The following is a 56,524-nucleotide window of genomic DNA, read 5'->3' on the forward strand; positions in this document are numbered from 1 at the left end:
TAGCAATGACCTCCTTTTGTTAAATTGCCTGCGGACACAGGCAATTTATTATACAAAAGGAGTTTTTTTATCTTCCTTACCGGTGAAACCTTTACCGAACCCCCAGCCTAGCTGGGGGTTTTCACAACATACAAAAACCCCGGGGTTCAAACGGCCCCGGGGTTTTTATGCGGTAAAAATCACTTTCCCTGCTTCGGCAGCAACCGGTGAATGGAAGAAAGCAGTTCATCCGTGTCAAACGGTTTAAATAAGATGCCGTCCGCCCCCAACCGCTGGGCTTCGGCCACAATGGTATCCTGCCGCAAACCTGTAACCATTAACACTTTCACGGCAGGCAAATGTTTTTTCAGTTTAGCCAAAATATCCAAACCGTTTTCCGTAGGAAAGAAAATATCCAGCAGAACAAGCCCCACCCCGCTGCCGTTTATCTTTGAAAACAGCTCGGCAGAGCCGCCCGCCTCAAATACCACTTCAAAACCGGAAGATTCCAATACATTGCGTATCGCGGAGCGTAATATAACGGAATCATCCACCAACGCTATTTTAAACATACAAATACAACCCTCTACTTTAAATACGGGCCTACTATCTTGGCCCCAAAATCCAACAACGCCTGGGTGTCTTTCTTAACAGCCGTTTCCGCATATACGCGCAACAAAGGCTCCGTACCGGAAGGGCGGATTAACACCCATTCGTCATTATCCAAAATGATTTTCAAACCGTCCGCCGTGTACAGCTCGGCAATTTTATGGCCGTTTACTTTTTTGGGCAATTTTTTGCGCATTTTTTCCACCACGGCCGCTTTATCCATGGGTTTGGTAATAGGGAAATCCTTGCGCAAATAGACGGAAGAACCATATTCTTTGGCCACTTCCTCGCACAATTGGCTGGCTTTTTTGCCCGTTACCGCCATAATTTCCAAAAACGTAAGCGCCACCAAAAGGCCGTCCCGGTCCGGCACGCTGCCTTTCCACGCATAGCCGCCGGATTCTTCCACCCCAAAGGCGACATCATCCAAAAACATGCGCTCCGCCACATTTTTAAAACCAATGCCCACTTCTTCAAACAACATATCATACTTGCGGGCAATACGTTTTAATAAATACCCCATAGAGAAAGTCTCCACCACTTTCCCTTTCAATTTTTTATTCTTTATCAAATAATCCAAAAGCACCGCCGCCAATACACAGGGGGTAAGGTAGGTGCCCTTTTCGTCCACTAAAGCAACGCGGTCTCCGTCCCCGTCAAAAGCCACGCCCAATATGGCCTTTTTGGCTAAGACTTCTTTCTTTAAATCGGCCAGTTTTTTTTCCACGGGTTCGGGTTGGATACCGTTAAAAGTGGGGTCATGCTGGGCCCGCATGGAAATCACCCTCGTTTCAGGCAATAATTTTTCCATATATCCGGAAGCCGCGCCGTACATATAATCCATCACAATCTTGCCTTTCATGGCTTTGATTTTTTTCATATTTACGCGGGAAGAAATATATTTGAGGTATACGTCCGTTAAATCTTTGCGTTCCGCTTTTTGCCCATATAAAGACAAAATGGTGTTTTGGTCCAGCAATTGTTCCACCTCTTTGGTAACGCGCACCGGGGCGGAACCTCCGGCCAGCTTAATCTTTATGCCGTTGTAGTTGGCCGGGTTGTGGCTGGCCGTAACCATTACCGCCAGCCAAAATTTAGAAAGCGTCAGGCAGCTGGCTACCGGGGTGCTGACGGGCCGCTCAGACAAAATAACGTCTATTTTATTGGAACGAAAGATGGAGGCGATAGTCTCGGCAAACATATCAGACATAAAACGCCGGTCATACCCTACAAAAATTTTAGAGGTTTTGCCTTCTTCTTCCGCGGGGGCGTTTTCGTTAATATAATCGGCAAGCGCCTGCGCCATGCGGCGCACATTGGCAAAAGTAAAATCCCAGGCGATGATTCCTCTCCAGCCGTCCGTACCAAACTTGATGTCAGTTGCCATAAAATCTCCTTAAAAGGTATAGTCATTTCCGCACACAACAGTAAAAAAATGGAGGTGGGGGGATTCGCACCCCCGTCCGAACATCTTCCCCGCCAAGGCGCTACAAGTTTAGCTCTGCTTGTTGAACCACACTCTAAGCGCAGAGCGGCAAGAATATGGTTTGTTCCGTTTGTCTTACGCACGGGAAGACGAAACGCGCCGCCCGTGCGGCATTTCACATGATGACCGTGGCCTCTTAGCGTGTGAAAAGCGCCAAGAGCACGGTGGGACTAAGCGTTAGCCCAAGCAACATTGCTGTTGTTAGTTATTTTTTTGGCCCTATTTTAGCCGGCCTGGCCAACCGGCACTTGCTCCCAGGCGATAACAGATACCCGTCGAATCTATTACACCCCCGTAAAACGGAAATTTTCAGAGAACCCTTACCTGCAAAAAACGGTATTATATTGTATCATTTTCTTATAACAATTTTTCGTTGGAAAGGCAACCACAGCATGATGTATACCACCACCAAACCCACCCTGTATTTAATTGACGGCTTAAACATGGTAAGAAGTTTCTTATACGAGTTTTCCCGCACGGAAGAGGAAGTGACCGCCGATTTTATTGATTTTCTGGAAGATATGTCCAGCCTGGAGCAATACGCCATGCACGAGTATAACATCATTTTTGACGGTTCTTTCCGTCCCGTAGGCCCCCTGTACCGCGCCGGCGTGCATATTGAATTTTCTGAACAAAACACCGCAGACCAAATTATTTACGAAAAAGCCTGTTTCTTACACGCGAGCGGCAAACGCGTTATTGCCGTTACGGACGACCGGGAACTGCAAAACGCCCTTAAAAAAGAAGGGATAAAAACCTTGTTTTGCCAAAAATTTTACCGTTCTTTTAAGCGTTTTGATAAATAATCCATAAAAAAATGCACAAGACCTTCTTTTTTTGTTAAAATAATAGACAGTTAAGGGCTGGTGGCGGAATGGCAGACGCGACAGACTTAAAATCTGTTGGCCGCAAGGCCGTGGGGGTTCAAGTCCCCCCCTGCCCACTCTTTTTATTACTCTTCCCTTGAGGTGAGCCATGTTGGAAGACATTAACAGAACGTTTGCCAAATGTTTTGGTTGGGTTTTTACCGTACTGCCAATGGGGCTCAAATTCTTTGCCGTATTGGCGTTAGTAGCTTGTATTTTTGCTTTGATTAATCTGCGCGCGTTGGGTTTCTTATGCGCGCTGCTGGCTGTTTTTTGCGCGTTTTTCTTTCGGGATCCCAAGCGAAAAGCTTCTTTTACGGAAGATGAAATTGCCTCCCCGGCGGACGGCACCGTTTTAAGCATTCAAACGGAAGAGGACCCGAACTCCGTAGTCATTCGCATTTTCCTTTCTATTTTTGACGTGCACGTGCAATATTCCACCATTAACGGCAAAGTGGGTGATATCTTTTACAACAAAGGCACTTTCCTTTTTGCCAATAACCCGGAAGCCGTTAAAAACGAACGCAATTTAATTCAAATTTTCCGCCCCAACAGCGATAAATTCGCCCATGTGGAACAAATTACCGGCGCCATTGCCCGCCGCATTGAGTGCTGGGTAAAACCCGGGCAGGATATTAAAATAGGGGAACACTTGGGGTTAGTGCGCTTTGGCTCCCAAGTGGCGGTATACTTACCTAAAAACTCCGTGCGGGTTATGGTAAAAGAAGGGCAAAAAGTACAAGGCGGGTTAACCGTGCTTGCCCTGTGGAAATAAGCGCGAGGTTTAAACTATGGCAGAAGATATGCAGCCTGAACAAAAACAAGAAAATAATGTGGTAGACCGCCTAAAACACACGGGGGCAATCACGGCCCCTTCTTTATTTACCTTAGGTAATTTGGCATGCGGATTTTTTTCTATTTTAGCGGCCGCGAAAGGCAATTTTGCGCAAGCGGGTTGGCTTATTTTGGTAGCCGCCGTTTTTGATATGTTTGACGGACGCATCGCCCGGTTATTAGGGACGGAAAGCAGCTTTGGGGTGGAAATGGATTCTTTGGCGGACGCCGTGTCTTTCTGCACCGCCCCGGCCATGCTGATGTACTTTTTTGTACTGCATGAGCAACCTTTGTGGGGCGCGCCCATTGCCTGTGTATATGCCTGCTTTGGCGTATTGCGTTTAGCGCGTTTTAACACCATGGCCCACGCGGGAGAAAGCTCCAAAAAGTATTTCTCCGGCTTGCCGGTGCCCGCGCCGGCGGCGTTACTGGCTTCTTTTGCCATTTCTTACAGTATTATGGAAGGCAATATGGGCGGGCATAACCTGCGTTTGGTAACCCACTATTTGCCGCATTTATATAATTTTGTATGGTTTGCCATGTTGATTTTGTCTTTGCTGATGGTATCCAACGTACCTTACGCCGCGTTTAAAGCCAAACGCGAAAAACGCCTCAGCGTATGGACGTTGCTGCTGTTGGTATTTTTAGTGGTATTATTAATCCGCTACCCGCAGGATGTCATTTTAATTGTATTTTCTTCTTACGTTATATTTGGCCTGTTGGCCCTGCTGTACCGGGCCTTCCGCGGGATAAAAACGGAAAAATAAAAGATTTCAAACCAAAACCCGGTGTTGTTATAACACCGGGTTTTTTATTGTAATTTTTTCAAACACCCGCCCTTAAACCGAAAACCGCTGGCTGCTACTGGCAAGAAAGCGGTGATTTTCAGGAATTGTGTGGCAGCCGGGAAATGAATAATAGGAACTGTTATTGTGAAACAAAAAACGCCCCCTGTATAAACAGGGGGCGTTTTATTTTTTAACGTGTTACCAATTTTTGTGTTTCCAAAACATCATGACCAGCCAAACCAAAATTAAACACACTCCCATTAACATCCAAAACGCGTCCGGATGGTCAGACAGCGGCAGCGCCACGTTCATGCCGTAAGCGCTTACCACAAAGGTGGGGACCATCATCCAAATAGTAATCACGTTTAATTTTTTAATCAGCAGGTTCAAATTGTTGTTTACCACCGAGGCCCGCGCGTCCAGCAGCTGCGCCAAAATGTTGGAATATATATCCGCCTGGGTTTTGCACTGCATGTTTTCAATGATGATGTCATCCAGCATCTCCTGGTCTTTTTCATCAAAACCTATGCGGGCGGAGAGGTTGCGGGTTTTTTCAAACACAAAACCGTTGGAGGTTATCGCTTCGGCGTAATAAACCAAGCTTTTTACCAAACTAAACAAATTAAGCAGATAGGTGTTATCCATGGCTTCGGTCATTTTATCTTCAATCTCTTCCGAAATCATATGGATAATGCGCAAATGTTCCACATAGTGCGAAATGGAATTGTACACCAGTTTTAAAAATACTTCCTTAATGCTTCCTACGCTTTGGAAACGCTTGCCCACAAACAGCGGGATATCTTCCGCCAGCACCACCACCAGTTTGTCCTCAAACAAAAACATACCGACAGACGCCACCTTAAATTCCAGCTGGTCTTTGCCGGAATAATTTTTAGGGCGCTTATAAATCATGACGATATGTTCGGGTTCAAATTCCAGGCGGGGTTGTTCGTCCGGGTCCAAGGCGCTGGCGAGGGTATGCTCGTCTATTTGGAACTTTTCCACCAAAAAACGCTGCTCGTCCAGCGTTGGGTTGGTATACACCCAAACCTGCGGGGCGGCCTCGTCCACTTCCACCAATTTGCGGGCAACAAGGTTGTATTTTTTAAGCATGGGGAATTCTCCCGGATAAACAACTACCTATATGATAACACCTATTTTGCAAACTTGTAAAGCCAAAAAACAAAAATGCGTTATTTGGCTTTCAGCTCATCCGGCAAATACTGGGCCGTTATCTGCACCACCTGTTTGCGAAGCAGCCACAGCGCCAAGATATTGGGCACGCACATAATGGCAATGGCGGTATCCGCCAGTTCCCACACCAGTTTGGGGCTTAAAAACCCGCCCAGCGCCATGACGCACAGCCATAAAACGCGCACCGGATATTCCACCCGGCCCTTGATACAAAACTGGACGGCTTTTTCCGTATAATAGCTCCACCCCACCAACGTACTGAAGGCAAATAAGGTTAAAGAAACCAACAGCAGCTCTTTGCCAAAGGGAATAGACCCAAACGATACGGAAGCCAAATCCGCCCCGAAGTGGGTTCCTTCCTGCCAGTTCCCGGCTACTATCACCGCTAATCCGGAAAGCAGACAAATGACCAAGGTGTCCCAAAAAACAGTAGAAGCGGACACCAACCCCTGGCGCACCGGGTTAGGCGTTTGAGCCGCGGCGGCGGCTATGGCGCCGCTTCCGCTGCCGGCCTCGTTAGACAATACCCCGCGGGACACCCCGTAACGAATAGCCTCCCGCACGGTAATCCCCACCGCGCCGCCCAGCAGGGCGCTGCCGCTGAAAGCGCTGGTAAAAATGGTATAAAACGCCCAGGGTATCTTTTGCCAGTGCACAGCCAGCACCGCCACACATAAAACAATGTACACAATCGCCATAAAAGGCACCAGCCCCTTGCAAACAGCGGCTATTTTTTTCACCCCGCCCAAAATAATAGCCCCCGTTAACACAATTAATACAGAGGCAGAAGTAAAAGCCCCCACCCCGTATACGGAACCGTAAATATCCACCAAAGAATTGGTTTGTATTAACGCGTCGGCAAAACCCATTAAAGCAGTGGCCAAAGCAAAAACGGCGGCGGTCTTTTTCATATTCAGCGCGTTTTTAAGCACATACATGGGCCCGCCTACATACTCCCCGGAAGGAGCTTTCTGCCTGTATTGAACGGCTAAAACGGCCTCGGCATATTTGGTAGCCATGCCTAAAAAAGCGGAAAGCATCATCCAAAACAAAGCGCCCGGCCCGCCGGTGGAAACAGCCGCCGCCACGCCTACAATATTGCCGGTGCCCACCATGGCCGCCAACGCGATAACGAGCGAACCAAAATTGCTGATTACCCCGGCGGAACGGTCTTTTATGGTACACAAGCGGATAGCATGGAACAAATGGCGCTGAATGAGTTTTAATTTCCAAGTATAATACACACTGATACCCACAATCAGTATCAGCATGGGCGCGCCCCACAAGAACGCGTTAAACGCGGTTACAGTCTGTAACAGCCCGGTTGTAAAGGTTTGTTCCATATGCTCCTTCTTTTTTGTTATAGTAATAGTGTTGCGGCAAAGCAGCAACTTTAAAATTTTACTATATATGACACTACTATTTCCTAAAAAAAAGAAAGCAGCCTTAAAAGAGATTTCCTCTCCCGCGGCCTATGTGAAACATATCCGCTGTGACATAAAACTGCCCGAAACGGCCGTTTTGTGCCCGATATCCTCCCTCACAAAATACGTGGAAAACCATTCCCAATACAAAAAATACAATTGCGAGGCGGACATCTACGTCCTGCAAAAACCCAACCTGTGCTATGTAACCAATTTCGGTTCCGGCGCGCCGGGCATGGCTATGGCGTTGGAAGTTTTAATTGCATTGGGGGTAAAAAAATTCGTATTTATCGGTTTAGCGGGCTCTTTGCAGGAAGAACTGGAACCGGGAGATATGATGCTTTGCCAACAGGCTTTGTGTGATGACGGCACCTCCCCCTGCTATACAGCCAAAGAAATCACCCAGTCCAACAAAACCCTGCTTAACGCCTTAGCCAAACAGCTAAGCGCACTGGGGCATAATTACCACTTGGGGTTAAATTGGACGACGGACGCCATCTTTCGCGAAACGCCGCAGGAAGTACGCCACTACCAACAAAAAAACGTGCTTAGCGTGGAAATGGAAATTGCCGCCTTTTACGCCATATGCGCCAAACGCAAAGCCCAAGGGGCCGCCGCGGTGGTAATCAGCGACGTGCTGGCCCGCTTAAAATGGGAACCCCACTTTGGGGAAAAAGCGATTTTCCGCAATTTGGAACAACTGTTTATAGCGGCAGGAAAAGCTTTAAAATAACCCAATAAACAATAAAACCCCGGGCGTTTTGCCTGGGGTTTTTTATTTTTAAAAAGAGAAAAGATTAATAATGCGTTTTCTCAGGGTCTTCCGGCAGCGGGTTAATGGCGCTGAGGCGGCTCCAAAACTCATCCACAGACTGCAGACGCTCTTTCGGGTCTTCTTTTAAAGAGTCTTCTATCAAAGCGTCCACCGCCGGAGGAATGCCCGGAGCCAAGCGGGAAGCAGGAAAAATCTTTTTATTGGCAATATCAAACCCTTTTACCGTCCACGGCACTTGGCCGACCAACGCCTCATACAAACACAAAGCCAAAGAATACACGTCAGACTGTTTACGCATAAAACCTTTTTGCTGTTCCGGCGCCATATAGGCGGGCGTGCCGGCCACCGTGCGGGCGCCGGTATCATTATCCACCATTTTTTTGGCTACGCCAAAATCCATCACCTTGGCGTTGTCGTCTTCCAAAATCATGATGTTGCCGGGTTTTAAATCACAATGGATAATGTCTTGCGAGTGCGCATACTGCAGCCCCCGGCAAACGGACTCAAAAATCTTTTTAGCCTTGGAAAAAGCAATCCGCCCGTCAATATCTAAGCGGGTTTCCAATGTTTGCCCGTCCACATACTCAAACACCAAATACAGGCTGCTTTCAGATTCTATCACTGTATAAATTTCCACAATGCACGGGTGGCGCAACAGGGCCACCATGCGGGCTTCGGACAAGAACTGCTCCCGGATATACGCACTGCGCACCAGCTCCGGGCGCACGCGTTTAATAGCCACCTTGCGTTTCAGCACTTTATCATAGGCTTCGTATACTTTACCCATACCGCCTTCGCCAATTTGACGCAAGAAATCGTATTGTTCCTTAATATCCGCTTCCCGGCGGGAATAGGCGTTTTTGGGACGGCGGAAAACGTCTTCATAGCGCAAATACACAAACACAAGCATCGCAAAAACAATAACTACAAAATACCAAGTTACCCAAGCGGGGGCCTTTTTATGCACCACGGGAGTTTCTTTGGCGGCCGTAGCTTGAACGAATGTTTTCTCATCTAATTCTTTTTTTATCTTAGCCGCCAATTTAGAGTTGGGATTTAAAGCCAACGCCTTATCAATATCTATCCGGCAGCGTTCATAGCTGCCCCGCTGCAAATAAGCTCCCGCGCGTAAAATATACGCCCGCGGATCCTGTGGGGCAACGGCAATGGCTTCCCCGGCGGAGTAAATAACATCATCGGTTTTTCCTAATCCGTCATAAGCAATGGCTAAAAGTAAATAAAAACGTTTATCTAAATAATTCTTGGAGATAAGATCATTAATGCGGCGGATGACTTCAGAATACTTCCTGTTTTTCAACATCCCGTTTAAAATGGCTACTTCCGCGTCACGGGCGTTGCGGTCAAAAACCGGCGCTTTGGAAGAAAAATTGGTTTGTTCCGAAAAATTCCCGCCCACTACCAACGCGGAAGATTTGCCCTGTTGGGCAAACACGGCCGGCAAGAGCGCAAGCATTAACAACAGACTGATTAGCGATTTACGAAACATATTCATATTTTAGCACAAACTACGGGCACAAAACCAAATTTTTAATGCCCCGTCTTTTCCCTTTGCGCCGGAAATCATATAATAATATAAGATATGAACAACGCTCCGATAGGAATTTTTGACTCCGGCCTGGGCGGCCTGACCATTTTAAAAGCTCTGCAAAAAACCCTCCCGGCGGAAAGACTAATTTATTTTGGCGATACGGCCAACGTACCTTATGGCTCTAAATCACGTGAAACGGTAACCCGTTTTTCGCGGGATATTGCACAGTTTTTGGAGCAAAAAGGCGTTAAACTGATTATTGTGGCCTGCAACACTGCTTCCGCCTTGGCTTTGACGCGCCTGCGCAAAACGTGCCGCGTGCCGGTGTTGGGGGTCATAGAACCCGGGGCGCAAAAAGCCGTACGCTCAAGCCGCGGCGGAAGAATCGCCGTTTTAGGTACGGAAGCCACCGTAAAAAGCGGTGCCTACCGCCAGCAAATTTTAAAACTGGCTCCCCATGCTAAAGTAACCCAGGTGCCCTGTCCGTTATTTGTGCCGCTGGTGGAGGAAGGCTGGTCCAAAAACCCGGTAACCCGCTTAATAGCCGCGCAATATTTAAAACCGCTGGCTAAAACCCAGGCGGACACGGTTATTTTGGGCTGTACGCATTACCCGGTGCTAAAACCGGTTATAGCCAATGTATTGGGCAAGCAAGTACAACTGGTGGATTCCGCCCAAACCTTGGCACAGGAAGTAAAAAACTACTTAATCAGCCACGATGAACAAGCCCAAGGCAGAGGTTCTTTAACCATTTACGCCAGCGACGCGCCGGAACGCTTTAAACACCTGGCTAAACACATTTTGGGAACCCGGCTAAAAACCGTACGCCTTAAAAAATTAAACGCATGAAAATATATTCCGATCCCCGTCTTCTTTCCTTAGGCATTATCCACGGCACGGTTTCGCGCCAGGCCGGCAACATGCGCGAAAAGACAAACCAAGAAAAACTTTTTAACCAATTAAATATCCCCGCGGATAAAATTTTGCGTTTGCACCAGGTGCATGGGGATACCCTAGTAACCATATTAGACAACGCCTCCGCCCAAAAGCAACAAAACCAACCCTCTCTCACCCAGGCGGACGGCTGGATTATCCGCCCCGCGGGCTGGGGCGCCAGCGTATTAACGGCTGACTGCGTGCCCGTTTTTTTATGGGACGAAAAAGCCGGCTTAAATGCCATTGTACATGCCGGCTGGCGCGGGGTAGCCCAGTTGCTGCCCCAGAAAGCGGCCCGGAAAATGAAAGACCTGGGGGCCAAAGGCAAACTATACGCCTATTTAGGCCCGCATATACAAAAATGCTGTTTTGAAGTACAGCAAGACACCGCCTGCCAGTTTGACCCGCAGTGCGTTATCCGCCAAAACGGCAAATTGTTTGTGGATTTAACCAAAGAAATTATCCGTCAGCTTTCCCAAGCCGGGCTGGACCCGAAAGACGTATACGCGCCCGATTGGTGCACCTGCGGCAATAAAGAACAATTTTTTTCCTACCGCCGGGACCATTTGCGCGACGTGCAAATATCCTTTATCTACAAACCGTAAACACTCTTATTTATAAATGCTTAAAACGAGAACGGCCTCCCTTTTTGGGAGGCCGTTTCCTCTTTGCATTAGCTAAAACAAATCCATATTTTCCTGTAAGCTAAATAAATACCGGCGGCATTTAATATGCCGCCGGTTTTAACCTAACAATAGAGCAAACTAAGCGTTTATGATTTTTTGCCCTTCCTCTATAATGCGGGCCAAGTGTTTTTCACCCAAGAAAGACTCCGCATAAAACTTAAGGATATTTTCCGTACCGGAAGGACGCACCAAGAACCAGGAGCTTTGCAAATATACCTTAATCCCGTCCGTATCACGCACGCCGGTTACGCGTTCCCCGGCCACGGTATACAGATTGGAAAAGTCTTCTTTCTTTAAAGCTTTAATTTTTTGCTTGGCAACGTCATCGGTCGGCACGTCTATACGGGTGTAGCAAGGGGTGCCGTACAAGCGGGTAAGCTCCTTATACTGATCCGCGATGTCCCCTTGTTTAGACATAATCTCAAGCAGCAGACACACCGCCAAAATACCGTCTTTTTCCGTCGTCCAACCGCTCAATGACATACCGGCGCTTTCCTCCCCCGCCAGTACATATTTGCGGCGTACCAAACCGCGCACAAAATATTTAAAACCCACGTTTACTTCTTCCAGTTTGGCTTGGTTGGCTAAAGCAATGCGGTCCAACAGCGCCGTGGTGCCTAAGGTGCGGCCGATAGTGTTGCCTTCGCGGCGGTTTTTAAGCAGGTAATCCGCCATGACGCACAAAGCGTGGTTAGGGGATATTAAGCCGCCTTTTTTAGTGGCGCAGCCAAAACGGTCGGCATCCGGGTCGCTGGCGCCGGCAAAATCATATTTGCCGCTTTCCACTAATTTAATTAATGGGGACATGGGATATTGGGAAGACGGATCCATGCGGATTTTTCCGTCATGGTCCAGCGGAATAAAGCTAAAAGAGGGGTCTATGGTTTTGTCTACAATTTCCAAATTATCCAGACCGTAGCGTTCTTTAATGGCCTCATAAAATTTTAAGCTGGCACCACCCAACGGATGTATGGCGGCTTTTAAACCGGCTTTTTTAATGGCTTTGAAATCAATAATTTTTCCCAAGGCGGTTACATAAGGGTTTAATACGTCCGCCCCGCGCACCAGGCCCTGTTGGCGGGCTTCGTCCAGGCTAATTTCTTTAATTTGGGACGGGTCTTTTAAGCATTCATTGGCGTATTTTTCAATGCAGGCGGTCAATTCCGCGTCCGCCGGGCCGCCGTTTGACGGATTATATTTAAGCCCCATATCCTGCGGAGGGTTATGGCTGGCAGTACCGTTTAAAGAGGCGCAGGCGCGGCCGCTTAAAATTTCATAAGAAAAAACCGGGGTAGGAACCGCCATATCCGGTAAAATAACGGGCAGACCGTTCCCGGCCAATACCTGCGCGCACAAAGCAGCCGTGTCTTGGGAAACCACGCGCGTGTCCCCCCCCACTAAAATAGGGCCGGCAATATTGCGCTCTTTGTGCAAACGGGCAACCGCCTGGGCAATGGCCTTGGCGTGCAAGGCGCAAAAGCCGGTTCCCAGCGCTCCGCGGTGGCCCGAAGTGCCAAATTTAACCGGGGCGGGCTCCCCCTTGGGATGTAAGAAAGCCTCTTTTAAAGACGCAATATCTATTTTTTCTTTTGTAAGCGTTCCAGCAAGTTCACTAACCATAAAAAGCCTCCCCTGAAATATTTCAAATATATGGCCCGGTTGCATACCGGGCTCTCTTTTTCTATGATATTATATGTCGTTTATTTTATCAACAGGAGTTTGTGTATGAAAAGAATTTCCGCCGTACTGGCCGTATTGGCTTTTGCTTTTCCGGCCGCCGCAAGCGACATTGGCGATGATTTTAGAAACCATGTAACCGCCTCGTCCAGCCTGTCCGCCTACAATAAAGACATTTCCACCATGATTGGCGTGGCAGACTTTCACACCGGCAAAGGAGCCACTTTCCCGGGGTTTGATATTGGGGTAACCGCCAACGCCATTAAACCTACTAACGATATTTCTGACAATGATTACCTGTATACCGGTTTTATCACCGCGGAAACCAAAATCCCGGTGTTGGATGTAGGCGTCATGGTGCGCGGGACTAATATGAACGGTTTTAAATCCTTGGGCGGCGGTTTAAAATATTCTTTTAAACTGCTGGAAGTATTTGATATTTCCACCCTGGCTTTTTATGACAAAGGCTCTACCGACTGGTACGATGTGGACCACTACTCCGCTTCCGCCACCGCTTCTTTCAGCTTTTTGTTCCTGACCCCGTATGCGGGCATCGGTTACGATTACAGCGATATGGAAACCAAAGATTTGCCTTTCCATCTCTCTTCCTCCGATGATTCCGTACGCTATACCTTAGGGGCCAGCTTAACGCCTTTCCCGTTTGGATACATCTTTGGCGCTTATACCAAAACCGCCAATAACGAAGGCTTCCAAGCCGGTATCGGGCTGAACTTTTAATTATGTGCATGGATTATAAAGCAGAACTAAAAAACTTCTTTGCAGAACGTTGTTTATTTGACGAACCCATGGCCGCCCACACCACATACCGCACCGGCGGCCATGCGGAAGCTTTTGTTCTGCCCAAAACCCATGAAGATTGGAGCTTTGTCCTAAAACTGGCCCAAACGGCAAAAGTGCCACTGCGTGTGTTGGGCTTTGGTTCTAACATTTTGGTAGGCAGCCGCGGCATTAAAGGAATTGTGTGTTCCACCGAGCTCATGAACAATGTGCTGTGCGAGGGGGACACCCTGCGCGCCGAAGCGGGCGCCCCCCTAGATAAAGCGTGCGAGCTGTCCGCCAACGCGGGGCTGGCCGGCATGGAAAAACTTTCCGGTATTCCGGGCAGCATTGGCGGGGCCGTTTATATGAACGCCGGGGCTTTTGGGCAGGAAACTTTTGACTGCTTGGACTATTTTGATGTCATAGACCGCGAAGGGCGCCCCGCCACTTTGCTAAAAGAGGAATTAACCTACTCCTACCGCCATGTGGAAGGAATAGAAAAATTCATTATTCTTTCCGCCTCTTTTACTCTGCACAAGGCGGACTTTAAAACCTTGGTGCAAACGCGCAATTCCGTGTTGCACAAACGCACGGAAAAACAACCGCTGGAATATCCTTCCGCCGGCAGTGTTTTTAAACGCCCGGAAGGGGATTACGCCTCCCGCTTAATTGATGACACGGGGCTAAGAGGCCTTAGCGTAGGCGGGGCCAAAGTGTCGGAAAAACACGCCGGGTTTATTGTAAACTTTAACCATGCCACGCCGGAAGACATTAAAACGTTAATGACGCAGGTGCGGCAGAAAGTAAAAGAAAAACACGGGGTGGAGCTGGAGTTGGAGCAAATTTTGTGGGGTGAATTTAACTGATTTTTTAGGTAAAATTTCCGCTAAAAAATTTTGTTTGACGCATACCCCGCAATTAAGCTAAAATATATGTGTACTAAGAAAGCAGTAAATGGAGCCGTGGTGTAGCCTGGTTAACACGCTGCCCTGTCAAGGCAGAGACCGCGAGTTCGAATCTCGTCGGCTCCGCCATTTACAAACAATACCCGCCTTACGGCGGGTTTTTTATTGCGTTTTTACCTTTTATTATACCTGACAAGCTAAAATATGCAGCAAAAACCAATGCGTTGCAGGCAAAACAAAAACGGGCCCAAAAGCGGCCCGTTTTAACATAAATTGATGACGCAGTTCGGCTTAGTATCCGCGCTGGCCTTCTAAAGACTCGTCATTCTCTATCCAGTCCTGCACGTTAATGACCCGATATTCGTCGGCCGTGTCACGCACGTATACTTTTTCTATCCCGGCGTTAATAATCATGCGTTTACACATGGAGCAGCTGTTGGATTTGCAAATATACTCCCCGGTGGATACTTCCCGTCCGGCCAAATACATGCTGGCGCCCAGCATTTTATCACGCGGGGCGCTGATGATGGCGTTTGCCTCGGCATGTACGCTGCGGCACAGCTCGTAACGTTCCCCGCGGGGGATATTTAATTTTTGGCGGATACAAAAGCCCAAATCACTGCAGTTTTTGCGCCCGCGCGGGGCTCCCACATAGCCGGTGGAAATGACTTCGTCATTCTTTACAATTACCGCGCCATAGCGGCGGCGCAGGCAGGTACCGCGCTGGGAAACTACGTCCGCCAAATCCAAGTAATAATTTATTTTATCGCGCCGAACCATAAGCCACCTCCTTGATACGCCGGCTACACAGATTTTTTACCGCGCAGATGTTATCCTGCGCATAATACCCCATATTATATTTGAAAATAAGAAACCAGGCAATAAATTTTGCGTAGAAGTTTGTAATTATGCTTTCATATTATTCATACACTTTTGACAAAATGCATTGAGGTGCTCATGATGATAGCAGAAAAAGACGTTTTGAAATTAATGCATAAATATACTCAAATATTAGAAGAACTAAAACAATTAGAAGTTACCCGCACCTATAATAGCCCAGTAGGAGACTATGCCGAATGGCTAACCTCTAAAAAATTAGATCTGACACTAGAGCATAACTCAAAAAAGGATTTGATGCCTTGGATAAAAACAAAAAGAGATATCAAATCAAAAGCCGTTGGGAAAGAGGAAAAACAACCCCCAATAGCAGACAATTAAACGTTATAAGAAATTACACAAAAAAACAATTTGATTTTTTAATCATAGTGATTTTTGACGGGAAATTCAACGTGAAAGAGGCCTATTGTATTCCACATCAAATGATAGGTAAATACGGCAAATACAATGCCCATCAAAATGGTTATATTTTAACTGTTTATGGGAATTGGCTTTCTGATAAAAATATTAAAAACATTACTCCACTATTTAAATGAATGTTACAAAAAACCAAGCTGATTTTTAGCTTGGTTTTTACATACATTCATTGCAATTTTTATTCCCACTCAATGGTGGCGGGCGGTTTGGATGTAACATCGTAAATGACGCGGTTTACGCCGTCCACCTCGCTCACAATGCGTGAGGAAATGCGCTCCAGCACGTCATAAGGAATGCGCGCCCAGTCGCAAGTCATGGCGTCGGTAGAGGTTACGGCGCGCAAACCCACGGTGTGGAAGTATGTGCGTTCATCCCCCATCACGCCCACGCTTTTAATATTGGGAAGAAAAGCAAAATACTGCCAGATGGCGCTTTCCAGCCCGGCACGGGCAATTTCCTGACGAAGGATAGCGTCCGCCTCGCGGATGATATGCAGTTTTTCCGGCGTGATTTCACCCAAACATCTAACCGCAAGCCCCGGCCCCGGGAAAGGCTGCCGCCAAACCAGGTTGTGTTCCAGACCCAGTTCTTCCCCCAAGGCGCGCACTTCGTCTTTAAACAAAGAGCGCAAAGGCTCCAAAAGTTTAAATTTTAAATCTTTGGGAAGGCCGCCCACGTTGTGGTGGCTTTTAATCACGCTGGCGTTACCCGCGCCGCTTTCTATTACGTCCGGGTAAATGGTGCCCTGGAGCAAAAAGTCCATATGCCCCAATTTTTGGGCTTCTTCATCAAACACGGCAATAAATTCCCGGCCGATGATTTTGCGTTTTTCTTCCGGCTCCGTTACGCCGCGCAAAGCGTTTAAAAAGCGTTCCTGCGCGTTTACGCGTATTAAGTTTAAGCCAAAGCGGCCTTTAAAAACGCGTTCCACTTCGTCGCCCTCGTCTTTGCGCAAAAGGCCGTGGTCCACAAATACGCAGGTTAACTGGTTACCCACCGCCTGATGCACCAGCATGGCGGCAACGGAAGAATCCACCCCACCCGAAAGTGCACACAATACTTTTTTATCCCCCACCAGCTCTTTAATGCGGGCGATTTCTTCTTTGGCAAAGTTACCCATGCTCCAGTCCCCTTGCACGCCGCACACCTGGTATAAAAAGCGGTGCAATAGGGCACTGCCAAACGGGGTATGCAGCACCTCCGGGTGAAACTGAACGGCATACAAACGGCGGGAAGCGTCTTCCATCGCGGCTACGGGGCACAAATCCGTTACCGCCGTAACCCGAAAGCCGTCCGGCACTTTTTCTATATAGTCCCGGTGGCTCATCCAGCAGGTGTTTTGCGCTTCCAGCCCGGCAAACAGCGGGCTGGAGATGTCCAGCTTAATCTGCACTTTGCCGTATTCTTTAAAATCCGGGCTTTTTACTTTTCCGCCCAGCAAATGCGCGGCAAGCTGCGCCCCGTAACAAATGCCCAGTACGGGTATGCCCAGCTCAAAAATTTCTTTAGATATGCTGGGAGCCCCCTCTTCATACACGCTGGCGGGGCCTCCCGTAAAAATGATTCCCTTAGGGTTTCTTTCTTTGGCCGCCCGCACAATTTGCGTAAAGGGGAGCACCTCGCAATATACGTGGTCCTCCCGCACGCGGCGGGCGATAAGCTGGTTATACTGGCCGCCGAAATCGGCCACTAAAATCAGTTCATTGGGCATTACAAGTTCCCCTTGGAATAGTTGGTTTCTTCTTTGGTAATTAAAATATCATGCGGGTGGCTTTCTATTAAGCCCGCGTGGGTAATGCGTACAAACTGGCTGTTTTGGGCAAAAGTTTGCAAGTCTTTGGCGCCGCAATAACCCATGGCCGCGCGCAAACCGCCGATTAACTGGTAAACCACGTCCGCCAGCGGGCCGCGAAAAGGCACGCGCCCTTCTACGCCTTCGGGCACTAATTTTTTGCTGTTGTCTTGGAAGTAGCGGTCACTGCTGCCGGCTTTCATAGCGGCGCTGGAACCCATGCCGCGGTATGTTTTAAACGCGCGGCCGTTGTAAATGATGTTTTCCCCGGGGGATTCGGTCGTGCCGGCAAACAAAGACCCCAGCATGCACACGCTGGCCCCGGCGGCCAAGGCTTTGGCGATATCGCCGGAAAATTTAATGCCGCCGTCCGCAATAATGGGGATATTGTACTTGGCGGCCGCTTTGGCGCAGTCATACACGGCGGTTAACTGCGGCATGCCAATACCGGCTATCACGCGCGTGGTGCAAATAGCCCCCGGCCCGATGCCCACTTTAATACAATCCGCCCCAGCCTGGATAAGGGCTTCCACCGCCTGCGGGGTGCAAACATTGCCCGCAATAATTTGGCAGGAAGGAAAAGCCTCTTTTAACTGGCGGACCGCCTGTAATACTCCTTGGCTGTGGCCGTGCGCCGTATCCACCACCAGCACGTCCGCCTCGGCATGGAGCAAGGCCTCCGCGCGGGGAAGCATATCTTTGGTAATGCCCACGGCGGCGCCCACCAGCAGGCGGCCTCTCTCGTCCCGGGCGGAAAGAGGATATTCTATGCTTTTTTCTATATCTTTAATGGTAATGAGCCCTTTTAAGTGGGATTCATCATCCACCAGCGGCAATTTTTCTATGCGGTGTTTTTGCAAAATGGACTGCGCTTCTTTCAGCGAAGTGCCCACCTTGGCCGTTACCAGGTTTTCTTTGGTCATAATTTCGCTGATGGGGCGGGCGGGGTCTTTTTCAAAGCGCATATCCCGGTTGGTGATAATGCCCACCAGGCGGTTGTTTTTGTCCACTATAGGCACGCCGGAAATGTGGTATTTGGCGGTTAAGTTCCAAGCGTCCTGCAGCGTGTCTTCCGCCCGCAGGGAAAAGGGGTTGGTGATAACGCCGTTATCGCTTCTTTTTACGCTGTCCACCATATCCGCCTGTTTTTGGGAGGACATGTTTTTATGGATAATACCTATCCCCCCCTCACGCGCGATGGCAACAGCCATGCGGGCCTCGGTTACGGTGTCCATACCGGCGCTCATGAGCGGGATATTGAGCTTAATTTTTTGGGTAAGCCGCGTATTCACTTTTACGTCTTTGGGAAGCACGGCGGAGTGTTGAGGAACGAGGAGTACGTCGTCAAAAGTAAGACCTTCTTTGGAAAATTTTTCGTCCATGTATCAGTTAACCTTTCTTTTTATTATAGCGGTTTTCAAGCCGGGGCGCAAAAAGGGCCGGGGCCAAAAACCCGGCCCAAAAAGAAAATATGTACGCGTTAAATCTCGTCCCACCCCTCCACGGCGGAGCTTTGGTTATAGGCGGAAATATTCACCTCAAAAAAGTTGCCTTTTACGCTGCCTTCGCCGGCGGTATCGGCAATTTTTTCCAAATGCGGGTAGGGGTTTTTGTCAAAGCCTTTAAACAAGGGCTCCAGGCCTATTTCCTGCAAACGCTGGTTGGTGATAAACTTGGTGTAGGCCTCCGTGCTTTGGCGGGTGATGCCCAGTACGCCGTCCCCAATAATGTGGTTGCTCCAGGCTATTTCCCGTTCGGCCGCCTCGGCAAACATAGCATAGACTTCCTTCTCGTTAAAAAAATCCGGGCGGGTGCGCCAAATTTCTTTAATCATGTTGGAAAAAATGACACAGTGGACCAATTCGTCCCGGTTAATGTACTTTATCTCGTCCGCCGTTCCCATCATTAAACTGCGTGAAGCCAAATTGTAAAAAAAGTTGAACCCGTTGTAAAAATAAATGCCTTCCAGCAAGAAGTTGGCTATTAACACACGGGCAAAGTTATGCGGGGTTTTGTCGTCCAAAAAGCGCTGGTAAATTTCGGCAATGTATTGGTTGCGCTCCAGCAGGACGGGGTCCTCCCGCCATTTTTCATACACGGCGTTGCGTTTTTCCTCCGGGATAATGCTCTCAATAATATAGGCGTAGCTTTGGGAATGCACCGCCTCCTGATAGGTTTGAATGGCTAAAATGAGGTTTAGTTCCGGCGCGGTGATGTATTCACTGATATTGGGCAGGTTGTTGGTTTGTATGCTGTCCAAAAACACCAAAAAAGACAAAATGCCGTCATAGGCTTTTTGTTCGGCCGGGGTTAGTTCCGTATAGCTGCGTTTATCGTCAAACAGGGAAACTTTTTCCGGTATCCAAAAGTTTTCCATCATCACGCGGTACAGTTTATTGGCCCACGTGTATTTAACGTTATTTAAGTTAAATAAATTGGTAACGTTCCCGCCGATGATTTGGCGCGCGGAAACGTCATCATTTCCGTGTACGTTAAAAATGGGTTTTTGTTTCATGTGTTGGGTCATGGTAAAAGTCCTCTTATCCGGCACAACTGACGCATTCTTCCTTCTTGGCGCTGGTGCCGTCTTTTTGAATACTGCGGGTGTAGTATAACGTTTTTAAGCCTTTTTGCCAGGCGTCCATAATGGTTTGGTAAATGTCCTTGGCGCGGATATCCCGGTTTAAATTATAAATTAACTCAACGGACATCCCGGTATCTATCCATTTATTGATATGAGCCATAATATCCACCACTACGCGCTGGTCAATATTGCGGTTTTCCTGATAGTACCAAAATTTCTGTGCGATGAACGGCGGGCAATTGGGTATGCTGCCTTTGCCGTGCGTTTCCACAAAAAATTTGCTGTATACCGGCAGCACGCTGGCCGTACAGCCCTGTATTAAAGAAGAGCTGGTGTTAGGCGCAATGGCCGTTATTTGGGAATTGCGCACCCCGTATTGTTTTAACTCGTCAAAAATCAGCCGCCAGCGTTCTTTGAGGGAAGCGTTCTGCTCAAACCAATCTTGGCTGTGCCCCAAAATAACGCCGCGGCTCCAGTCAGAGCCCTCATAAGCGCCATAAGCACCCTTGGTCTTGGCAATATCAATACTGGCCTGTATACAGTAAACGGCAAATTTTTCAAACAACGCGTCCGCCGCCGGGGCGGATTTGGTATAAGCGATGTTACGCTTGGCCAGCCAGTCCGCCAGGCCCATTGCCCCCACCCCAATGGTGCGGTAGCGGCGGTTATGTAATACGCCTTCCAGTACGGGCACTTCGGTAAAGTCTATGGCGTTATCCAACAGCCGCACGGACGTGCGGCACACGCTTTCCAGCTCTTCATCACTTTCAATATTGGCCAAATTGACGGACACCAAATTGCATACGTGGATGAGTCCGCCGTGTTCCTCGCGCACAATTTTGTCCCCCTCCAGCTTTCGCGCGCCAAACTGCGTGGGGCGCACGTTGCTGTGGGACTCCGTACACAAATTGGTGCCCACGATCAGCCCATCGTGTTTGTTGGGGTTGAACCGGTTGAGCGTGTCTTTAAAAGCCAGGTACGGCATGCCCGTTTCCACCTGGGATTTCATCATCTTTTTAAAAAGTTCCTTGGCGGACACAAATTTACACATTTCCAGCTTGCCGGACCGAGCGTCCGCCTCCAGCCGGGCGTAAAATTCGTTAAACGCGGGGCCCCACAGCCCGCTCATTTCCGTCCAGTACACAGTGCGGATTTCATGGGGGTCCACCAACAGCCACTCTTCATTGGCGCGCACTTTCTGCATGAACAAATCCGGTATGACCACCTGGGGGAAAATATCATACGCTTTCATGCGCTGGTCTCCGTTTTCGGTGCGCAGTTCCAAAAAAGCCTCTATATCCATATGCCACACGTCCAGCGATACGGTAACCGCCCCTTTGCGTTTGCCCTGCTGGTTCACGGCTACCGCCGTATCATTAATAATGCGTATCCAGGGGATTACCCCGCCCGAAGCGTTTTTAATGCCTTTAATGCGCGCCCCTTTGCAGCGCACGCGGGAAAGGTTTACCCCCACCCCGCCGCCAAATTTGGAAATGGCGGAAATTTGGTCTATGACATAAAAAATAGAGTCCCGGCTGTCGTCCATTTGGGCAATAAAGCAGGAACTTAAATTGCCGTTGGGGCGGCGCAAATTCATCAGAAGCGGAGTGCCCAGCGAAATTTTACGGTCCGCCAATTTCTCGTATGTATCTTTTACCAACGCCATGCGTTCTTCGGGCGGCTCGTTCTGATGGGTTAATAAGGCAATGGTTAAAAACATATCCTGCGGCAATTCCACTATTTTATCGTTATATTCACACAGATAACGCTTAATAAGCAAATTGGCTCCGGCGTAATCATACACCATATCAAAAGCCGGGTTGATAAAAGAGGCCGCTTGGGCGATTTCCTGCGCGCTGTATTTGTCCGTTACTTGGGAGGTATACACGCCGCAGGCAGTATTTTCGGCCAGCGTGCGGGGATAATTATAAATATACCCGCGGGCGCGGCAGAGGCGGTATAAATCCAACATTTTTAAACGGCCGGCCACGTTTTTCCAATCCGGCTCCTGCAAAGACGTCATTTGCAAAGCCGAAAGCATTAAATGCTGCATGATTTGCGCGTCCGTGGCCGAGGCATTGATAAACGGAAATATTTTCTCCTGCAGCTGGGCGGGCTGCACGTGCAAGCCTTCCGTGGCGGCGGACAAAATTTGTTCTATCCGCCCGCCGGTAAGCGGGGCGGAAAAAAGAGAGAAGAAATCGTTATTCATAATTTTTCCTAATAAGAAGATAGACTTTTATTATAGCTAAATAAAACCCAAAAATAAAAAATTTTAAGGGTTAGTATTTCCCCGCTATACAACGGCTGGGAGCGCCGAATATAAAAAGATATAATTTAAATAAGTTATGAAAAAGTTTTTCTTTCTTCTCTTCTTTTTCTGCGCTTCCCCTTTGTGCGCCCAAAACCAAGACGGAAAAATCATCTCCCGGGTGCAAGCCCAAACCACCCGCATGAACCCTAAGGTGCTTTTGGAGCGTTTTCCCCTCAAACCGGGGGACCGTTTTACCGCCCAAGCGTATGACCGCGCCCAAGACGAACTGCACGACATGCGCGTTTTTAAAAAGCTGGATTTTACCCTTACCCCCCGCCCGGATAACAAACTGGACATCAACATATCCGCCGAAGACGGTTACTTTATCTTTCCGCTGGCGTTTGCCTCAGGCGGCGGGAAAAGCGTGGCGGCTTTGTCTTTGGCGGCGGGGAATTTATTTAAACAAGGGGAAATGTCTTTCTTCTTTGGCGGTGTCAGCCAAGACGGATTCACCGTAAACGCCGGCACCGCCCTTGGCAAACACAGTTTTTACGCCGGTTACAGCAAAATAAATACGAACCAGCGCTTCTATAAAAATGATTGGAGCAATACTTTTGGCGTCTTTTCCACCTCAGACGACGAAGGTGAATACACCCAAGACCTGCTGGCCCAAGTACACACCCGCAAAGAAAGTTTTACCTTCAGCTACACGCGCGAGTTAACGCCGGACCTAAGCCTCTTTTTGCGCCCGGAACTGGCGCGCTACCAATACGCGGACTCTTCCCTCATCCGGCTGGACCCGGGCGCCCACAACACCCTAACCGCCGGCCTGCAAATAAGCGACAATATCCGCAAAGGCGCCAACATGGGGGCCCTGTCTGGCTACGGGCTGACGGACAAGAAAAAAAGCCTGACGGACCTGCCCAAAACACGCTTTGGCCACGCCGGGAAATTATTTTATACGGACGGCGGTTCCTGGTCCGCCAGCGATTATCGCATCTCTAAACTGGGCATGCAGGCCACCTGGCTGGCTGAATTTAAAACCCGGCATTTACTGGCGTTGGAAATAAAAGCCCAAAACGCGTTTCAAGCGCATTTCAGCGATGAGATTTTATCCACTGATTTGCTAAGCGGCCAAGGCCGCTATGACCGCCAACTCCGCGGGCAGCGCGGCGCCGGAGCCAGCGCAGGGTTTGTGTATTATCTGCTTCGCAACAATACGGGGCTTTTGTCTTTGGCCCCCTTTTATGAAACGGCCTACGTCTACCGCGCAGGACGTTACCTCAACCACAGCGGGGCAGGGGCTACGCTTTCTTACAAACTGTGGCGTTTCCCCTTCCCGGTGGGGATTAACTACACCCATAACTTAACGGACGGCAGCCACCAAACCGCTTTTGTGTTTGGCGGCGCGTTTTAAGCCAAATTTACAATAAAACTTCTTTTTCCTTCCCCGGCTTAGGAACTATACGCCGAAAACTATTTTTTTATTATAATAAAGAGGTAGGAGTGTTACTTCATCATATTTAAAAGGAGAAGCTATGTGGTATGGAATTGCGGCCCTGAGACCGTTTGAACAATATGCCCTTTTTGGCGTTTTGTTTATCGCGGTGTTAGGGCTTTTGTACGCTTGGTTCCTGCGCAGACAAGTACTGCACGAGGACGCCGGCACCCCCGAAATGCAAAAAGTATGGGGCGCCATACGGGAAGGCGCTAACGCCTACCTGAAAAGACAATTAAAAACCATATTGCCGCTGATCGGGTTGCTGACGGTTTGTTTGTTCCTGTCCGTATACATTGTGCCCGTATCGGCCGATTCTATGGAACGCTTTGCCGGGTTATCCCCCGAAAAAGTCAAACTGATTGCCGCTTTCGGCCGCGCGGGCGCTTTTATTTTAGGCGCGGTGTTTTCCTTATTAGTGGGCCAGTTTGGTATGCGTATTGCGGTGGACGCTAACGTACGCGTGGCGGCCGCTTCCAAACGCAGCTTTGGGGACGCGTTAAAAATCGCTTACCGCGCGGGTACCGTAACCGGTATGTTGACCGACGGTTTGGGCTTGTTTGGCGGTACCATTATTTTTATCATTTTCGGCATTGCCGCGCCGGACGCCTTGCTGGGCTTTGGCTTTGGCGGCACGCTGCTGGCGCTGTTTATGCGCGTAGGCGGCGGCATTTACACCAAAGCGGCTGACGTAGGGGCTGACCTCGTAGGCAAAGTGGAAGCCGGTATTCCGGAAGACGACCCCCGCAACCCCGCCGTAGTGGCTGACTTAGTGGGCGACAACGTGGGTGACTGCGCCGGTATGGCCGCAGATATTTTTGAATCTTACGAAGTGACCATCGTTTCCGGCTTAATCTTAGGTATTTCTTTATGGAGAATTACCGGCCACCACGAATGGATTGTTTACCCGCTTTTGGTGCGCGGCATTGGGGTGTTGTGCTCCATCATCGGCACCTACGCGGTAAAAGATTCCAAACGCTCTGCCGGCAACGCCATGAAGGCTATCTTTAAAGGCTATACCATTTCCGCCGTTATCTCCGTGGCTATTTTCGGCGTACTGGCTTACTATTATATGACCGAAGTGCCCGGCGGCTGGTGGAGACCTTTCGCCGCCACCACCATCGGCATTATTTTAGCCATCACCATAGACCGCTTGACCGAATACTTCACAGGGACGGATAAAAAACCCGTGCAGGAAATTAAAAAATCCACCGCCACCGGTTCCGCCACCACCATTCTTTCCGGTATTGCGGTAGGGTTTGAATCGGCCGTGTGGAGCACCTTGGTCATTGCGGGCTCTATTTTCCTGTCCGTTATGATTTTCGGCACCATTGACGGCTTGGCCGCGGCGGAGAAATTCACCTTTATCCTCTACGGCGTGGCTATGACCGGTATCGGCATGCTGACCTTAACCGGCAACAACGTGGCGATGGACTCCTTCGGCCCGATTGCCGACAACGCCAACGGCATTGGCGAAATGGCCTGGCACGGCAAAGATGACGAAGAAACCAAAAAAGCCCGCCAAATCATGGCGGATTTGGACGGCGTGGGCAACACCACCAAAGCCATTACCAAAGGGGTGGCTATCGGCTCGGCCGTTATTGCGGCGGTGGCTTTGTTTGCCTCTTATATGGTGGACGTAAGCAACGTACAAAAATTGCTTAACGACGCTTGGGCCCAAGCCGGGGAAGGCAAAGCCCTTACGCTTTTATCCCAGGTGGGCATTGTTGTGTCTGACCCGACGGTATTTGTGGGCATGCTCATCGGCGGCGCGCTGCCGTGGCTGTTCTCTTCCTTTGCCATTAACGCGGTAAGCCGCGCGGCGGCGCTGATTGTGGAAGAAGTACGCCGCCAGTTTAAAGGAGGGGTATTGGAAGGAAAAGCCAAACCCGATTATACCAACGCCGTAAACATTTCCACCGTGGCCGCACAAAAAGAATTAATTGTACTGGCCGTGCTGGGCATTGTGTCCCCCATTGTGGTGGGGCTTGCCTTTGGGGTGGAAGCCTTGGGCGGTTTCCTGGCGGGTATTATCATATCCGGGCAGCTGCTGGCGGTGTTTATGTCCAACGCCGGCGGCGCGTGGGATAACGCCAAAAAAGTGGTGGAAGACGAACCCGGCGATATTGCCGCCAACACCGGCAAAGGGTCCGAACGCCACAAAGCCAGCGTGGTGGGCGACACCGTGGGTGACCCCTTAAAAGACACCGCCGGCCCCGCCGTAAACCCGCTGATTAAAGTGGTAAACATGGTGGCCGTTATCGTGGCGCCCATTGTGGTAAACTACCACAATGATTTCACCCCGCTTGGCAAAGTGGGTTGGTTAGTGGTTATTGTGCTGTTAGCGGTACTGAGTTGGGCTATTTTATCCAGCAAAAAACCCGCGCAGGACTTAACTGCTAAAAAATAAGTTTAACAACAAACAAAAACCCCGCTTGTTAAGCGGGGTTTTTTATTTTTACAATACGCAGATTTAATGGGCCGGACAATCATACACCAGGGCGCTGTATTCCACGTTATTGACTACAAAGGGGCTGTTGTAATCATAAGAAATATCCGTGTTATGCCAGCTGGCGCCTTTCACCCAAACGGTGTTTCCCCCCATATTGGCGGCATTATTGCGCAAATCCGCCGCTACTTGGGCGGACAAATCCGTCTCCCCGCGCAGCCAGCCCGAGGCAGTCGGGTTGGCATCCCCCAAAATACCCCCTTTAAACACGCAATTTTCAGCGGGTTTCTGCATAACCAGACGCACGTTGGCGCCGGCTTGCGTAACGGAAGCTTGCGTTAAAGAAGCGGCTTCTTCTTGAGCCGCCTGTTCCAACCCGGCGCACGCGCCGGCAAACACGGCCAGCAAAAACAAATAAAAAACTTTTTTCATATTCCTCCTTTTTCTGCCAAAATTATAGCAAATACCCAAATGTTTTTGATAATATGGATAAAAGAGGTCAAGTTATGGGGCTTATCATTTTCACGTCTTTCCTTGCGCTGGTAACGGGGCTTATCCTGCTGGGCAACACCCGCTCCGCCCGCATGCGCCGCTACGCCAAGCGCAACCACGCCCAATTTGACCGGCACCGCAGTTCCCTAACCACCCCGCTAAGCGCCGGGAAGCTGGAAATATTAAAAGAATATTTTCCCTTATTTCGCCACGTAATGACGTTTATGGACAACTTGGCCTTTATGCGCTTGGCTGACGCCGAAATTTACAAAGACGAGACCCCCAACGCAAAACCCGTTTGTGTAACCTTGTTTGCGGCTGAATTTAGAAACCGCAGTTTTCCCATATTAAAAATAGCGCCGCTGGGCTCCCCTTTTTACGCTTCCCAATACATGACGGTAAAAACCAATATCCCGGAAATTGACCGCAATTACCACATCAGCGCGCCCAACCAGGCGGCCGGCCTGCTTTTTACCCCCTATTTAAAAGGCTTGTTAAAAACCCGGGACAACATTTACCTGGAAGTGAACGACAATGCCTTTTTATATCATGAAAACTGCCTGCAAACAATAAAAGAATTGGAAAATTTCCACTGCCGGGCCGCCCAGCTTCTGGCGGAATTTGGCAACACCATGATTAATTTAGACAAACCCGGCTCAGCCACCATAAACGCCGCCATAAAGGCGGCCCCAAAGCCCAAGGCGCCGTTGTCTGACGAAGAATTTAACGCCAAAGCCCAAGCCATGCTTTCCGTTATGTGCCCCAAAGAAATTGCCCGTACCCACGGAAGCGCCAGTTTGCGCGGCTTTTGGGGAATTATTTTACTGGTGCTGCTGTTAGCTATCCCGGTGGTAGGGTGGCTTATATTAAAAAATTTCCCTCATTAAAAAACCCCGGGTTAACCGGGGTTTTTAATAACAAAGAACAGAATTATTTTTTCTCACCGTCCGGGATGTTAACACCCAAACTTTTTAAGAAAGCCCGGTTACTATACGGGCGGCCCAAAAACTTCTCCACCATCTCATTTTCATCATACACGGTGCCGGGTGTATAAATATACGCGCGGAGCTTGGAACCCAGCTCCTGGTTAAACAGGCCTTGCGCTTCAAACTGGGAGAAGATATCCTTCGCAATCACCAAAGACCAGGCGTACACATAATACCCCACGTCGTAGGGGTCAGTCAAAGACATAATATGCGCAAAACTGGCTTGCGGGTAGGTGTCTTCGGTCATTTCTATGCCGGTAATGTCTTTCATCATTTTGGCATAGAGTTTGGTGGTATTTACCCGGCGGTTTTTGGCATGGGCTTCCAAATCAAACTGTCCCAAAAAATTCTGCCGCAAGAAAGCGGTGGCTTCCCCCGCGTGGCGGGACTTAACCATAGCGCTTATCAGCTCGTCCGGTATAGGCTGGCCGGTTTTATAGTGGGCGGATATCCGCTTAAGCACCTGCGGCTGCCAGGCCCAGTTTTCCAGCAATTGGGAATGGGTTTCTATATAATCCCAGGCTACATTGTCCCCCGTTAAGCTGGCATATTTGGATGTAGCCAAAGACATTTGCAGCACGTGCCCAAATTCATGAAATAAGGTTTCCACCTCTCCGTGCCCCAATAACGAAGGAACCCCGTTTGCCGCCGGGGAAAAATTAGCGGCAATCACCACTGACGGGATTTGATAGCTTCCGTCCGGCAGTTGGAAGCGGTCCACAAAAGACCAGGTGGCCGCGTGGGTGTATTTGCCGTCGCGCGGGTATAAATCCATATAAAAATAAGAAATGATTTCCCGGGTGGAAGCGTCTTTAACCAGCCAGGCTTGCACGTCCGGGTGCCAAACGGGCAGGTCCGCTTTTTCAAAAGCCAGGCCGAAAATCCCGCCAAAAATTTCAAACATGCCGTCTATTACTTTTTGCGCGGGGAAGTACTCTTTTATTTTTTCATCATCCACTTGGTAATAGGCTTTTTTATATTGGTTTGCCCAATACCCCAGTTCCCAACCGGTCAGCTGGCGGCTGTCCGTTCCTTCCACTTTGTTTTTAAGGGCTAGATACTCCTGCATTTCCGCTTGGGCCAGCGGGGTGATTTGCGTTTGTAAATCCTGCAAGAAAGCGCGCAAATTTTCCTGCGTTTTTGCCATACGCACGGGAAGCACAAAATCCGGATATTGTTTATACCCCAGCAAAGCCGCCTGTTTGCGGCGCAAAACCAAGGTGTCCTCTAACAGTTTTACATTTTCTTTTCCGCCGCGGCGGGCAAACTTGGCTTGCAGCTCTTTGCGGGCGGCGTCGTCCTGCGCGTTTGCCATAAAGGGGTTATAGTCCGGATATTTCAGCGTGACAATGTAGCGCCCGTCCTCCGCGCGGGATAAACGGTTTATATAGGTTTCCCCCATCCCTTTTAACTGCTCTAGGGAGAGGAGCATCTCATCCTTATAATTATTTAAATTCACATTATAGCGGGTAATTTTCTCCAGACGCTCATCATTTAGTTTTAAATATTTTTTTAATTTGGCGTCGCTTAAAGACATGCCGGCCCGCTCATAGCGCTCCAGCCATTTGGCAAGCAGGCGGGCTTCTTCGTGCTCTAATTTTGGATTGGTCTGGGCGTACTCTTTTAACGCGCGGTATACGTCCCGGCGGGAAAAGATTTCCGCTTTCTTTTTGCTCCCTATGGTTTCCAACCGGGCAGCGGCTTCACGCACATCAGCGTCTTTATGAAAATAAGCCAATAAAGACAAATTTTTAGGCACAAACCAGTACTGCGTATAGGCAGTTTCCAGCGCCAGTACGGTATTATTAAAATCCCGCCGGGAAGCAGGCACCGCCGTTAACGCGGCCAAATTCTTTTCCAATTCTTCAGAAGCGCACTCCTCCAAAGAAGCGATCTCCTGCGGGGTATAATCAAAGCGAAGATGCCCGTCCCGGAACATATCGCCATAAGCGCCGGCAAAAGCGGCGCAGGGCAGCGCAACGGCTGCCAAACCTGTAAAAAATTTATTCATATTGTTATTATAGAAAATCTGGAACCGTTCCCTGCCTAAACGCGTAATTTCCTATAATATATATATGGATAAAGAACAAGACGTTATCGTAGCCAAAAGCGCTGGGTTCTGCCCCGGCGTAAAACGCGCTATAGATAAAGTGCTGGAGCTGGAAGCCGCCGGCAAAAAACCCATTTACACCATTGGTCCGCTGATACACAACAAACAAGTGACCGATATGCTGGCCGCCAAGCAGATTACTTCCATAGACAAACCGCAGGAAGCGCAAGACAAATCCGGCGTATTGGTTATCCGCGCGCACGGAATTACGCCGCAGTTTCAACAGGAAATTGAATCCTGCGGCATGGAAGTGGTGGACGCCACTTGCCCGCTGGTAAAACGAGCGCATGACGTTATCTCCCAATACGCCAAACAAGGCTATGATACCGTGATTGTGGGGGACGGAGGACACGCGGAAGTAATCGGCCTGTTGGGTTATACCCAAGGGCGAGGCACCGTGGTATCCGGCCCGGAAGAAGCCCAAAAACTCCCCCATTTTAAAAAAGTAAACGTAGTATCCCAAACCACGCAAAAAGAAAGTGTTTTTTATCAGACCGCCCAAATTATTAAAGACAAAGCGGACGAATGCCAAATATCCAATACCATCTGCCAACCCACCAAAGACCGCCAAAAAGAAACGGTGGAACTGGCTAAAAACGCGGATTTGGTCATTGTGGTGGGCGGCAAACACAGCGCAAACACCGCGCGCCTGGCCCTGTTGTGCCGCGGGTTGGCCCCGCAGGTGCTGCACATAGAAACCGAAAGAGAACTGCAGCCCGAACAAGTGCTGCGCGCCAAACAAATATTTATTACGGCCGGGGCCTCCACCCCCAACTGGGTGATAGACAAAGTGGCCAACTGGGTGCGCCAAACCCGCCAGACACACAACCGTTTTTCTTTGCCCACTTTCTTTTATAACGGGTGGAAGTTCTTTGTAAAATACTCTTTTTACACCGCCTTCGCGGCGATGGCTTTGGCCTATGTATGTATGAAATTACAAGGGGTGCGCACGGACTGGAAGTTATTATGGTTTGCGTGGTTGTTTGTGTTTGGGTTAACTTCCGTCAACCACGCAGCGGAACAAGCCCCCACCCGCGTGAGAAACTTGTCTTACATCTTGGGTTTTACCGCCTGCGCCGGGGCGTTGGTATTATCGGCCTTTACCGGTTGGCAGGTGTTGCTGTTGGCTTCCGTCTTTTTAGCGGCGGGGATTTTTTACCCGTTTAGGCATATACTGCACTCCAAGATAGCTTCTTTCCCCGGTACCAAAGACGTTGCCACCGCGCTGGGCTGGGCGTTTGCCTGCGCCTGGCTGCCCGCCTATGCGCATGGAATGCCCTTTCATAAAGCGGCGTATTTGGCCGTATTCTATGCGGGGCTGTTGGTGTTTACGCGCTCGGTTACGCTGGGGTTTTCTTCCGCCAATAAAGATTTAATGGTGGGCAAAGAAAGCTTCTACAAAGCATTTGGCATGGCCGCCACCAAATGGGCCGTTACGTTTATTTTAACCGCGCTTACCGGCGCGCTGGCCGCTTTGTGGTTCATGCCGTGGAAACCGCTGCTGACGGGTATGCTTCTTATTGGGAACGTATACACGGTTTTTATTGTAATATATTATTATAGCCATGTTACGGCCCGCAATATAAAGCAAGAAACTTTAATTGACGGCCAATTCTTTATCTTATGGCTGTTTTGTTACCTGACCAAATTATTTTAACAGATATAAGGGGTAAAAATGACGATTAAAAAGATTGGTATTCTGACCGCCGGCGGAGACTGCCCCGGCTTAAACGCCGTAGTGCGCGCCGTAAGCAAAAACGCGCTACAGCACGGCATTGAAGTATTGGGCTTTAAAAACGGTTTTGACGGCCTGGTACGCAACGAGTTTATACACATCAATAATGATTTGGTTTCCGGCATTTTAACCTTAGGCGGAACCATTTTGGGAAGCAGCAACATCGCCAACCCTTTTAAATATACGTTGGCGCCGTTTGGCTCGGCCGAAAACCCGGTGGATTTGTCCGGCGCGGCCTTGCATAATTTTAAAGAAAACCAGCTGGACGCGCTGATCACCATCGGCGGGGACGGCACGCTGCATATGTCCCAGCAATTTGTAGATTTGGGTATGCCCATTGTGGCCGTACCCAAAACCATTGATAATGACTTGTCCGCCACGGATCAAACATTCGGGTTTGATTCCGCCCTTTCTATCGCAACCGAAGCCATAGACCGCCTGCACACCACGGCCCAAAGCCACCACCGCGTGATGATTGTGGAGACCATGGGCCGTTACGCCGGGTGGATAGCGCTGCGCTCCGCCATTGCGGGCGGCGGGGATATTGTGCTTATACCGGAAATCCCGTATAATGACGACGTTATCGCCAACTATATTTTAGAACGCCGCAGCCGCGGCAAGACATTCAGCATTGTGGTAGCGGCGGAAGGAGCCAAAAACGAAGCGGGCGAGCAAGCCGTCACCCGCACTGTAGCCGGCAGCACGGACCCGGTACGCTTGGGTGGAATCGCATACAAATTAAGCCAAATGATTGAAGAAAAAACCAAAATAGAATCCCGCGCCTGCGTACTAGGGCACACCCAGCGCGGGGGCACTCCCACCGCTTTTGACCGTTGGCTTTCCACCCTGTACGGCACCAAAGCGCTGGATATGGTATTAGAAGGAAAATTTGGTTATATGGCCAGCCTGCGGGCGTTCCAAATGCAGGAAGTAAAAATCGCGGATGCGATTTCCAAATTAAAACGCGTTGATCCCCACGGGGAAGAAGTAAAAGCCGCGCTGGAAGTGGGCATGAGTTTTGGCTCGGCTGATATCGGCTAAGGAGAAAAAATGAACGAAGCTTTAGACATTATTTACGGCATTCACCCGGTTATGGAAGCGCTGCGCAGCAAAAAGCGCAACGTCACCCAGTTGTTTGTGACCGACGGGAAAGCCGGGCACCGCCAAGTGGAAGAAATCATCCGTTTAGCCAAACGCAATAACGTAAAAGTGGACCGCATAGAACCCCGCGTACTGGATAAGCTGACCCACGGCGCCAACCACCAAGGCGTGCTGGCTAAAATCCAGCCCATTAAATTAATGAAACTTTCCACCGCGCTGTATGAGTCAGACGGAAATAAAAAAGACCTGTGGCTGGCCGTGGATGAAATGACGGACCCGCAAAACCTGGGGGCCATTATCCGCAGTGCGGCGTGTTTGGGCTTTTCCACCATTATTTTGCCCCAGCGGCGCACCGTGGGCATTACGCCGGCGGTATACCGTGTGGCCTGCGGCGCGATTGAAAACATCAATATTGTGGAAGTGGCCAACTTAAACACCGCATTAATTGACCTGAAAGAAGAAGGTTTCTGGGTATATGGGGCAGATATGGAAGGCCAATCCATTACCGAAACGGACTATGCCTCCCCCGCCGTGCTGGTAATTGGAAGCGAAGGATTTGGCATACGGGAAAAAACGGCCGAAAATTGCGACCAAATCATATCCATTCCGCAAAAAGGCGGGGTGGAAAGCTTAAACGCTTCCGCCGCGGCCAGCATTATCATGTACGATATGATGGCTAAAGTACAGCTAAAAAAATAATACCGCTAAAACTTCATTTCATCCCCGTTTGCGTAAAACGGGGATTTTTTATTCCGGATCTGTTCTCCCCTCCTACCGCCATACCCATAAACGTTTTTCCCGGCGAGAGCGATAAAAAATATCCCCAGCCAGTCTGCGTAAATATAACAAAACGCTCTGGGCTTAAAAGCAGAAAGTGCGGTTTTTAGCACAAAAAAGCGGAGGTTTTAAATTCTCCGCTTTTAACCGTATTTGTATTCAAAAAAGGTTAACGCAAATAAATATCTATGGTGTCTATTTGGTTATCCGTCTGGTCAAACACCTTGAGGGTTAATTTGCGGTCAACAATTTCCCCCAATGCATAATGATAGGCCGCCACGTAGCGCGCGGTGGAAGAATCCCCCGTTATACGTTTTTGAGGCTCCAGCCCGGCGGCCCCCAAGGTAACATAGGTTACCCCGCGTACGTTCGGCTCCCCGCGAAACATGGGGAAGGTGCGCTCGTAATTGGGGGAATTACCCTGTAAGACCAAATTCACTTTATAATTTTCAAACAGTTTAATTAATTTGGAAGCGGCCTCATTATTAGGCGTAATCGGCCCGGTGGAATACAATGGGGCGTTAATTACCACTATCTTCCATTTTCCTTCCACATTGGAAGTAAGCGCCGTTTTCAGCCATTTCATTTGGGCGGAATCCTCTTCCAAGCTGGGCGCCCACACCGCGCCGTATATGGCATTGGCGTCTAGAAAAATAAAACGGGCATTGGCGGTATCAAACGTATAATATTTGGGAGTGCCGGTACCCCAGCTCATGCTGTGAAAATTGGAATAATTGGCGCGCAGGAAAGATTTACTGCTTTGTTGCGCGCGGTCCGGTCCGTATTCATTCGGCCCCAGCGCTACAAGCAATGGGTTGCGAGCCAACACCTCTTTAAACGGGGTGAAGAATTCCCGGTCGGCGTCTGCATTTAAACCGCTGTGCGTGATGTTGCCGGTATGAATAAAAAAATCGGCCTTTTTTTCTTTCATGCGGGCCGCCAAGGCGCGGCGGGCTTCGGCGGCAAAATCCGGCGGGATAATGCCGTCTTCCCCCGCCACCGGCTGAGGGGCGCCCGTATTGCCCAACGCCAAGAATTTTACCTCTTTGCGCTCCGGAGAGAATAATGTGCGGAAACTCCCCTCCAACGGCACCTGCACTCCGTCTTTGGCTTGGTTGTATACATACAAACGGTAACAATAATCCTGATTGGGCACCAAACCGTACAAAATGGCTTTGTGGGAGGTGGAAGACGGGGTAATCGTCATCAGCTGGTTGCAGCGCGGTACGGGGCCGTACTCCAGCCAAGAAGGAGTATCCTCATCCGTCTGCCAACGCAAGACCATGGTGCTTTGGGTAGGGTCTTCTATATACGGGCCGCGCACAAGCTGCGCCGCGGCGGCAGGCAACAAGGCCGCACATACTGCAAAAAAAGTAAAAACGGTTTTTCTCATATCTTTATTTATTTTACTAAAAATATACCCCGCTATAAGCTAGTTAATAAAAGTATATTAAAAAACCCGCGCGGGCTAACTTAAATTTTGCTAAATTAATAGTATGAGAAAATTATTTTTACTTTTAACCTTAATCACCTTGCCTGCTTTTATGGTACAGGCAAAAACATTGGACGCAAGAGCGTCTTACTTATGGTCTTCCGATAAGAACCAGGCGATGGCTTCCTTATCCGTGGCGCCTACTTATAATACACGGGCCGGTTTGGTGGCGCGTTATGTGAAAGATATGCGGGATTATTCTTTCGGCCGTTTGAAAGACCCTATTTATTCCGTCTATCTTCCATTGCTCTTTCAGTTTGAGTTATTAGACATTGAGCTGACCCCTTTTTACTATTTTGAACACAATGCCGATAACCCCTCCTATCAAGACGCCTATGCCTACGGGGGTACTTTCGCATTAACCATGTTAATGGAAAATGACCAAGTAAACGACATTTACACCCGCGCGCGTCTGGGCGCCAGCTATGCGCGGCAGCAAGGCACTTTGTTTACTAAAGATGCCGCGCCGGAAAATACAGACTATGCCCAAGCGGCGTATTTCTTACAGTTAAGCCACAGCCTGTTCCGGGCGTACCGGTTGGAAGCCACCGGGGCGGCGTTTCAATATCCAGACGGGATTACCGGAGTTACCGCTTTTCGCGGAGTATTAAACCAACAAGATTTAGTGGCTCTGCAAACCTTGGACATTACGCGTGATTTGCGCAAATACGCTTTAGGCGGGCGCTTTGTACGTATGTGGGCGGAGTCTGGCTCCACATTATATATCGGCTATTCTTTTACCGAAAACTACACGGCCGACCCGGACCACTCTTTTATTATCGGCAATTCGTTCCCTCTTGTGAAAAACGTATTTTTTGACATGGCTTACAACCATATAGAAACCACCAGCCACAAAAATAAAAGAGACATCTTTTATTTAGGCTTAGGAACCTCTTTCTAGGATAATATTATGAGCGAAAAAGATTTTAAAGAAAAAGACGCTTCCAACAAAATTTTATCGCTGGTATCGCATAAATTAAAAACCCCGTTATCCATTATTAACGGGTATTCAGAAGCCATTTTGTCTCAAGCGGGAAAAGAAAAATTTTCCCCCTTTACTTCCAAAGCCCTGGAAGAAATAAATAAACAAGGCGGCAAAATGGCGGAATTGGTGGACAAGCTGTTAAACTACAATAAAATATCCGCCATGAAACCCGCAGACTTAAAGAAAACGGACATCAATTTAAAAACTTTGGTAAAAGAATGCGCTTCCCGCGCTATCGCCAAAGATGACGATTCCGCCGCCCCGGCGCCTGCTGCCTCCGAGCCGGCCGCCAAACGCGGAACCTATATAGAAATTGACTGTTCCGAACGTTTAAGCGTGCACGCCGATAAAGAAATATTAAAAGCCATGCTGGAAGAAATGCTGGATAATGCCATTAAATTTAATAATAAAATGGAAAAAATCATTAAACTGCAATGCGCCAACCACGGAGATACGGTTTCCATATCCGTGCGCGATTACGGCGCCGGCATACGCCCGCAGGACGTAAACCGCATTTTTGATCCTTTTTACCAAGTGGATGACTATTTTACCGGCCAAATAAACGGCTGGGGTTTGGGCCTGCCCATGCTAAAAAACGGGGCGGAATTGCATGGAGGAACGGTAAATGTCGTGTCAGACCGGGGCCTAGGTTCTATTTTCACCGTTACGCTGCCCATACAATGAACTCTTTAGACTGCATACAAGAAGCCACCACTCAATGTGAAGCGCTGCGCGGCCAGCTAACCGCTGACGCCCGCCTGCTGGCGGAATTTTACCGCCGGCTGGAACAAATATCGGCCCAACTCCATAAAAATATGGACGTGCGGGACGCGTCCTTTGCGGAGGAATTTAACAGCTTCTGCCAAAACTTGCGCACAAATACGGACAAGCAAGAAGCGGCCTGGGCCCAAATACGCGCCCAAGCCCGTTCTTGGACCAAGAACGATTACGGCGCCGACATGGCCCTGCCCGCAAAAGGATTTAACAACAAAGCAAAAACACTTTCCCGTATGTGTGATGAATTTACCACGGAATACCACCGCTTTTACCGTTTATATCAAGGTTATACGGCGCAAAAATTAAATGTATGGTTGTTAACTTCCTGCGCGACTGCCGTTAATAATATTACGGACAAAGTCTTATTTCTGGCGCGGGAAATTGCCAAAAACGCGGAACGTTACCGGAGGCTATAAATGTTTAACAAAGAAAAACCTCTTTACTATTACCAAAAAACCAGCACCATTTGCCTGACCATTATTGCCGCGGGCATTGTTACCGCCATGCTGGTGTATACAAAAGCGGTGCTTATTCCGTTGGTTATATCCATCTTTTTATACACTATTCTGATACAAATGACCAATCTCCTGCGCCATAAACTTTCTTTTCCCAAGTGGTTGGCGGTAAGCTTTTCCATATTGGTTTTTTTAGCGTTGTTTGCCGCCATTATTTTGTTTACCGTCAATTCTATCGGGGATTTCTTAAAAGGGGCGGAAGTATATAAAGAAAATTTGCTAGGCACAGCGCAAGATATTTTAACCCGCCTTCAACACCACGGCATAGAAATTGACCAAACTTCCGTTATCACCGCGCTAAGGGACTTGCCTTTATTTAATTGGCTTAAAAACTTTGGGGGTAAATTATTCTCCGTAGTATCCAACGCCACCCTGATACTGTTGTTTATGATTTTCTTTTTGCTGGGCAGCAAAAAAACCCCTCCCATTACCAATGAAACAATTAAAGAAATGCTGTCTAACGTATCAGTTTATTTATCTGTAAAGCTAATCACTTCTCTTTCCACCGGGATTATTATTGCCATTATCTTACTGGCCTTTAAAGTAAAACTGGCCCTGCTGTTTGCTTTATTTGCGTTTCTGCTTAATTTTATCCCCAGTGTGGGTTCCATTATCGGCGTATTGTTACCGGTGCCGGTCTTATTTTTACAATTTGGGTTTGGCGGACATTTGTTTCTAATAGTAGGGTTGTTAACTGCCACGGAGTTTATTATTGGAAACCTTGTTGAACCCCGTTTCCTGGGGGACGGGATGGATTTACACCCCGCCGTGGTTATTGCTTCTTTAATCTTTTGGAGCTTGGTTTGGGGCGTTCCGGGCGCGTTTTTATCCGTGCCCATTACGGCGTCCGTTAAAATTATTTTGGGGAAAATAAAACACACCCGCCCCGTAGCGGAGCTGCTGGCGGGAAGGCTTCCCCACTAAAGTTATCCCCGGCGCCCGCCGGGGATTTTTATATAGAATAAAAAGCCATACATAACCCGCCCCTCCAGTAAAATGGGGAATTTCCCTAAACCTTATCCGGTAGATTGTATAAAAACGGCGCGCCTCACTTGCTGGTTGTATGGCGGCCTTTTAGCAAATTCTTAAATGAAAACACCCCGCGCTGTAACGCGGGGTGTTTGATTGCAAATATCTACCTTTACTATTGCAAATTCATCTTTACTGGGGCATTTCTTCCCGTACTTTATTAAATAAATTACTGGAAGTGGCGCGGGTTAAAAACGCTTCCCACTCTTCCGGGGACATTTCAAAATCATCCATTACTATGGAAGAAATCTCACGGGAAGATTCTTTCCCCATCGCTTTATTTTCTTTGATATATTCGCGTTCCAGCTCCACATAACGGCTGGCTACCGCATAATCAATATCTTCCTGCGTATAGGGAAAGTCTTCCTCCAGAGAAGCGGAAGCCTCTTGCTCCTCAGCCTCATCTTCTTGCGCGGCAGGGGCGGAATCCTTTTGCTGGGAAGAGGTGTCCTCTTTTTCAGCAGATTCCGCCGCCGGGGCGGAAATTACTTCTTGCGCGGAAGGAAGATCTTGCGGATTTAGATCCCCTGCAGGAATCAACATTTCTTCCTGTGCCGGGGGCACGGAAGGATTAATCTGCGGGTTTTCCACCGGGGGAGTATTAACCACCCGCCCAGCCAATAAATTAGAACAAGCGCTGGGGTTGACAATAAAATAAATACTCAAAATGATGAAAACCAAAACGGCAGCTTTAAGAAAAATTTTTACCATTGTACACTGCCTCCTATGCAAATAGAATACAATATTTTGGACTTTATTAAAAATTATTATTTTCTGCCGCACCCGCAGCCGCCGGCTCTCCTTGCAGAACCTGCACGCTTTGTACATATTGCGGATTGGCAAAAATTTGCCCCACCACCGCCGCGAACTGAGGGTTTTGCATATGCTTTTTTATCAACTGCTCCACTTCGGGGTATTTTTGCACCACGGCGGTTAAGCGCGGGCCGCTTAAAGCCTGCAGGCTTAACGCTTCCCCCTGGGTTAATTGGGCCAATTCCCGGTTGAAGGTTTGAAGTGCTGAATCGTTTTGATAATCAGAAAAGATGGATTGCAGCGTTAAATCCGCCTGTTGGGTTTCTTTTTCAGGGGAAAGGGGAATATCCCCCAGGAACACATCTTGCTGCATTTGCGGATTGTATGGAATAGGACGGGCGGCCGGCTCCGCCTGCGGCATCCCTAACGTAATGGGCACATTTTGAAAAGTAAAATCAGAAAAACTTTCTTCTTCTTTTTGCAATTTATATTTTTCATACGCGCGGTAGCCATTAATCACCCCTACTGAGGCAATTATGGCTGCCATCGCGCAAATATAAAACCAACTGGTTTTAGACATTACAACACTTCCACCAGTTCCACATTAAATACCAAAGTGGAATTGGGGGCAATCGGTCCTAAGGGGCGGTTGCCGTAAGCGGTGTCCGCCGGGCAGACAATTTTTGCTTTGGCGCCCGGTTTCATATATTGAATAGCTTTCGTCCAGCAGGGAACCACATCCGTCAGTTTAAACGTGGCGGCTTCCCCGCGGTCGTAAGAACTGTCAAATTTGGTGCCGTCAATCAACGTGCCTTCGTAATTGACTTTTACGGTAGAATCCGCCTTGGGGGATTTTCCTTTCCCTTTGCGGGAAAGTTTAATCATCGCCCCGTTATCTAAGGTTTTCACACCTTTTTCTTTTTTGAAATTATCCATATATTCCTGTTGGGCGGCCTGGCGCTTTTGGCTGATGATTTCCGCGTCTTTTTGATATTTTTCTATAATTTGGGGCTTATAGGCTTCCAATTCAGTTTGGGAAGATTTGTTTAACAAACTGTCACGCATCCCCTGGGAAAGGGCTTTATAGTCGTCTTCGTTATCCAAGATAAGCTGTTTCTTTAAATTATCCCCCAACAAAAAACCCAAGGAATACAACATTTTATTGCGTTCGGCCGGGTCTTGAGGCTGGGCAGCCTCCGCCGGGGCTTGTTGGTCCGAAGCCGGAAGTACCTGCGCCCCCTGCGGCGCATCCTGCGCCATTAATACCGCCGGAGTCAGTAATAAAGTTAAAGCAATTAATTTTTTCATTTTATTCTCCTATCTTATTTTTAAATATTCATACATACGTTGCGAAATCTGCTGGGAGGCCTTATCCCCCACGCCTTCCATACTGCGCCGCAGGGAATCCTGCCGGCGGGAAGTACCCGCCCGGTCCTGCACATGAAAACGGGCAAAAGTAACGCCCAACGTTTCGTCCACCATGCTTACAGATGCCCCGCTGGAGCACCACTCCAATCCTTTCACGCGGTCAGAAGAATAATCGTCCACCGTGGTTTCCACCAATACGGTTAAAGGGGCGTTTTCCTCATCGCTTTGCGCCACGCCCAACCCCAGTTGGTTTAAAGAATCGGTAATTTTGCTGAGCAACACAATATGCTGGGGGCCTTTGGTTTGGATAGACACTTTTACCGCTCCCATCGCGTTTTTTAACGCCTCTTTATATTGGGCAAACTCCGCCGAACGGTACCCTTCCTGCCCGGCGTTTATAAAAGCGTAAATATCTTGATACTCATTGCGCTGCGCCACCAAAGGCTGCATATTAAAGGCCAATTTCAGCGCGGCAAACGGTTCCGGCCCGGCAGAAAGGCTTTTGGCAAAACCGGCCAATTTTGCGTCCAGCGCGTCCATGGGCACAGCCAACATTTTTTGGGCGGTTTCCCGGTCCAACACGGCTAAAGCAAAATAATTTTTAGGGGAGGAATTTTTTTCCTTCCAAACTTTTTCCACCCGGGCATTAGCCAAAATATCCTCCAAAATTTGCGGATCGGACACTTCCGCCGCGTTTTCAAACGCTTTTCTCATATTGCTAAGCGCGTCAGCGGAGGCGGCTTCTTTGTCGCCCCCTTCCCCGGCTACCACATAATAGCGGGTTTGGTCAAATAAAGACATTTGGTAATTGACCGTATTTTTATTTATATGGGCACAGGCAGCCAACAACCCCGCCGCCAACACCATAAACCATTTTTTCATTTGTTTTCCCCTTTTATTTGGCCGTACGGTGGTGCAGGAATACCCTTTCCCCCGCGCGCACCCGCACCGGCCCAAAATTATGCTCCCCTATTATATTACCATATCCATCTTGAAACCAGAGCTTTATTTCATGCGTGCCGGGCGCAACAAATATCCGGGACAAACGCACCTCCGCTGGTAAAGTAAACCATTGGCGGGTGTCCGCCGTTTCCGTAAGCGCGCCCAACAAATTAACAAACATTCCGGCCAATTCCCCCACGGTATCATCTTGGGCGGCTTGGGCGGCGGCGTGGCGCGCCTGTACCACCGCCGTTTGCTTTATCACCGCCCGGGTAGCCAAACGAAACAGCATCGCCGGGGTGCGCTCCTGTAAATAATTTTTAGCTAAAACGGAGGTATCCTGCACTTTTTGCGTCGCTTGCGCGAAGACACCGTCCGCCGTTACAAAAGAACTCTTCGTTTGATAGGGCTGTTCCTCAAACACCGGAAAAGCCAGTGTAACGCTCCGGCCCGTAAGCCCGGCCATAACGGCGTTTTGCACTTGTGGGCTTACGCGCTCCCCCTCCACCGGAGAAGACGCCCACAAAAGCAGCTTATCCCACCCCACCTGCATTGTTTGGTTTTTTAGTAAAGGAAGTAATCCGTTATAATGAAAAATTAAAATTTCGCCCATTTGATCCGCATTGGCCGGGACGGGGAAATCCGGAACGGGCCAGCCGTTTTTTTGATAAGCATTCAACGCGTTTTGGCGGGAGATACGGGCATCATCACGCTGAGCTCCGCTTTCAAAAACCAAGCTGGAAAAATACTGCACAAAAGCGTCGTCATTATATCCGTTGGTTTTTGTACCGCGCAGCTGCGCCAAATAAAACACCGCTTTGCGCGCTTCCACCAGCGCCCCCTGCAAATCGTTTTGCTGCAAAAAATTCATCCCCCGGTAAAAAAAAGTGAGGGCTTTTTCATAAGGGGCGGCATAGTAGGGGGTGGTTAAATCATTAATCAAAAGCGTGCCCAAAGCCCCGGTAACGCTTTTGGCGTAAAGCTGCTCTATGATGTTCTGGGCAGTGGAGAGGGCTTCGTCGCTCTTGGCGGGTTGCTGGGCATCATGCAAAAGAGCCGCCTTGTCCAAAAAGTACAAAGCGGCGTCTTTCTCTTTATAAAGCTTATTTTTATTTTCTTCCAGCTGGGAAACCGCCGGAGTAAAATTTTGCGCGGCAACCAAACGGTTTATGTCTTTTTTATAACGCAAAAAAGGGCCGGCGCACGCCGAACAAAACAGAGCCAACCCAATTACAGCGGCCCGCACCCTCATATTTCTTACCAAGAAACTTTACTGCGTTTGACGTATTTTTTAATCTGTTTTTGACCGTTCCAAACAATTTGGTTGGTTTCCAGATTAATCAGTTTCATATTCACCTGGTAAAACACCAACGCGTTGCTGCCGGCCTGGTCTACCACGGAATTCAGGGTTCCGCTGAGCATAAAATCAGCCCCTATTTCTTTGCCAAACGCTTTGCGGGTCTCTTCAGAGGCAAATTCATCCTGTTCCAAACGCTCGGCGCGCACTTCTCCGCGTTCTTCTTTAGAAGCCACAAATTCCACCTTGCCGGAATTAATTAACGCGCGCTGTATTTCTTCCACAAACACGTCCGTATTGATATGCTCCATGCTGTTATTGGTTACCGTGCCCACAATTACTACGGGCTCTTTGCCCAGCTTAAGAAGCGTCTTATTATACCAACCGGCGTTTAAGCAGTCGTCAATCATCTCGGCGGCCACCATTTGGGCATCCGTATCGTTCCAGCCGCCGCTTACGTCTTTTATCAAATTCGTTTCCACCCGTTTCACGCTGGGCGCACAGCCAAAAGCCAATGCGCAAGCTAGTAAAACAAACATCCATTTTTTCATATTTTTTATCCTAAAATTAAATTATAAATCCAATTTCTCGCAAATTTTAGCTCCGGCTACGGACCGGGTTTCGTGGGAGCAATCCGCCTTTCCGCTGGCTACGTCCACCGTCAGCCATTTGGCGATATTATTATGCCGCGCGTAAATCAAACCGTCCTGCAAGTAAAAATCATAATACGCGCATTCCAGCGTATTTACGCCCTCTTTGGTCACTTGCGGGCAGGTGAGCGGGAGGCCGAAGTCCGTCCAGCTTTGAGCATACCGGCCGTCATGCTCGGCGGCGTAGTCCTTTTGCGCTTGGGCCAGACGGCAAGCCATTTCCAAAGCTTCTTTTGCGTGGGTAATCTCTTTATGTTTGGCATATTGCGGCCAGCCCAAGGCAAAGCCAAAACCAACGATAATTATCAACACAAAAACAATTCCGTGCGCCATTCCTTGTCGATTCATTAAATTCTCCTTTTTCTATATTATACCAACAAAACTAATCATACGGAAACAAATTGCGGTGTACCCCGCGCAAACGCGTAATATAAAAGAACTTTCCCCTCCGCCAACCTTTGTTAAGCGCCGGAGCTAAAATAATCAGGCTAACAGCCCCGATAACTAGTACCAGCCCCCAAGCCAAACCCTGTGTAAAAGGCTCATGAAACACCAACACTCCTATCAGCATGGCGGTAAGCGGTTCAAACGCTCCCAAAACGGAAGAAAAAGTGGACCCTATATTTTTAATGGCATACACCAAAGATAAGTTGGACAGCACCGTAGGAACCAACGCCAGTAGCAACAAATTAAGCTGGCCGCTCCCGCCCGGAACCGGCTGCAGCCCCCCCTGCCAAACGGCAAACAGTAAAAAAGTAACCGTATCAAACAAAAAGATATAAAAAGTAAGTTTTAACGCCCCCATGTGTTTCACGCAGGACTGGTTTACCCCCACAATATACAGCCCGTAAGACAGGGCGGACATCCTTTCTATCAGCACCCCTTTCACCTGTACGCCCTCAGAAGATCCGACCCCCGACAATAACGCCACCCCCGCCAAAGCCATTACAATGGCGGTGTAAGTAAAAAAGGAAGGCTTTTCCCCAAAAAACAAAGCCATTATCACCGCCACAAACACAGGATAAAGAAAAATAATGGTGGTAGCCGCCCCGCTGGGCAAATAATTATATCCCCAAAATAAAAACAGGGCGGAACCTGTATACAATACGCTCAGCCAAGCCAAGGTAAACAACTCTTTAGGAGTTACGGTAAAAGACTTGCGGGCTAAAAACAATATTCCGCCCAGCAAAACCGCCGCCAAAAAGAAGCGGTAAAACAAAATGGAAGGAAACCTCATCCCCCCCGCTATAATGGGCAGCGTAAAAAGCGGTATCATGCCGAAGGTGGAAGAAGTTAAAATGCCGCAAAAAATTCCTTTCCAATAGTGCATATAGGTATTGTATCTAAATAAAAGAGCGCAATAAAGAACGCGCGCGCCACAAAATACCCAGGCCCGGTTTTCACCGGGCCTGGGTGGCAATTAAATACTTTGCCGCACAAACGGGCAAAAAGACAACCGCCTATTTTTTAGCGTCTTCCTCTCCCACGCGGAATTTTTTAGACTCATAATGCGTATGCAGCAGCTTGTGCGCCACCGGCCCGCCTATTTTGTCTAAAATACGTCCATACAGCGCGGTAACCCCGCTGTTATCCTGGGATTTATAGGCCAGTTCCGTATCTTCCTGATACAACCCCTCCGCGCGCACTTTGCGCGGGGCCCAGCCGTCAAACTGGGGCTGGCCGGCGCCGGCCACGCAGCCGCCTTGGCAGGACATGACTTCAATAAAGTCATAATGGTCTTTGCCGGATTTAATATCTTCCAGCAGTTTGCGCGCATTTTTCAGCCCGCTTACCACCGCGGTGCGGATTTTAATGTCCCCAATGGTAACCGTTTTTTCTTTAAATACCTTCGGTTCGCGCAGGCTGGTAAATTTTACGCTGCGGGCGTTGGCCGGGTCCAGCTCGGCCACGGCGTAGCGCAAGGCGGCTTCCATTACCCCGCCGGAAGCGCCAAATATCACCCCGGCTCCCGTTTTAGTGCCAAAGGGCATATCAAACCATTCGTTTTCCAGATTTACAAAATCTATACCGGCTTCTTTAATCATACGGGCCAAAGCGACGGTAGTGACCACATAATCGGTATCGGGGTTGCCGTCTACATAAAACTCCCCACGTTTGGCTTCGGACTTTTTGGCCGAGCACGGCATCACCGCCACCACCACCAAGTCCTCCCTTTTCCCGCCGCGGTCTTCAAAATCCGCCTTTAAAATGGGGCCCATCATTTGCATGGGGGAACGCGCCGTGGACAGATTGGGAATAAACTCCGGGGCGAATTTTTCCACATAATTTACCCACGCCGGGCAACAGCTGGTAAACTGCGGCAAATTGGCACCTTTTTTAAAGCGTTCCAAAAATTCGGTGGCCTCTTCCACAATGGTTAAGTCCGCCGCAAAAGCGGTATCATACACATAATCAAACCCCAACATGCGCAGGGCCGCCGCTATTTTCCCATCTACGTTCTGCCCCTGGGGCAGACCGAAAATTTCGCCCAACCCCACACGCACAGCGGGCGCGATATGCACGGCTACCTTTTTGGCCGGGTTATTGATGGCTTTAAACACTTCTTCAATTTCAGAAGAATTGGGCATTAAAGCCCCCGTGGGGCATACCCGCGCGCACTGGCCGCAGGATACGCATTCGTGGCTTTGGCCCAGCTCTTTATTAAACGCGGTGGCTATTTTGGAGCGGAACCCGCGGAAAGCAAAATCAATAGCGCCAATTCCCTGCACCTCGTTGCAAATGCGCACGCAGTTGCCGCATAAAATGCATTTGCTGTGGTCACGCACTAAAGCGGGGGAGGTGGCGTCTTTATGGCTGTCTAACTTTTTGGATTTAAAGCGTATTTCCGTTACGTCCAAATCTTTAGCCAGCTTTTGCAGTTTGCAGTTGTTGGATTTGCTGCAAAGGGTGCAGTCGTGATTGCCGGAAGAAAGCAAAAGTTCCAAATTAATGCGGCGCAATTTGCGGATTTCATCGCTGTTTACGCGCACTTTCATACCGTCCTTCGGGGCTACCGTGCAGGAAGCCACAATGCCCATTCCTTCCACTTCCACCAAGCACAGGCGGCAGGCCCCATAGGCGGCCAGCTCCGGGTGGTAGCAGAACGTAACAATATTAAAATGCGCCTTGCGGACGAGCTCCAGCAGGTTTTTCTCTCCCTCTATGGGGACTCTCTTGCCTTCAATGATAACAAATTGCTCTTTTTCCATAATCTATGCTCCGTGGTTATGCGCCTACAATCACCGCGCCAAATTTACAGGTGGCCTTGCAGCCGCCGCATTTAATGCATTTTTTAGGGTCAATGTGATGGGGTTTGCCCACTTCGCCCGAAATAGCCTGCACCGGGCACGCCCGCTTGCACATACCGCAGCCTTTGCATTTATCAGCCACAATTTCAAACCGGGCCAACGCTTTGCAAACCCCGGCCGGGCAGCGTTTTTCAACCACATGGGCTAAATATTCATCTCTAAAATGTTTCAGCGTAGAAAGCACCGGGTTGGGCGCCGTTTTGCCTAACGCGCATAAGGAAGATTTTTGAACGGCTTTGGCTAAATCCTCCAAATTTTCCAAGGTTTTTAACGTTGCCCTGCCTTCTACAATATCATTCAGCATGGTAAGCATTTGTTCCGTACCTTCCCGGCAGGGAACGCATTTGCCGCAGGATTCCCGTTGGGTAAATTCCAAAAAGAAACGGGCTACGTTTACCATGCAGGTTTTGTCATTCATGACTACCAGCCCGCCGGAACCCACCATGGCGCCGGCTGATTTAAGGGAATCAAAATCAAGAGGCAGGTCCAAATGTTCACGGGTTAAACACCCGCCGGAAGGCCCGCCGATTTGGGCCGCTTTAAAAGCGTCTTTATTCACCGTGCCGTCATCATTGGTTGTACCGCCGGCAACGTCGTCAATTACTTGGCGCAGGGTGGTGCCCATAGGCACTTCCACCAGCCCCGTATTGGCAATATGCCCCGTAACGGCAAATGTTTTGGTGCCCGGGCTGCCCAAGGTTCCAATTTTGCGGAACTTTTCCGCCCCCATTTCCAGCACTTTGGGTACGGTGGCTAACGTTTCCACATTGTTAATTACCGTAGGTTTTCCGAACAAACCGCTTTGGCTGGGGAAAGGCGGTTTTATTTTGGGCATACCGCGCTTGCCTTCCACTGAGGCGATAAGAGCGGTCTCTTCCCCGCACACAAAGGCGCCGGCCCCTTCCATCACGTTAATTTTAAAATCTTTTCCGGAACCAAAAATATTTTTACCTAACAGGCCCAATTTTTCCGCCTGTTCTATGGCTTTGCGGATACGGGCAATAGCCAGCGGATATTCCATACGCACGTATACGTACCCCTCATCGGCCCCAATGGCGCGCGCGGCAATCATCATGCCCTCCAATACGGCGTTGGGATTGCCTTCCATGACGCTGCGGTCCATAAAAGCGCCGGGGTCGCCCTCGTCGGCGTTGCAAATGACGTATTTTTTAGGTCCGGGCTCCACGCGGGTTAAATCCCACTTTTTACCGGTGGGGAAACCCCCGCCGCCGCGCCCGCGCAAGCCGGAGGATATCATTTCCCGGCAGACTTCTTCGTCCGTCATTTGGGTATAGGCGCGTTTGGCCTGGGCATAACCGCCGTGGGCGATGTATTCGTTAATGTCTTCCGGGTTGATGCGGCCGCAGTCATGCAGCAAAATGCGTTCCTGCTTGGCGTAAAAAGGAATTTCCGCCACGGTTTTGGCTTTTTGGTCATTGGCGGGGTTATGGTATAACAAACGGTCTATCACTTCCCCTTTTAAAAGGGTTTTCTCAACAATTTCGGGCACGTCTTCCGGTTTTACTTTGGTATAAAAGATATCCCCCACGCTGACCAACGGCCCCTGCGCGCAAAAGCCGCGGCAGCCGCTCATGCTGAGGTAATTTTCATGGCAGTCTTTGGTAATTTGCAGGCAAAAACCAATATGATGTTTTTCCATTTCTTTTTGGAAGGCTTCATATACTTTTAACGAGCCGCCCGCAATACAGCCCGTACCGCCGCAAATAACCACGCGGCCGGTTATTTTTTTGTACGCCTCGTTATAATCTTTTGCAATTTGTTCAATGGTTTTATTTGGCATTTTGCGCCTCCTGTTTGATTACAGCGTCCAGCAGTTCCACCGCTTTGGCCGGGGTTACCTGTCCGTGTACTACGTCATCAATCACCATAACGGGCGCCAGCCCGCAGGCCCCCAGGCAGGAAACGCATTCCAACGTAAACAACATATCTTCCGTGGTATCTTGCCCCTCTTTAAGCTTTAATTTGTCTTTTACTGTATTGATTAAAAAAGAAGACCCTTTCACATGGCAGGCGGTGCCGTTGCACACTTTTACAATATGTTTGCCTTTGGGCGTGATGGCAAAATGCGCAAAAAACGTGGCCACGCCGAACACCTTGGCGGGAGAAATTTCCAACTCATCGGCAATAAAGCGCATGATATCTTCCGGAAGGTAACGGTAGGCATCTTGCACTTTCTGTAAAATGGGAATTAGTTTAGACGGATCATAATCATACTCTTTAAGTATGTTTGCGGCAGGGGTGAAATGCTCTGTCATACAAATAGTCTCCTTAGAACGACAAAACTGCTTTTGTTTAATGCCAACAGAAAAGACTGAACAACCCGCATGCGGGCAGCATACGGGGACCAACAAATAAAACCTCTTAATTCTAATTATAACCAGTTAGCGCCGGACTGTCAACGAAAGCCCGACGGGGAAACAATCAGCGTTTCCACCCGTGCAGTTCTTTCCAGAAGTAATAATTTTTTAAACCGTTCAAAAGCGTTAAACACCCCGTGGCGTCCACCGGAAAACCGCCGTCATGGGTAGATAACATGCCGTCAAAACCCAAATCATACAGTTCCCGGGCGCGGACTTCGTCCTCCCCATAAGCGGAAAGCGCAATCACCGTCGTGGTGGAATTATTCTGGCGCAATTCGGAAACCAACGCGTAGCCGCCGCCGTCTTTCATTACCAGGTCCGTAATAATCAAATCAAAAGTTTTTCCGGCGGCCAAATCTCTTTGAATGTCTTGCAGGCGAAAGTACACAAACAAATCCGTCCCCTCCGGAAAAAGCCCCTTGCGATACCAAGACATAAGCGCCCCGCCTATATATGTCCGGTCATTAATAAAAGCGATACGCATATGAGCGGGAATATGAGCGGCCAAGGCTTTGGCGCGGGAAACATCCCTAAAAGAACCCAACCAGCGGGAACTTTTTAAACGCGGACGGGAATTATCTTTTCCGTACAAAAAAAACTCTTTTTTGACAAAAGTTCTGTCTTCCCGGCGCAAATAGCTGGGTGGCTGCAGTGTTTGAGCCGGAGAGAACGGGTTGAGCACCTGGCGCGCATCCAACAAATAATTCCTGGCCTCATTCAGCGGGCCGTCATGAAAAACCAACGCGGCCCGGGCCAGTTTTTCTTCCACCTTGAAAATGCGCGTATCTAAAGCAGCCAACTGGGCCGGGAGCAAATCATCTTTCTGCGTTTGTATATAAAAGAGATGAATATCTAAATCTTTTTTTAGTTCTGCAAATTGGCGCATGGCCTCATAATAATATTGCTTGGCCCGGCGTTTTTGCACTTCATTTAGCGGAAAAATAAATGTTGCCAGTTTGTCCGGCGGGGTGGGCTCAAAAGAAACACTAGGCTGTTTCTGCCTTTTCTCCCAGGAGCTGACCGCCCGGTTAAGCAATATTTTCTCAAAGGCTTCCTGTTGTGCAACAGCCGTTTTTTGCGCGGCTTTTACAGCCCGTTTCTCCGTCTGTTTTAGCGCCTGTTTCACCTGATTCGGCTGCGCGCCCGCAGGCGGCACCGCCGTCATTAAGCCGGCGCCTAAAAACAATAATAGAACAATATGTTGTTTGGGCATATATGGTTAATAGTCTTAATAAGGCCAATGGTGCAAATCGCGATAGTGAAAATAATTTTTAATCTTTTGGGCTAAAAAGAGCATATCCCCATTTCGGCTGCCCAAATAAGCGTTGACGCTTATCATCCCATCCATGCCGGCGGAATATAACCATTGGGCCGTATGGATATCTTCTTCATATTGCGTTAAAGCAATAACAGGCACCTTGGCCCCGCTTTGACGAAGCTCCGCCGCTATCATGGGGCCGCCGCCTCCGGGAACCAAGACATCACTTAAAATTAAATCAAATGTTTTTCCGAATTTTAAATCCCGCTGTAAATTTTTGGCGCTGGAATAAAAGAACCATCGCGCACGAGAACCAAAACCGCCGTCTTGATACCATCGTTCCAACACGGCCAAAAGCGTTTGGTCATCACTTAAAACGGCCACCTGCTTTAACGGCAGGCTTTCCATTATTTTTTTAGTGCGGCTAAAAGCAAATAAGGCTCCGTCCCCCGCGCGCACCTGGGGAAACAGCGCAAAACGGGAAGGATCCGCCAAATAAAATTCTTTCTCATTAAACACGCGGTTGCCGCGAGGCCATTCTTGATGGCCGAAAATATTTTGGAAGGTCGGATCCACCATACCGGCGACTTTATTCAAATAATCCAAGGCGGCTATCAGCGCCTGATCTTTACGAAAGGGCCCTGCTTTTAAACTTAAAATACGAATGGAAAAATTCCCCATCTTTCTAAAAATTTCTTCTTTTTCTAATGGCAAAAAAGGGCTGCTTTCTCCCGGCATGAACTGATAAAACAAGCGCACGTCCATTTCTTTTTTAAAGGCGGAAAATTCTTCCATTACTTGGTAATACCGGGCTAGCAGCACCTTTGACTGCATAGCATCTAACCCCGGGAAAAAGACCCTCAAATCTTCCTGCGGAGTGGGGGAAATTTTACGGAACATTGCGCTTTCACGCAGCGCGTGCATCCTGCGCGCCCCCGGAGATAAAACCGCCGCCTTTTTTGCCGCCGGTGCAACCGCTTTTTTTACCGCGCCGGCCGCTTGGGGCAGCTTGCCTTGGGCCCATACAGTTCCCGCTTCCAACAGTACAAAAAATAGAAATATACTAAACTTTCTCATAACTCCTTAACGCATCCAGTGATGTAAATCCCGATAGTAAAAATAATTTTTCAAAGCTTTTGGGGCATTACGGTAACCATAGCCGTCTGAATTAATATACCCGTCAAAACCTATTTCAAACAAATCTTTTCCTTTAACGGTATCTTCTTTGTATCCGCTCAAACCAATCACCGGGATATTAATATTATTTTCTCTTAATTTATTCACCAACAGCATACCGCTGCCGTTAGGCATGGAAATATCGCTAAAAATAACGTCGTACGTGGCGCCTTTTTTCAGGCTGTCTCCCAATTTATAAATACTGTCAAAAGTAGTTATTTCAGCCCCTTTCCCGAAACCGCCCCAGCGGCCGAAATTTTCCATAGCAGATAAAATTTCCGGCAAATCATTCACTACGGCAATTTTCAGCCCGGCCGGAAGAGTGGGAACCTCTTCCTGCGGGGAAACCAGCATAAATTCTTGCTTATTATATATCCGGTCTTTACGCAGGTAAACAGGCATTTTTTCCAAAATGCCGGTCAGCCCGGGCTGTAATTCTATCAAGCGCTGGGTTAAATATTTAGTAGCTAAGTACAAGGGCACATCTTCCGGGAAATAATACAAAGATAAAAATTTAAGACGCACGCGCATATCCCCCGCCGCCTCGGTCATCTCTATCCGCTCGCGAGAAGGCATGTAAGTCGGTTCTATTCCGTCCGCCTTAAAATAAAACATCTTTACATCTAAAAATTTCTTAAGTTTTGCAAACTCCTGCATACGTTGATAATAAGTCTTGCGGGCCGCCTGCGGAGACATAATATCAAATTTAATTCCGCCGCCATTGCGGGAAATGCGCGCGGCGGTCTCTTCAGAAGATAACATGGAAGCCATTAATTGCTGTTCAGAACTGGGGGCAATATTAGGAGGCATAACTTCATACGTCTTTTTTAACAAAGTTTCTCCTAACCCTTGTATGCCTTCCGGCAATTTACCGGAAATAACAGCATCTGCGTCTGTGCGGTCTCTCTCCATCATTTTTTTTAATTCCTTTTCAGAATAAGTTAACTTAGCCCGGTTGATTACCCGCACTTGAAACGTTCCCGCGACAGAAGGCAATTTTTCACCGGCGCTTTTTTCAATCAAACGCACCAGCCCTCCGCTTTTGCTTTGCGCAAAGGCCGGCAGGGTAAAAATTAGAAATCCGCACGACAACATACACCCTTGAAATAATTTCTTATTCATAAGTAGGCTCTCCAGTTAGGTTTATATTTATAATTTAGCCAGAATCACACGCTTGGGCAAGGGTCCTTGGACCCATTTCTCCATAGGTCCAACAGCCTAAAAATGCCCCGGGCCTAAACCCGAGGCATAAACACTCTGCTTAAAAACTAAAAAAATAACGGAAAAATTTGTTATAACACAGCACAAAGCAATATAAAGTAAGCGCCCATTAACCACAACCCGGTTGGAACCGCCACTTTGGCCCATTCCCGGCTTTTAATGCCCAATTTTTCCGCAGCCACGATATTGGGCAAATTCCCCTGCACCAACATACTGCCGCAGGCCGCAAAGCCAATAACCATATAAATCAAATCTTTAATGCCGATATCCGGCACAATCTCTATGGCGGCCAAAGTGGCGTTGTCTATAATAACGGAAACAGTATTGGCCAAAAACAAAATTTTACCACCCAAATGAGCTATGGTGCTTTGGGCCAACGGCCTAAGCCCTGCGCTAATCAGATTCAGCGCCGCCACAAACATATATACATGCAGCGTACGTTTAAGCATGGAAACATACGTTTCTTTGTCTTCCCGGATATGCATTTGCATCGTGGTTCCGGCCTCCCGCACGCAATATCCGGCGGCTACCGCCAAAGCGGCAATGGCGGGAACTATCCACCAAAAGAAATGCCTGGTTAAGAAGAAAAAATCCGCATGGTGGGGCGGACCGGCAAGCGCATTATTAATAATTAAGCTTAAAGGCTCCGCCAGCGGGGTAAGCACCGCGCCCAGCCCAATGGCGTAACAGGCAAAAACCGTTACTTTTACCGTGGTATTTCTTTCTAACGCCACCACTTTTAACACCTCGGCCAATACCAGGGCCGCCACCGTAACACTGACTAAGCTGGAGCATATCCCCAATATAAATACCAAAAACGCAAAGCTAAACTGCGGTTCCACCCGCTTAAAAAAAGCAAACAATACCCGGAAAATATAGCGGGAATAATTGCCGAATATGACGCTGACCACCAACACAATAAACGCCACATTAACCGGCGCGTTTAATGTTTCATATATAAACTGAATACTCCACCCGCCGCTGATGGTAACCGCCAAGGCTCCCACAAAAAGCAAAAAGATTTCCAAATGGCTTTCCACCCATTTGGACGTTAACGGCCATACCAAAAGGTTAATTACCACAACAGCCAATAAAATATTTACCAAAAGAGAAGCATCCATATATTTATTTTACTAAAATACAACGGAGAAATTTAACCATGAGTTATAAACGTATTTAGTACAATAAATTTATCAAATAATTAAGGAGAAAATAAAATGATAAAAAGAATGTGTGTTTTGCTTTTTGCGCTATGCGCGGCCGCCTCTGCTTTTGCCGCTGACACCTGCAACTGTGAAAAAGGCGATTTGGTCTGCGCCAGCGCCTGCACCCGCAGTAAACTAAACAGCGCCAAGCAGTCCGCCGCAGACAAAGTATCCGCCGTTAAACAGGCCGCCAAAGATAAAAAAGCCGCCGTAAAAGACAGCCAGAAAAATAATGCCAACGCAGCAAAAGACGCCAAAACGGCGCTGAATGAAAAGAAAGAATCCGCCCAAGCCAAACTGGACGAAATTAAACAAGCCGCCAAAGATAAACAAACCGCCGCCAAGCAAGCCTCTAAAGACAAAAAAGCTCAAGCCAAACAAAACAAAGAAAACGCCAAGTCCAAATTGGACGCCATTAAAAATCAGGCCAAAACCGAAGCCAATGCTTGGAAATCTTTAGGAAAGAGCAAATAATCTAACCGGTCAAATAAAAACGGCCCCGCCTAACACAAAGCGGGGCCGTTTTTCCAAGCAATCAAAATTATTAAATAATAATTAAACGCAAAGCCATAATCACCAGCAGCAACCCGGCAATAAACTCAAAGCGTTTGCTGGTAATAATTTTGGAATTTTGCCGCCCTAAATGAAACCCCAGCAGCGTAAAACCAAACGTAATGGCCATTAAGATTAAAATTTGCGGGAACCAGCCTTTTTGCATGGTATCGGCGGCAAACCCCACCAGAAAGGCGTTTAACCCAAACAAGGCGGATACTTTCACCAACTTGCGGTTATTATTTACTTCTTCTTCCGTAAAGCTAGGGGATTTTTCTACCGATTCCAACATAAATTTAATCCCAAGCAGCAATATAAAGGCAAACGCCACCCAATTTTGGGCAAGGTAAATCCAGTCATTAAATATAATGGCGCTGATTAAATACCCCAAACCAAAAAGTAACGCATTGAAAGCGGAAAAAAACACAGCCAATTTAATGGAAAAAATATTCTTTACATCCGTCTTCATCTTTAGAGAAGACATATTGGCCGAAACCATATTATCCACACAAATGCACAGAAAAATAATTGTAATTGCGATAATGCCCATATATTCTCCTTGCCTTTAAGTAAGTTGCCAAATTCTACCAAATGCCCAGGCCTCCCAGCAAGAGTTTAAGCCCAATAAAAACCAAAGCCACGCCCCCCAATGCTTCCATTATTTTACCAAACCTCCGCCCCAGCTGAGCCCCCAGCCAAAACCCACAACAGCTGGTAACCGTCACACATGCGGCCAAAGCCGCCGCGGTAAGCCCAAACGGAGCCGGCGTGAAAGACAGCCCCACACCCGCCAGCAAAGCATCCAAACTGGTGGCTATGGACAAAGCAAGAATGGTTTTAGAAGTATTTAAACTACAAAGATTAGAGGCAGCTGCGCTTTCTGCCCGCTCAAAAGAGCCTTTTATCATCCGCCCGCCAATAAAGGCCAACACGGCAAAGGCAATCCAGTGGTCAAACCGGTCTATGTGCTTGCCCAATTGCGCCCCGCATAGCCAGCCGGAAGAAAACATAATAAAATGAGCCAGCGCGAAGGAAAAACTAACCCCCAATACCGTACGTACGCGCAGGCGGCAATGCTCCGCGCAGCCGGCGGCAATGGTTACCGCAAAGTTATCCATAGAAAGGCTCAACGCCACCAGCAGGCTAGACCATATTTGCATATACATTATCATAACATTTTTTATAAGATAAAAAGGAATAAGGGAGCTCACACTTTATGGAAACATTAAAAGAACTGTATAAAATAGGAACCGGCCCTTCCAGCAGCCACACCATGGGCCCCCGCAAAGCGGCGGACGCTTTTAACCGCAACAACCCGCAGGCCAGCTCTTTTAGGGCCACGCTGTACGGCTCTTTGGCCGCCACGGGCAAAGGCCACTTGACCGATTTTACCGTAAAAGAAGCTTTCTACCCCAAACCGGTGGAAATTGTATGGGAAGAAAAAACATTTCTTCCCCGCCACCCCAACGCCATGAAGCTGGAAGCGTTAGACCAAGCCGGCCACGTAACGGCACAGCAAACCATTTACAGCGTAGGCGGCGGGGCCATACGCACCGATGAAGATTTTGACAAAGAGCCCAAGCAAATCTATCCGCATAAATCCATGAACGAAATTCTGCAGTACACTTCTGAAAAACGCATGCTTTTATGGGAATACGTGGAAGAATTTGAGGGCACGGAAATTTGGGGCTATTTAGACACGGTTTGGAAAGCCATGCAGGACACTATGGCCCGCGGGCTGGAAAAACGCGGCGTACTGCCCGGCTCTTTAAATTTGGAACGCAAAGCCCGCCGGTATTTATATAAGGCGGAAAGTTCCCCCCAATACCTAAGAAGGATGAATAACTTGTTTTCCTACGCGCTGGCGTGCTCGGAAGAAAACGCAGCCGGCGGCATTGTGGTTACCGCCCCCACCTGCGGTTCCTGCGGGGTGCTTCCGGCCGTATTGCGCCTTGTCAAAGAAATTTGTGAATTTGAAGACATTACCATTTTGCACGCGCTGGCTACCGCCAGCCTGTTTGGCAATATGGCAAAA

General features: G+C 48.6%; 52 protein-coding genes, 2 tRNA genes and 1 other RNA gene (1 of these 55 cut by a window edge). 23 read left to right on the plus strand and 32 right to left on the minus strand.

What is annotated here, in order from left to right:
- Positions 1-179: 179 nt before the first annotated feature.
- The 3 genes from ACQY33_RS02360 to ssrA all read right to left on the minus strand — a co-directional run bounded on the left by ACQY33_RS02360 (position 180) and on the right by ssrA (position 2,368).
- Positions 180-551, minus strand: a complete 372-nt coding sequence (locus tag ACQY33_RS02360) for a response regulator (RefSeq protein WP_428073554.1) — start codon at positions 549-551, stop codon at positions 180-182.
- Between the two features lie 14 nt (positions 552-565).
- On the minus strand, positions 566-1,975 hold the full coding sequence (locus ACQY33_RS02365) for a phosphoglucomutase/phosphomannomutase family protein (protein ID WP_428073556.1): 1,410 nt from the start codon (positions 1,973-1,975) through the stop codon (positions 566-568).
- Between the two features lie 46 nt (positions 1,976-2,021).
- Positions 2,022-2,368: a transfer-messenger RNA gene (gene ssrA / locus ACQY33_RS02370) on the minus strand.
- Between the two features lie 98 nt (positions 2,369-2,466).
- On the opposite strand from ssrA, the gene ACQY33_RS02375 reads away from it, so the two are divergent.
- From ACQY33_RS02375 to pssA, 4 genes are all read left to right on the plus strand, one after another.
- Positions 2,467-2,880: an NYN domain-containing protein gene (locus ACQY33_RS02375; protein WP_428073558.1), complete on the plus strand. Its 414-nt coding sequence runs from the start codon at positions 2,467-2,469 to the stop codon at positions 2,878-2,880.
- Between the two features lie 54 nt (positions 2,881-2,934).
- Positions 2,935-3,017 (plus strand) — tRNA-Leu (locus tag ACQY33_RS02380).
- Between the two features lie 32 nt (positions 3,018-3,049).
- Positions 3,050-3,715 (plus strand): phosphatidylserine decarboxylase, encoded by a 666-nt coding sequence (locus ACQY33_RS02385; RefSeq protein WP_428073560.1) that lies wholly within the window; start codon positions 3,050-3,052, stop codon positions 3,713-3,715.
- A 16-nt stretch (positions 3,716-3,731) separates the two neighbouring features.
- Positions 3,732-4,541, plus strand: a complete 810-nt coding sequence (pssA, locus tag ACQY33_RS02390) for a CDP-diacylglycerol--serine O-phosphatidyltransferase (RefSeq protein WP_428073562.1) — start codon at positions 3,732-3,734, stop codon at positions 4,539-4,541.
- Positions 4,542-4,760: 219 nt separating this feature from the next.
- Here pssA and ACQY33_RS02395 read toward each other — a convergent pair whose 3' ends face one another.
- Together ACQY33_RS02395 and ACQY33_RS02400 are read right to left on the minus strand one after the other, a co-directional pair.
- Entirely contained in the window at positions 4,761-5,675 is a 915-nt protein-coding gene (locus tag ACQY33_RS02395) for a magnesium transporter CorA family protein (RefSeq protein WP_428073564.1), read from the minus strand.
- Positions 5,676-5,755: 80 nt separating this feature from the next.
- Complete coding sequence (locus ACQY33_RS02400) at positions 5,756-7,099, minus strand: alanine/glycine:cation symporter family protein (RefSeq protein WP_428073566.1); 1,344 nt, start codon at positions 7,097-7,099, stop codon at positions 5,756-5,758.
- 67 nt (positions 7,100-7,166) lie between these two features.
- On the opposite strand from ACQY33_RS02400, the gene ACQY33_RS02405 reads away from it, so the two are divergent.
- A complete protein-coding gene (locus ACQY33_RS02405) occupies positions 7,167-7,913 on the plus strand; it encodes a nucleoside phosphorylase (protein WP_428073567.1) in 747 nt (248 codons plus the stop codon).
- A 64-nt stretch (positions 7,914-7,977) separates the two neighbouring features.
- Here the strand turns inward: ACQY33_RS02405 and ACQY33_RS02410 are convergent, their stop codons facing one another.
- Complete coding sequence (locus ACQY33_RS02410) at positions 7,978-9,462, minus strand: protein kinase domain-containing protein (protein ID WP_428073569.1); 1,485 nt, start codon at positions 9,460-9,462, stop codon at positions 7,978-7,980.
- Positions 9,463-9,555: 93 nt separating this feature from the next.
- Here ACQY33_RS02410 and murI point away from each other — a divergent pair, with 93 nt between their 5' ends.
- Complete coding sequence (gene murI, locus ACQY33_RS02415) at positions 9,556-10,353, plus strand: glutamate racemase (protein WP_428073571.1); 798 nt, start codon at positions 9,556-9,558, stop codon at positions 10,351-10,353.
- Positions 10,350-11,045: a polyphenol oxidase family protein gene (locus tag ACQY33_RS02420; protein WP_428073573.1), complete on the plus strand. Its 696-nt coding sequence runs from the start codon at positions 10,350-10,352 to the stop codon at positions 11,043-11,045. The genes murI and ACQY33_RS02420 overlap by 4 nt, the downstream gene beginning before the upstream one ends.
- A gap of 159 nt (positions 11,046-11,204) precedes the next feature.
- On the opposite strand, the gene ACQY33_RS02425 is transcribed toward ACQY33_RS02420, so the two are convergent.
- Entirely contained in the window at positions 11,205-12,746 is a 1,542-nt protein-coding gene (locus tag ACQY33_RS02425; RefSeq protein WP_428073575.1) for a phosphoglucomutase, alpha-D-glucose phosphate-specific, read from the minus strand.
- 105 nt (positions 12,747-12,851) lie between these two features.
- Here ACQY33_RS02425 and ACQY33_RS02430 point away from each other — a divergent pair, with 105 nt between their 5' ends.
- The 3 genes from ACQY33_RS02430 to ACQY33_RS02440 all read left to right on the plus strand — a co-directional run bounded on the left by ACQY33_RS02430 (position 12,852) and on the right by ACQY33_RS02440 (position 14,617).
- Positions 12,852-13,541: a hypothetical protein gene (locus tag ACQY33_RS02430; protein ID WP_428073577.1), complete on the plus strand. Its 690-nt coding sequence runs from the start codon at positions 12,852-12,854 to the stop codon at positions 13,539-13,541.
- 8 nt (positions 13,542-13,549) lie between these two features.
- A complete protein-coding gene (murB, locus tag ACQY33_RS02435) occupies positions 13,550-14,449 on the plus strand; it encodes a UDP-N-acetylmuramate dehydrogenase (protein ID WP_428073578.1) in 900 nt (299 codons plus the stop codon).
- Positions 14,450-14,539: 90 nt separating this feature from the next.
- A tRNA-Asp gene (locus tag ACQY33_RS02440) sits at positions 14,540-14,617 on the plus strand.
- A 162-nt stretch (positions 14,618-14,779) separates the two neighbouring features.
- Here the strand turns inward: ACQY33_RS02440 and ACQY33_RS02445 are convergent.
- On the minus strand, positions 14,780-15,268 hold the full coding sequence (locus ACQY33_RS02445; RefSeq protein ID WP_428073580.1) for a deoxycytidylate deaminase: 489 nt from the start codon (positions 15,266-15,268) through the stop codon (positions 14,780-14,782).
- A gap of 177 nt (positions 15,269-15,445) precedes the next feature.
- Here ACQY33_RS02445 and ACQY33_RS02450 point away from each other — a divergent pair, with 177 nt between their 5' ends.
- Entirely contained in the window at positions 15,446-15,706 is a 261-nt protein-coding gene (locus ACQY33_RS02450; protein WP_428073582.1) for a hypothetical protein, read from the plus strand.
- A 274-nt stretch (positions 15,707-15,980) separates the two neighbouring features.
- Here ACQY33_RS02450 and guaA read toward each other — a convergent pair whose 3' ends face one another.
- The 4 genes from guaA to ACQY33_RS02470 form a co-directional block, all read right to left on the minus strand.
- Entirely contained in the window at positions 15,981-17,513 is a 1,533-nt protein-coding gene (gene guaA, locus ACQY33_RS02455) for a glutamine-hydrolyzing GMP synthase (protein WP_428073584.1), read from the minus strand.
- Positions 17,513-18,976 carry an IMP dehydrogenase gene (guaB, locus tag ACQY33_RS02460; RefSeq protein WP_428073586.1) on the minus strand — a complete coding sequence of 488 codons (1,464 nt, stop codon included), beginning with the start codon at positions 18,974-18,976 and terminating at the stop codon, positions 17,513-17,515. Before guaB ends, guaA begins: the two co-directional genes overlap by 1 nt.
- A 98-nt stretch (positions 18,977-19,074) precedes the next feature.
- Positions 19,075-20,109 (minus strand): ribonucleotide-diphosphate reductase subunit beta, encoded by a 1,035-nt coding sequence (locus ACQY33_RS02465; protein WP_428073696.1) that lies wholly within the window; start codon positions 20,107-20,109, stop codon positions 19,075-19,077.
- A 25-nt stretch (positions 20,110-20,134) separates the two neighbouring features.
- Positions 20,135-22,390, minus strand: coding sequence for a ribonucleoside-diphosphate reductase subunit alpha (locus tag ACQY33_RS02470; RefSeq protein ID WP_428073588.1), 2,256 nt, complete (start codon positions 22,388-22,390; stop codon positions 20,135-20,137).
- Between the two features lie 136 nt (positions 22,391-22,526).
- Between ACQY33_RS02470 and ACQY33_RS02475 the strand changes: the two genes are divergently transcribed.
- Together ACQY33_RS02475 and ACQY33_RS02480 are read left to right on the plus strand one after the other, a co-directional pair.
- Positions 22,527-23,849 carry a hypothetical protein gene (locus tag ACQY33_RS02475; protein WP_428073590.1) on the plus strand — a complete coding sequence of 441 codons (1,323 nt, stop codon included), beginning with the start codon at positions 22,527-22,529 and terminating at the stop codon, positions 23,847-23,849.
- A gap of 121 nt (positions 23,850-23,970) precedes the next feature.
- Positions 23,971-26,340 (plus strand): sodium-translocating pyrophosphatase, encoded by a 2,370-nt coding sequence (locus ACQY33_RS02480; protein ID WP_428073592.1) that lies wholly within the window; start codon positions 23,971-23,973, stop codon positions 26,338-26,340.
- A gap of 63 nt (positions 26,341-26,403) precedes the next feature.
- Here ACQY33_RS02480 and ACQY33_RS02485 read toward each other — a convergent pair whose 3' ends face one another.
- Positions 26,404-26,811: a DUF4156 domain-containing protein gene (locus ACQY33_RS02485; protein WP_428073594.1), complete on the minus strand. Its 408-nt coding sequence runs from the start codon at positions 26,809-26,811 to the stop codon at positions 26,404-26,406.
- Between the two features lie 74 nt (positions 26,812-26,885).
- Here ACQY33_RS02485 and ACQY33_RS02490 point away from each other — a divergent pair, with 74 nt between their 5' ends.
- A complete protein-coding gene (locus tag ACQY33_RS02490) occupies positions 26,886-27,758 on the plus strand; it encodes a hypothetical protein (RefSeq protein ID WP_428073596.1) in 873 nt (290 codons plus the stop codon).
- A gap of 43 nt (positions 27,759-27,801) precedes the next feature.
- Here ACQY33_RS02490 and ACQY33_RS02495 read toward each other — a convergent pair whose 3' ends face one another.
- The gene (locus tag ACQY33_RS02495) at positions 27,802-29,868 is read right to left on the minus strand and encodes a M3 family metallopeptidase (protein WP_428073598.1); all 2,067 of its coding nucleotides are present in this window, start codon (positions 29,866-29,868) and stop codon (positions 27,802-27,804) included.
- A 64-nt stretch (positions 29,869-29,932) separates the two neighbouring features.
- On the opposite strand from ACQY33_RS02495, the gene ispH reads away from it, so the two are divergent.
- The 3 genes from ispH to rlmB are packed head-to-tail and all read left to right on the plus strand — an operon-like array spanning position 29,933 to position 33,502.
- Positions 29,933-31,624 (plus strand): 4-hydroxy-3-methylbut-2-enyl diphosphate reductase, encoded by a 1,692-nt coding sequence (gene ispH / locus ACQY33_RS02500; protein WP_428073600.1) that lies wholly within the window; start codon positions 29,933-29,935, stop codon positions 31,622-31,624.
- An 18-nt stretch (positions 31,625-31,642) separates the two neighbouring features.
- Positions 31,643-32,743 (plus strand): 6-phosphofructokinase, encoded by a 1,101-nt coding sequence (locus tag ACQY33_RS02505; RefSeq protein ID WP_428073602.1) that lies wholly within the window; start codon positions 31,643-31,645, stop codon positions 32,741-32,743.
- Between the two features lie 9 nt (positions 32,744-32,752).
- The gene (gene rlmB, locus ACQY33_RS02510) at positions 32,753-33,502 is read left to right on the plus strand and encodes a 23S rRNA (guanosine(2251)-2'-O)-methyltransferase RlmB (protein ID WP_428073604.1); all 750 of its coding nucleotides are present in this window, start codon (positions 32,753-32,755) and stop codon (positions 33,500-33,502) included.
- A 247-nt stretch (positions 33,503-33,749) separates the two neighbouring features.
- Here the strand turns inward: rlmB and ACQY33_RS02515 are convergent, their stop codons facing one another.
- Complete coding sequence (locus ACQY33_RS02515) at positions 33,750-34,973, minus strand: metallophosphoesterase (protein ID WP_428073606.1); 1,224 nt, start codon at positions 34,971-34,973, stop codon at positions 33,750-33,752.
- Between the two features lie 103 nt (positions 34,974-35,076).
- On the opposite strand from ACQY33_RS02515, the gene ACQY33_RS02520 reads away from it, so the two are divergent.
- Genes ACQY33_RS02520 through ACQY33_RS02535 form a run of 4 tightly spaced genes read left to right on the plus strand, consistent with a single transcriptional unit; the run spans position 35,077 to position 38,273 of the window.
- Positions 35,077-35,973 (plus strand): hypothetical protein, encoded by an 897-nt coding sequence (locus ACQY33_RS02520; protein ID WP_428073608.1) that lies wholly within the window; start codon positions 35,077-35,079, stop codon positions 35,971-35,973.
- Between the two features lie 9 nt (positions 35,974-35,982).
- Positions 35,983-36,741, plus strand: a complete 759-nt coding sequence (locus tag ACQY33_RS02525; RefSeq protein ID WP_428073610.1) for a sensor histidine kinase — start codon at positions 35,983-35,985, stop codon at positions 36,739-36,741.
- Complete coding sequence (locus ACQY33_RS02530) at positions 36,738-37,250, plus strand: hypothetical protein (RefSeq protein WP_428073612.1); 513 nt, start codon at positions 36,738-36,740, stop codon at positions 37,248-37,250. Before ACQY33_RS02525 ends, ACQY33_RS02530 begins: the two co-directional genes overlap by 4 nt.
- Positions 37,251-38,273, plus strand: a complete 1,023-nt coding sequence (locus ACQY33_RS02535) for an AI-2E family transporter (protein WP_428073614.1) — start codon at positions 37,251-37,253, stop codon at positions 38,271-38,273.
- 237 nt (positions 38,274-38,510) lie between these two features.
- Here ACQY33_RS02535 and ACQY33_RS02540 read toward each other — a convergent pair whose 3' ends face one another.
- From ACQY33_RS02540 to ACQY33_RS02610, 15 genes are all read right to left on the minus strand, one after another.
- A complete protein-coding gene (locus tag ACQY33_RS02540; protein WP_428073616.1) occupies positions 38,511-39,089 on the minus strand; it encodes a hypothetical protein in 579 nt (192 codons plus the stop codon).
- Between the two features lie 46 nt (positions 39,090-39,135).
- Positions 39,136-39,711, minus strand: coding sequence for a hypothetical protein (locus ACQY33_RS02545; RefSeq protein ID WP_428073618.1), 576 nt, complete (start codon positions 39,709-39,711; stop codon positions 39,136-39,138).
- Positions 39,711-40,439 carry an FKBP-type peptidyl-prolyl cis-trans isomerase gene (locus ACQY33_RS02550; RefSeq protein ID WP_428073620.1) on the minus strand — a complete coding sequence of 243 codons (729 nt, stop codon included), beginning with the start codon at positions 40,437-40,439 and terminating at the stop codon, positions 39,711-39,713. Before ACQY33_RS02550 ends, ACQY33_RS02545 begins: the two co-directional genes overlap by 1 nt.
- 9 nt (positions 40,440-40,448) lie before the next feature.
- On the minus strand, positions 40,449-41,381 hold the full coding sequence (locus ACQY33_RS02555) for a hypothetical protein (RefSeq protein WP_428073622.1): 933 nt from the start codon (positions 41,379-41,381) through the stop codon (positions 40,449-40,451).
- A gap of 13 nt (positions 41,382-41,394) precedes the next feature.
- Positions 41,395-42,693 (minus strand): hypothetical protein, encoded by a 1,299-nt coding sequence (locus tag ACQY33_RS02560; RefSeq protein WP_428073624.1) that lies wholly within the window; start codon positions 42,691-42,693, stop codon positions 41,395-41,397.
- A gap of 5 nt (positions 42,694-42,698) precedes the next feature.
- The gene (gene lpoB, locus ACQY33_RS02565) at positions 42,699-43,289 is read right to left on the minus strand and encodes a penicillin-binding protein activator LpoB (RefSeq protein WP_428073626.1); all 591 of its coding nucleotides are present in this window, start codon (positions 43,287-43,289) and stop codon (positions 42,699-42,701) included.
- Positions 43,290-43,310: 21 nt separating this feature from the next.
- Positions 43,311-43,736 (minus strand): hypothetical protein, encoded by a 426-nt coding sequence (locus ACQY33_RS02570; RefSeq protein WP_428073628.1) that lies wholly within the window; start codon positions 43,734-43,736, stop codon positions 43,311-43,313.
- Positions 43,737-43,770: 34 nt separating this feature from the next.
- Positions 43,771-44,718: a DMT family transporter gene (locus ACQY33_RS02575; protein ID WP_428073630.1), complete on the minus strand. Its 948-nt coding sequence runs from the start codon at positions 44,716-44,718 to the stop codon at positions 43,771-43,773.
- A gap of 130 nt (positions 44,719-44,848) precedes the next feature.
- A complete protein-coding gene (locus ACQY33_RS02580; RefSeq protein ID WP_428073632.1) occupies positions 44,849-46,597 on the minus strand; it encodes a [FeFe] hydrogenase, group A in 1,749 nt (582 codons plus the stop codon).
- Between the two features lie 16 nt (positions 46,598-46,613).
- Positions 46,614-48,497: an NADH-ubiquinone oxidoreductase-F iron-sulfur binding region domain-containing protein gene (locus ACQY33_RS02585; RefSeq protein ID WP_428073634.1), complete on the minus strand. Its 1,884-nt coding sequence runs from the start codon at positions 48,495-48,497 to the stop codon at positions 46,614-46,616.
- Positions 48,487-48,972, minus strand: a complete 486-nt coding sequence (locus ACQY33_RS02590; protein WP_428073636.1) for an NAD(P)H-dependent oxidoreductase subunit E — start codon at positions 48,970-48,972, stop codon at positions 48,487-48,489. Before ACQY33_RS02590 ends, ACQY33_RS02585 begins: the two co-directional genes overlap by 11 nt.
- A 166-nt stretch (positions 48,973-49,138) precedes the next feature.
- Positions 49,139-50,290 carry a response regulator gene (locus ACQY33_RS02595; protein WP_428073638.1) on the minus strand — a complete coding sequence of 384 codons (1,152 nt, stop codon included), beginning with the start codon at positions 50,288-50,290 and terminating at the stop codon, positions 49,139-49,141.
- A gap of 15 nt (positions 50,291-50,305) precedes the next feature.
- Positions 50,306-51,412 carry a response regulator gene (locus ACQY33_RS02600; RefSeq protein WP_428073640.1) on the minus strand — a complete coding sequence of 369 codons (1,107 nt, stop codon included), beginning with the start codon at positions 51,410-51,412 and terminating at the stop codon, positions 50,306-50,308.
- Positions 51,413-51,418: 6 nt separating this feature from the next.
- Positions 51,419-52,633, minus strand: coding sequence for a response regulator (locus ACQY33_RS02605; RefSeq protein WP_428073642.1), 1,215 nt, complete (start codon positions 52,631-52,633; stop codon positions 51,419-51,421).
- A 170-nt stretch (positions 52,634-52,803) separates the two neighbouring features.
- Entirely contained in the window at positions 52,804-53,853 is a 1,050-nt protein-coding gene (locus ACQY33_RS02610) for a DUF1646 family protein (protein ID WP_428073644.1), read from the minus strand.
- Positions 53,854-53,949: 96 nt separating this feature from the next.
- Here ACQY33_RS02610 and ACQY33_RS02615 point away from each other — a divergent pair, with 96 nt between their 5' ends.
- A complete protein-coding gene (locus ACQY33_RS02615; RefSeq protein WP_428073646.1) occupies positions 53,950-54,411 on the plus strand; it encodes a hypothetical protein in 462 nt (153 codons plus the stop codon).
- Positions 54,412-54,481: 70 nt separating this feature from the next.
- Here the strand turns inward: ACQY33_RS02615 and ACQY33_RS02620 are convergent, their stop codons facing one another.
- Complete coding sequence (locus ACQY33_RS02620; protein ID WP_428073648.1) at positions 54,482-55,039, minus strand: manganese efflux pump MntP family protein; 558 nt, start codon at positions 55,037-55,039, stop codon at positions 54,482-54,484.
- Positions 55,040-55,073: 34 nt separating this feature from the next.
- Positions 55,074-55,649, minus strand: a complete 576-nt coding sequence (locus tag ACQY33_RS02625) for a manganese efflux pump MntP family protein (RefSeq protein WP_428073650.1) — start codon at positions 55,647-55,649, stop codon at positions 55,074-55,076.
- A 56-nt stretch (positions 55,650-55,705) separates the two neighbouring features.
- Between ACQY33_RS02625 and ACQY33_RS02630 the strand changes: the two genes are divergently transcribed.
- On the plus strand, positions 55,706-56,524 hold the 5' portion of the coding sequence (locus ACQY33_RS02630; RefSeq protein WP_428073652.1) for an L-serine ammonia-lyase. 393 nt of this gene lie beyond the right edge of the window; 819 of the gene's 1,212 nt are visible here — the first part of the coding sequence; its start codon is at positions 55,706-55,708; the stop codon falls past the right edge of the window.

It is taken from the genome of Candidatus Avelusimicrobium aviculae (assembly GCF_949292495.1).
GTDB lineage: Bacteria > Elusimicrobiota > Elusimicrobia > Elusimicrobiales > Elusimicrobiaceae > Avelusimicrobium > Avelusimicrobium aviculae.

Excerpts from the sequence above, each read along its gene's own strand:
- ACQY33_RS02360 (WP_428073554.1), bottom strand. The coding sequence starts at position 551 with ATGTTTAAAATAGCGTTGGTGGATGATTCCGTTATATTACGCTCCGCG.
- ACQY33_RS02365 (WP_428073556.1), bottom strand. The coding sequence starts at position 1,975 with ATGGCAACTGACATCAAGTTTGGTACGGACGGCTGGAGAGGAATCATC.
- ACQY33_RS02375 (WP_428073558.1), top strand. The coding sequence starts at position 2,467 with ATGATGTATACCACCACCAAACCCACCCTGTATTTAATTGACGGCTTA.
- ACQY33_RS02385 (WP_428073560.1), top strand. The coding sequence starts at position 3,050 with ATGTTGGAAGACATTAACAGAACGTTTGCCAAATGTTTTGGTTGGGTT.
- pssA (WP_428073562.1), top strand. The coding sequence starts at position 3,732 with ATGGCAGAAGATATGCAGCCTGAACAAAAACAAGAAAATAATGTGGTA.
- ACQY33_RS02395 (WP_428073564.1), bottom strand. The coding sequence starts at position 5,675 with ATGCTTAAAAAATACAACCTTGTTGCCCGCAAATTGGTGGAAGTGGAC.
- ACQY33_RS02400 (WP_428073566.1), bottom strand. The coding sequence starts at position 7,099 with ATGGAACAAACCTTTACAACCGGGCTGTTACAGACTGTAACCGCGTTT.
- ACQY33_RS02405 (WP_428073567.1), top strand. The coding sequence starts at position 7,167 with ATGACACTACTATTTCCTAAAAAAAAGAAAGCAGCCTTAAAAGAGATT.
- ACQY33_RS02410 (WP_428073569.1), bottom strand. The coding sequence starts at position 9,462 with ATGTTTCGTAAATCGCTAATCAGTCTGTTGTTAATGCTTGCGCTCTTG.
- murI (WP_428073571.1), top strand. The coding sequence starts at position 9,556 with ATGAACAACGCTCCGATAGGAATTTTTGACTCCGGCCTGGGCGGCCTG.
- ACQY33_RS02420 (WP_428073573.1), top strand. The coding sequence starts at position 10,350 with ATGAAAATATATTCCGATCCCCGTCTTCTTTCCTTAGGCATTATCCAC.
- ACQY33_RS02425 (WP_428073575.1), bottom strand. The coding sequence starts at position 12,746 with ATGGTTAGTGAACTTGCTGGAACGCTTACAAAAGAAAAAATAGATATT.
- ACQY33_RS02430 (WP_428073577.1), top strand. The coding sequence starts at position 12,852 with ATGAAAAGAATTTCCGCCGTACTGGCCGTATTGGCTTTTGCTTTTCCG.
- murB (WP_428073578.1), top strand. The coding sequence starts at position 13,550 with ATGGATTATAAAGCAGAACTAAAAAACTTCTTTGCAGAACGTTGTTTA.
- ACQY33_RS02445 (WP_428073580.1), bottom strand. The coding sequence starts at position 15,268 with ATGGTTCGGCGCGATAAAATAAATTATTACTTGGATTTGGCGGACGTA.
- ACQY33_RS02450 (WP_428073582.1), top strand. The coding sequence starts at position 15,446 with ATGATGATAGCAGAAAAAGACGTTTTGAAATTAATGCATAAATATACT.
- guaA (WP_428073584.1), bottom strand. The coding sequence starts at position 17,513 with ATGCCCAATGAACTGATTTTAGTGGCCGATTTCGGCGGCCAGTATAAC.
- guaB (WP_428073586.1), bottom strand. The coding sequence starts at position 18,976 with ATGGACGAAAAATTTTCCAAAGAAGGTCTTACTTTTGACGACGTACTC.
- ACQY33_RS02465 (WP_428073696.1), bottom strand. The coding sequence starts at position 20,109 with ATGAAACAAAAACCCATTTTTAACGTACACGGAAATGATGACGTTTCC.
- ACQY33_RS02470 (WP_428073588.1), bottom strand. The coding sequence starts at position 22,390 with ATGAATAACGATTTCTTCTCTCTTTTTTCCGCCCCGCTTACCGGCGGG.
- ACQY33_RS02475 (WP_428073590.1), top strand. The coding sequence starts at position 22,527 with ATGAAAAAGTTTTTCTTTCTTCTCTTCTTTTTCTGCGCTTCCCCTTTG.
- ACQY33_RS02480 (WP_428073592.1), top strand. The coding sequence starts at position 23,971 with ATGTGGTATGGAATTGCGGCCCTGAGACCGTTTGAACAATATGCCCTT.
- ACQY33_RS02485 (WP_428073594.1), bottom strand. The coding sequence starts at position 26,811 with ATGAAAAAAGTTTTTTATTTGTTTTTGCTGGCCGTGTTTGCCGGCGCG.
- ACQY33_RS02490 (WP_428073596.1), top strand. The coding sequence starts at position 26,886 with ATGGGGCTTATCATTTTCACGTCTTTCCTTGCGCTGGTAACGGGGCTT.
- ACQY33_RS02495 (WP_428073598.1), bottom strand. The coding sequence starts at position 29,868 with ATGAATAAATTTTTTACAGGTTTGGCAGCCGTTGCGCTGCCCTGCGCC.
- ispH (WP_428073600.1), top strand. The coding sequence starts at position 29,933 with ATGGATAAAGAACAAGACGTTATCGTAGCCAAAAGCGCTGGGTTCTGC.
- ACQY33_RS02505 (WP_428073602.1), top strand. The coding sequence starts at position 31,643 with ATGACGATTAAAAAGATTGGTATTCTGACCGCCGGCGGAGACTGCCCC.
- rlmB (WP_428073604.1), top strand. The coding sequence starts at position 32,753 with ATGAACGAAGCTTTAGACATTATTTACGGCATTCACCCGGTTATGGAA.
- ACQY33_RS02515 (WP_428073606.1), bottom strand. The coding sequence starts at position 34,973 with ATGAGAAAAACCGTTTTTACTTTTTTTGCAGTATGTGCGGCCTTGTTG.
- ACQY33_RS02520 (WP_428073608.1), top strand. The coding sequence starts at position 35,077 with ATGAGAAAATTATTTTTACTTTTAACCTTAATCACCTTGCCTGCTTTT.
- ACQY33_RS02525 (WP_428073610.1), top strand. The coding sequence starts at position 35,983 with ATGAGCGAAAAAGATTTTAAAGAAAAAGACGCTTCCAACAAAATTTTA.
- ACQY33_RS02530 (WP_428073612.1), top strand. The coding sequence starts at position 36,738 with ATGAACTCTTTAGACTGCATACAAGAAGCCACCACTCAATGTGAAGCG.
- ACQY33_RS02535 (WP_428073614.1), top strand. The coding sequence starts at position 37,251 with ATGTTTAACAAAGAAAAACCTCTTTACTATTACCAAAAAACCAGCACC.
- ACQY33_RS02540 (WP_428073616.1), bottom strand. The coding sequence starts at position 39,089 with ATGGTAAAAATTTTTCTTAAAGCTGCCGTTTTGGTTTTCATCATTTTG.
- ACQY33_RS02545 (WP_428073618.1), bottom strand. The coding sequence starts at position 39,711 with ATGTCTAAAACCAGTTGGTTTTATATTTGCGCGATGGCAGCCATAATT.
- ACQY33_RS02550 (WP_428073620.1), bottom strand. The coding sequence starts at position 40,439 with ATGAAAAAATTAATTGCTTTAACTTTATTACTGACTCCGGCGGTATTA.
- ACQY33_RS02555 (WP_428073622.1), bottom strand. The coding sequence starts at position 41,381 with ATGAAAAAATGGTTTATGGTGTTGGCGGCGGGGTTGTTGGCTGCCTGT.
- ACQY33_RS02560 (WP_428073624.1), bottom strand. The coding sequence starts at position 42,693 with ATGAGGGTGCGGGCCGCTGTAATTGGGTTGGCTCTGTTTTGTTCGGCG.
- lpoB (WP_428073626.1), bottom strand. The coding sequence starts at position 43,289 with ATGAAAAAATGGATGTTTGTTTTACTAGCTTGCGCATTGGCTTTTGGC.
- ACQY33_RS02570 (WP_428073628.1), bottom strand. The coding sequence starts at position 43,736 with ATGAATCGACAAGGAATGGCGCACGGAATTGTTTTTGTGTTGATAATT.
- ACQY33_RS02575 (WP_428073630.1), bottom strand. The coding sequence starts at position 44,718 with ATGCACTATTGGAAAGGAATTTTTTGCGGCATTTTAACTTCTTCCACC.
- ACQY33_RS02580 (WP_428073632.1), bottom strand. The coding sequence starts at position 46,597 with ATGGAAAAAGAGCAATTTGTTATCATTGAAGGCAAGAGAGTCCCCATA.
- ACQY33_RS02585 (WP_428073634.1), bottom strand. The coding sequence starts at position 48,497 with ATGCCAAATAAAACCATTGAACAAATTGCAAAAGATTATAACGAGGCG.
- ACQY33_RS02590 (WP_428073636.1), bottom strand. The coding sequence starts at position 48,972 with ATGACAGAGCATTTCACCCCTGCCGCAAACATACTTAAAGAGTATGAT.
- ACQY33_RS02595 (WP_428073638.1), bottom strand. The coding sequence starts at position 50,290 with ATGCCCAAACAACATATTGTTCTATTATTGTTTTTAGGCGCCGGCTTA.
- ACQY33_RS02600 (WP_428073640.1), bottom strand. The coding sequence starts at position 51,412 with ATGAGAAAGTTTAGTATATTTCTATTTTTTGTACTGTTGGAAGCGGGA.
- ACQY33_RS02605 (WP_428073642.1), bottom strand. The coding sequence starts at position 52,633 with ATGAATAAGAAATTATTTCAAGGGTGTATGTTGTCGTGCGGATTTCTA.
- ACQY33_RS02610 (WP_428073644.1), bottom strand. The coding sequence starts at position 53,853 with ATGGATGCTTCTCTTTTGGTAAATATTTTATTGGCTGTTGTGGTAATT.
- ACQY33_RS02615 (WP_428073646.1), top strand. The coding sequence starts at position 53,950 with ATGATAAAAAGAATGTGTGTTTTGCTTTTTGCGCTATGCGCGGCCGCC.
- ACQY33_RS02620 (WP_428073648.1), bottom strand. The coding sequence starts at position 55,039 with ATGGGCATTATCGCAATTACAATTATTTTTCTGTGCATTTGTGTGGAT.
- ACQY33_RS02625 (WP_428073650.1), bottom strand. The coding sequence starts at position 55,649 with ATGCAAATATGGTCTAGCCTGCTGGTGGCGTTGAGCCTTTCTATGGAT.